At 71.2% G+C, this 57,262-nt stretch carries 54 protein-coding genes (2 of these 54 only partly in view); 13 read left to right on the top strand and 41 right to left on the bottom strand.

Features of this window, described 5'->3' with window-relative positions:
• The 11 genes from lgt to hisI all read right to left on the bottom strand — a co-directional run.
• Positions 1-254: the start of a prolipoprotein diacylglyceryl transferase gene (gene lgt / locus K1J60_RS33515; protein WP_220649479.1), read on the bottom strand. The gene continues 763 nt to the left of window position 1, outside the view; the window shows 254 of its 1,017 coding nt (coding positions 1-254); its start codon is at positions 252-254; its stop codon lies beyond the left edge, outside the window.
• 117 nt (positions 255-371) lie between these two features.
• A complete protein-coding gene (locus K1J60_RS33510; protein ID WP_220649478.1) occupies positions 372-1,148 on the bottom strand; it encodes a thioredoxin domain-containing protein in 777 nt (258 codons plus the stop codon).
• 164 nt (positions 1,149-1,312) lie between these two features.
• Positions 1,313-2,131 (bottom strand): tryptophan synthase subunit alpha, encoded by an 819-nt coding sequence (trpA, locus tag K1J60_RS33505; protein WP_220649477.1) that lies wholly within the window; start codon positions 2,129-2,131, stop codon positions 1,313-1,315.
• Positions 2,128-3,417, bottom strand: a complete 1,290-nt coding sequence (gene trpB / locus K1J60_RS33500) for a tryptophan synthase subunit beta (protein WP_220649476.1) — start codon at positions 3,415-3,417, stop codon at positions 2,128-2,130. The genes trpA and trpB overlap by 4 nt, the downstream gene beginning before the upstream one ends.
• Before the next feature lie 141 nt (positions 3,418-3,558).
• A complete protein-coding gene (trpM, locus tag K1J60_RS46940) occupies positions 3,559-3,738 on the bottom strand; it encodes a tryptophan biosynthesis modulator TrpM (RefSeq protein ID WP_398684319.1) in 180 nt (59 codons plus the stop codon).
• A 178-nt stretch (positions 3,739-3,916) separates the two neighbouring features.
• A complete protein-coding gene (trpC, locus tag K1J60_RS33495) occupies positions 3,917-4,726 on the bottom strand; it encodes an indole-3-glycerol phosphate synthase TrpC (protein WP_033528077.1) in 810 nt (269 codons plus the stop codon).
• Positions 4,727-4,915: 189 nt separating this feature from the next.
• Complete coding sequence (locus K1J60_RS33490; protein WP_220649475.1) at positions 4,916-5,359, bottom strand: DUF2752 domain-containing protein; 444 nt, start codon at positions 5,357-5,359, stop codon at positions 4,916-4,918.
• A 78-nt stretch (positions 5,360-5,437) separates the two neighbouring features.
• Entirely contained in the window at positions 5,438-5,710 is a 273-nt protein-coding gene (locus K1J60_RS33485) for an HGxxPAAW family protein (protein ID WP_220649474.1), read from the bottom strand.
• A gap of 160 nt (positions 5,711-5,870) precedes the next feature.
• On the bottom strand, positions 5,871-6,515 hold the full coding sequence (locus K1J60_RS33480) for a TIGR02234 family membrane protein (protein WP_220649473.1): 645 nt from the start codon (positions 6,513-6,515) through the stop codon (positions 5,871-5,873).
• A 51-nt stretch (positions 6,516-6,566) separates the two neighbouring features.
• A complete protein-coding gene (locus K1J60_RS33475) occupies positions 6,567-8,045 on the bottom strand; it encodes an anthranilate synthase component I (RefSeq protein ID WP_220649472.1) in 1,479 nt (492 codons plus the stop codon).
• A gap of 11 nt (positions 8,046-8,056) precedes the next feature.
• Entirely contained in the window at positions 8,057-8,512 is a 456-nt protein-coding gene (gene hisI / locus K1J60_RS33470) for a phosphoribosyl-AMP cyclohydrolase (protein WP_220649471.1), read from the bottom strand.
• A 179-nt stretch (positions 8,513-8,691) separates the two neighbouring features.
• On the opposite strand from hisI, the gene K1J60_RS33465 reads away from it, so the two are divergent.
• Complete coding sequence (locus K1J60_RS33465; protein ID WP_220649470.1) at positions 8,692-9,327, top strand: TIGR03085 family metal-binding protein; 636 nt, start codon at positions 8,692-8,694, stop codon at positions 9,325-9,327.
• A 118-nt stretch (positions 9,328-9,445) separates the two neighbouring features.
• Here K1J60_RS33465 and hisF read toward each other — a convergent pair whose 3' ends face one another.
• From hisF to hisD, 8 genes are read right to left on the bottom strand one after another with little or no spacing between them, the layout of a single operon-like run.
• Positions 9,446-10,201 carry an imidazole glycerol phosphate synthase subunit HisF gene (hisF, locus tag K1J60_RS33460; protein WP_220649469.1) on the bottom strand — a complete coding sequence of 252 codons (756 nt, stop codon included), beginning with the start codon at positions 10,199-10,201 and terminating at the stop codon, positions 9,446-9,448.
• 55 nt (positions 10,202-10,256) lie between these two features.
• Positions 10,257-10,649, bottom strand: coding sequence for a RidA family protein (locus K1J60_RS33455; protein WP_220649468.1), 393 nt, complete (start codon positions 10,647-10,649; stop codon positions 10,257-10,259).
• Positions 10,646-11,371, bottom strand: coding sequence for a bifunctional 1-(5-phosphoribosyl)-5-((5-phosphoribosylamino)methylideneamino)imidazole-4-carboxamide isomerase/phosphoribosylanthranilate isomerase PriA (gene priA / locus K1J60_RS33450; protein ID WP_033528084.1), 726 nt, complete (start codon positions 11,369-11,371; stop codon positions 10,646-10,648). The genes K1J60_RS33455 and priA overlap by 4 nt, the downstream gene beginning before the upstream one ends.
• A gap of 2 nt (positions 11,372-11,373) precedes the next feature.
• Positions 11,374-12,024: an imidazole glycerol phosphate synthase subunit HisH gene (hisH, locus tag K1J60_RS33445; protein WP_033528085.1), complete on the bottom strand. Its 651-nt coding sequence runs from the start codon at positions 12,022-12,024 to the stop codon at positions 11,374-11,376.
• A complete protein-coding gene (locus tag K1J60_RS33440) occupies positions 12,015-12,179 on the bottom strand; it encodes a hypothetical protein (RefSeq protein ID WP_033528086.1) in 165 nt (54 codons plus the stop codon). Before K1J60_RS33440 ends, hisH begins: the two co-directional genes overlap by 10 nt.
• On the bottom strand, positions 12,176-12,778 hold the full coding sequence (gene hisB / locus K1J60_RS33435; RefSeq protein ID WP_220649467.1) for an imidazoleglycerol-phosphate dehydratase HisB: 603 nt from the start codon (positions 12,776-12,778) through the stop codon (positions 12,176-12,178). Before hisB ends, K1J60_RS33440 begins: the two co-directional genes overlap by 4 nt.
• Positions 12,775-13,884, bottom strand: a complete 1,110-nt coding sequence (locus K1J60_RS33430; protein WP_220649466.1) for a histidinol-phosphate transaminase — start codon at positions 13,882-13,884, stop codon at positions 12,775-12,777. The genes hisB and K1J60_RS33430 overlap by 4 nt, the downstream gene beginning before the upstream one ends.
• Positions 13,881-15,203, bottom strand: a complete 1,323-nt coding sequence (hisD, locus tag K1J60_RS33425) for a histidinol dehydrogenase (protein ID WP_220649465.1) — start codon at positions 15,201-15,203, stop codon at positions 13,881-13,883. Before hisD ends, K1J60_RS33430 begins: the two co-directional genes overlap by 4 nt.
• A 183-nt stretch (positions 15,204-15,386) precedes the next feature.
• Here hisD and K1J60_RS33420 point away from each other — a divergent pair, with 183 nt between their 5' ends.
• The 4 genes from K1J60_RS33420 to ybaK all read left to right on the top strand — a co-directional run bounded on the left by K1J60_RS33420 (position 15,387) and on the right by ybaK (position 19,480).
• Positions 15,387-16,970, top strand: coding sequence for an oxidoreductase (locus K1J60_RS33420; protein WP_220649464.1), 1,584 nt, complete (start codon positions 15,387-15,389; stop codon positions 16,968-16,970).
• A 170-nt stretch (positions 16,971-17,140) separates the two neighbouring features.
• Entirely contained in the window at positions 17,141-18,151 is a 1,011-nt protein-coding gene (locus K1J60_RS33415; RefSeq protein ID WP_220649463.1) for a hypothetical protein, read from the top strand.
• A 70-nt stretch (positions 18,152-18,221) separates the two neighbouring features.
• Positions 18,222-18,962: an LON peptidase substrate-binding domain-containing protein gene (locus K1J60_RS33410; protein ID WP_220649462.1), complete on the top strand. Its 741-nt coding sequence runs from the start codon at positions 18,222-18,224 to the stop codon at positions 18,960-18,962.
• A gap of 17 nt (positions 18,963-18,979) precedes the next feature.
• A complete protein-coding gene (ybaK, locus tag K1J60_RS33405; protein ID WP_220649461.1) occupies positions 18,980-19,480 on the top strand; it encodes a Cys-tRNA(Pro) deacylase in 501 nt (166 codons plus the stop codon).
• 174 nt (positions 19,481-19,654) lie between these two features.
• Here the strand turns inward: ybaK and K1J60_RS33400 are convergent, their stop codons facing one another.
• From K1J60_RS33400 to K1J60_RS33385, 4 genes are all read right to left on the bottom strand, one after another.
• A complete protein-coding gene (locus K1J60_RS33400; protein ID WP_220649460.1) occupies positions 19,655-20,326 on the bottom strand; it encodes a DUF2567 domain-containing protein in 672 nt (223 codons plus the stop codon).
• A gap of 34 nt (positions 20,327-20,360) precedes the next feature.
• Positions 20,361-21,221: an ABC transporter permease gene (locus K1J60_RS33395; protein WP_220649459.1), complete on the bottom strand. Its 861-nt coding sequence runs from the start codon at positions 21,219-21,221 to the stop codon at positions 20,361-20,363.
• A 70-nt stretch (positions 21,222-21,291) separates the two neighbouring features.
• Positions 21,292-22,317 (bottom strand): ABC transporter ATP-binding protein, encoded by a 1,026-nt coding sequence (locus K1J60_RS33390; RefSeq protein ID WP_220649458.1) that lies wholly within the window; start codon positions 22,315-22,317, stop codon positions 21,292-21,294.
• A 168-nt stretch (positions 22,318-22,485) separates the two neighbouring features.
• On the bottom strand, positions 22,486-23,709 hold the full coding sequence (locus tag K1J60_RS33385; protein WP_220649457.1) for an NYN domain-containing protein: 1,224 nt from the start codon (positions 23,707-23,709) through the stop codon (positions 22,486-22,488).
• Positions 23,710-23,951: 242 nt separating this feature from the next.
• Between K1J60_RS33385 and K1J60_RS33380 the strand changes: the two genes are divergently transcribed.
• Positions 23,952-24,116: a hypothetical protein gene (locus tag K1J60_RS33380; RefSeq protein WP_086785843.1), complete on the top strand. Its 165-nt coding sequence runs from the start codon at positions 23,952-23,954 to the stop codon at positions 24,114-24,116.
• An 82-nt stretch (positions 24,117-24,198) separates the two neighbouring features.
• On the opposite strand, the gene dnaE is transcribed toward K1J60_RS33380, so the two are convergent.
• Positions 24,199-27,738, bottom strand: coding sequence for a DNA polymerase III subunit alpha (gene dnaE / locus K1J60_RS33375; protein WP_220649456.1), 3,540 nt, complete (start codon positions 27,736-27,738; stop codon positions 24,199-24,201).
• 215 nt (positions 27,739-27,953) lie between these two features.
• Here dnaE and K1J60_RS33370 point away from each other — a divergent pair, with 215 nt between their 5' ends.
• The 3 genes from K1J60_RS33370 to K1J60_RS33360 all read left to right on the top strand — a co-directional run bounded on the left by K1J60_RS33370 (position 27,954) and on the right by K1J60_RS33360 (position 30,910).
• Positions 27,954-29,279 (top strand): DUF2252 domain-containing protein, encoded by a 1,326-nt coding sequence (locus K1J60_RS33370; protein WP_220649455.1) that lies wholly within the window; start codon positions 27,954-27,956, stop codon positions 29,277-29,279.
• A 67-nt stretch (positions 29,280-29,346) separates the two neighbouring features.
• Positions 29,347-30,030 (top strand): hypothetical protein, encoded by a 684-nt coding sequence (locus tag K1J60_RS33365; RefSeq protein ID WP_220649454.1) that lies wholly within the window; start codon positions 29,347-29,349, stop codon positions 30,028-30,030.
• 79 nt (positions 30,031-30,109) lie between these two features.
• A complete protein-coding gene (locus K1J60_RS33360; protein ID WP_220649453.1) occupies positions 30,110-30,910 on the top strand; it encodes a DsbA family protein in 801 nt (266 codons plus the stop codon).
• 88 nt (positions 30,911-30,998) lie between these two features.
• Here the strand turns inward: K1J60_RS33360 and K1J60_RS33355 are convergent, their stop codons facing one another.
• Entirely contained in the window at positions 30,999-31,649 is a 651-nt protein-coding gene (locus tag K1J60_RS33355) for a hypothetical protein (RefSeq protein ID WP_220649452.1), read from the bottom strand.
• Positions 31,650-31,969: 320 nt separating this feature from the next.
• Between K1J60_RS33355 and K1J60_RS33350 the strand changes: the two genes are divergently transcribed.
• Both K1J60_RS33350 and K1J60_RS33345 read left to right on the top strand, forming a co-directional pair.
• On the top strand, positions 31,970-35,212 hold the full coding sequence (locus tag K1J60_RS33350; RefSeq protein ID WP_220649451.1) for a helix-turn-helix transcriptional regulator: 3,243 nt from the start codon (positions 31,970-31,972) through the stop codon (positions 35,210-35,212).
• Positions 35,213-35,347: 135 nt separating this feature from the next.
• Complete coding sequence (locus K1J60_RS33345) at positions 35,348-37,024, top strand: alkaline phosphatase D family protein (RefSeq protein ID WP_220649450.1); 1,677 nt, start codon at positions 35,348-35,350, stop codon at positions 37,022-37,024.
• Positions 37,025-37,037: 13 nt separating this feature from the next.
• On the opposite strand, the gene K1J60_RS33340 is transcribed toward K1J60_RS33345, so the two are convergent.
• Positions 37,038-37,607 (bottom strand): dienelactone hydrolase family protein, encoded by a 570-nt coding sequence (locus tag K1J60_RS33340; RefSeq protein WP_220649449.1) that lies wholly within the window; start codon positions 37,605-37,607, stop codon positions 37,038-37,040.
• A gap of 107 nt (positions 37,608-37,714) precedes the next feature.
• On the opposite strand from K1J60_RS33340, the gene K1J60_RS33335 reads away from it, so the two are divergent.
• Complete coding sequence (locus tag K1J60_RS33335; protein WP_220649448.1) at positions 37,715-38,842, top strand: mechanosensitive ion channel family protein; 1,128 nt, start codon at positions 37,715-37,717, stop codon at positions 38,840-38,842.
• 71 nt (positions 38,843-38,913) lie between these two features.
• Here the strand turns inward: K1J60_RS33335 and K1J60_RS33330 are convergent, their stop codons facing one another.
• The 6 genes from K1J60_RS33330 to K1J60_RS33305 all read right to left on the bottom strand — a co-directional run bounded on the left by K1J60_RS33330 (position 38,914) and on the right by K1J60_RS33305 (position 44,491).
• Complete coding sequence (locus K1J60_RS33330; protein WP_220649447.1) at positions 38,914-39,654, bottom strand: SDR family NAD(P)-dependent oxidoreductase; 741 nt, start codon at positions 39,652-39,654, stop codon at positions 38,914-38,916.
• Positions 39,655-39,779: 125 nt separating this feature from the next.
• Positions 39,780-41,366, bottom strand: a complete 1,587-nt coding sequence (locus tag K1J60_RS33325; RefSeq protein ID WP_220649446.1) for a Na+/H+ antiporter — start codon at positions 41,364-41,366, stop codon at positions 39,780-39,782.
• A gap of 73 nt (positions 41,367-41,439) precedes the next feature.
• Positions 41,440-41,916: a GNAT family N-acetyltransferase gene (locus tag K1J60_RS33320; protein ID WP_220649445.1), complete on the bottom strand. Its 477-nt coding sequence runs from the start codon at positions 41,914-41,916 to the stop codon at positions 41,440-41,442.
• Entirely contained in the window at positions 41,913-42,857 is a 945-nt protein-coding gene (locus tag K1J60_RS33315) for an RluA family pseudouridine synthase (protein ID WP_220649444.1), read from the bottom strand. Before K1J60_RS33315 ends, K1J60_RS33320 begins: the two co-directional genes overlap by 4 nt.
• A 71-nt stretch (positions 42,858-42,928) precedes the next feature.
• Positions 42,929-43,540 (bottom strand): signal peptidase II, encoded by a 612-nt coding sequence (lspA, locus tag K1J60_RS33310; RefSeq protein WP_220649443.1) that lies wholly within the window; start codon positions 43,538-43,540, stop codon positions 42,929-42,931.
• An 81-nt stretch (positions 43,541-43,621) separates the two neighbouring features.
• The gene (locus tag K1J60_RS33305) at positions 43,622-44,491 is read right to left on the bottom strand and encodes a TraR/DksA family transcriptional regulator (protein WP_220649442.1); all 870 of its coding nucleotides are present in this window, start codon (positions 44,489-44,491) and stop codon (positions 43,622-43,624) included.
• A 648-nt stretch (positions 44,492-45,139) separates the two neighbouring features.
• On the opposite strand from K1J60_RS33305, the gene ileS reads away from it, so the two are divergent.
• Positions 45,140-48,283, top strand: coding sequence for an isoleucine--tRNA ligase (gene ileS, locus K1J60_RS33300; protein ID WP_220649441.1), 3,144 nt, complete (start codon positions 45,140-45,142; stop codon positions 48,281-48,283).
• 428 nt (positions 48,284-48,711) lie between these two features.
• Here the strand turns inward: ileS and K1J60_RS33295 are convergent, their stop codons facing one another.
• The 9 genes from K1J60_RS33295 to ftsW all read right to left on the bottom strand — a co-directional run.
• Positions 48,712-49,971, bottom strand: coding sequence for a DivIVA domain-containing protein (locus tag K1J60_RS33295; RefSeq protein ID WP_220649440.1), 1,260 nt, complete (start codon positions 49,969-49,971; stop codon positions 48,712-48,714).
• Positions 49,972-50,017: 46 nt separating this feature from the next.
• On the bottom strand, positions 50,018-50,314 hold the full coding sequence (locus tag K1J60_RS33290) for a YggT family protein (RefSeq protein WP_033528111.1): 297 nt from the start codon (positions 50,312-50,314) through the stop codon (positions 50,018-50,020).
• Positions 50,315-50,374: 60 nt separating this feature from the next.
• Positions 50,375-51,016 (bottom strand): cell division protein SepF, encoded by a 642-nt coding sequence (locus tag K1J60_RS33285; protein WP_033528112.1) that lies wholly within the window; start codon positions 51,014-51,016, stop codon positions 50,375-50,377.
• Between the two features lie 129 nt (positions 51,017-51,145).
• Positions 51,146-51,865 (bottom strand): YggS family pyridoxal phosphate-dependent enzyme, encoded by a 720-nt coding sequence (locus tag K1J60_RS33280; protein ID WP_220649439.1) that lies wholly within the window; start codon positions 51,863-51,865, stop codon positions 51,146-51,148.
• A gap of 5 nt (positions 51,866-51,870) precedes the next feature.
• Complete coding sequence (gene pgeF / locus K1J60_RS33275) at positions 51,871-52,617, bottom strand: peptidoglycan editing factor PgeF (RefSeq protein ID WP_220649438.1); 747 nt, start codon at positions 52,615-52,617, stop codon at positions 51,871-51,873.
• Entirely contained in the window at positions 52,614-53,810 is a 1,197-nt protein-coding gene (gene ftsZ, locus K1J60_RS33270; RefSeq protein ID WP_220649437.1) for a cell division protein FtsZ, read from the bottom strand. Before ftsZ ends, pgeF begins: the two co-directional genes overlap by 4 nt.
• A 279-nt stretch (positions 53,811-54,089) precedes the next feature.
• Entirely contained in the window at positions 54,090-54,887 is a 798-nt protein-coding gene (locus K1J60_RS33265) for a cell division protein FtsQ/DivIB (protein ID WP_220649436.1), read from the bottom strand.
• Between the two features lie 143 nt (positions 54,888-55,030).
• The gene (murG, locus tag K1J60_RS33260) at positions 55,031-56,128 is read right to left on the bottom strand and encodes an undecaprenyldiphospho-muramoylpentapeptide beta-N-acetylglucosaminyltransferase (RefSeq protein WP_033528116.1); all 1,098 of its coding nucleotides are present in this window, start codon (positions 56,126-56,128) and stop codon (positions 55,031-55,033) included.
• Positions 56,129-56,134: 6 nt separating this feature from the next.
• Positions 56,135-57,262 carry the 3' portion of a putative lipid II flippase FtsW gene (ftsW, locus tag K1J60_RS33255; protein ID WP_060885025.1) on the bottom strand. 222 nt of this gene lie beyond the right edge of the window, so only the last 1,128 of its 1,350 coding nucleotides appear in the window; its start codon lies off the right edge, out of view; it ends in the stop codon at positions 56,135-56,137.

Genomic DNA, 57,262 nt, shown 5'->3' with positions numbered 1-57,262 from the left:
CGGCCCTCGCTGAAGTACAGCTCGTAGTCCGTGATCACGTGGTAGAGCCGGCCGCCGATCAGGCCGAAGGGCACGGCCCAGACGGCGATGTCGGCGACCGTTCCGGGCCGTCCGCCCCGCGCGACCCAGCGTTTGTTGCCGAGCCAGACGGCTACGAAGACACCGATGATGATGCAGAAGGCGTAGCCGCGCAGCGGGACGGGACCGAGGTACAGCACCCCGCGCGACGGGCTGGGAATGTAGGCAAGTTCCATGGCAGGGTCGACGCTACCCTGCCGGGCCGGGCCGACGGCAGGCAGCCCGGCAACGGGTCCATAACGCCGTCCCGTTGCCGCCTTGACACCCCACGGGCCTCACGAGGCACCCCGGCCTCACCCCGCGGCCTTCGCCTCCACCATCTCCTTCAGCTTGGCGGGGGTCATGGACTGGTCCGCGTAGATGTTGGTGCCGTTGAGGAAGACGCTCGGCGTGCCGGAGAAGCCGCCCTTCTGGAAGGCCTCGTTCGACTTGGCGACCCAGCTGTTGTGCCTGCCGTCCTCGACACAGGTGCGGAAGGCGGCGGTGTCCAGCCCGTCCACCTTCTTCGCCAGGTCGAGGAGCCTGGTCTCACTCGCGAAGGCGTCGTCCGTCTCGGGCGGCTGGTTCTCGAAGAGCACGTCGTGGTACGCGGGGAACTTCCCCTCGTTCTGCGCGCACGCGGCGGCGCCCGCGGCCTTGCGGGAGCCGCTGCCGCCCATGTTGCCGTCGACCAGGGTGGCGAGGTGGTACTCGACCTTCAGCTTCCCGGCCGCGGTCAGCTCGTGGATCGTCGAGCGATAGGCGTCCTCGAAGGACTTGCAGGCCGGGCAGCGGAAGTCCTCCCACACGGAGAGCGTCGACCTGGCGCCGGCGTCCCCGACGGGGATCGCGAGGCTGTCCTCGCCGTTCGCCCCCGAGGGCGCGACCACCGGGCCCGAGGTGTCGGCCTCGTCGTCCTTGCCCGCGTTCGCCGCCACGACCCCGATCACGGCGGCCAGTCCCAGCACGCAGACCACGGACGCGCCCACGATCAGCACCCGACGGCGCTTCTCGGCGGCCTTCTGCTTCTCGCGCTCCTCCGCCAGCCGTTCACGGGCGGTGCGCTTTCCCTCACGGTTCTTCTCGCTCACATCCCGCAGAACGAACCGGGGAGGCGCACCGCGCCTCCCCGATCCCACTTCCACCCGTTCGAGTGAGCGGATTGCCCGTTACGTCCAGTGATCCCCGTACGACAAACGGGTGAACGTCACGAACTGCCGCACACGCCGGGTCGCACGCCTCACCACCCGGCCGCTCACGCGCCCCGGCGTACGCCCTTCGCCAGGTCGCCTGCCAGTTCCCGTACGGCGTCCAGGCCGGCGGCCTCGTCGGGCGCGTCCAGCATCCGCTTCACGAACGCGGAGCCGACGATCACGCCGTCGGCGAACCCGGCGACCTCCGCGGCCTGCTCGGCGTTGGAGACGCCGAGGCCGACGCAGACCGGCAGGCCCGAGCCCGTGGCCCGGGTGCGTTCCACCAGGTCCTGGGCCTGCGCTCCCACCGATTCCCGGGTGCCCGTGACACCCATCAGCGAAGCCGCGTAGACGAAGCCGCTGCCCGCCGCGGTGATCTCCGCGAGCCGGGCGTCCTTGCTGCTGGGCGCGACCACGAAGACCGTGCCGAGCCCGTGCTTCTCCGCGTGTTCCCTCCACAGCGCCGACTCCTGGACGGGCAGGTCGGGCAGGATGCAGCCCGCGCCGCCCGCCTGAGCGAGCTCGGCCGTGAAGCGCTCGACGCCGTAGCGGTCGATGGGGTTCCAGTACGTCATGACGAGCACCGGCTTCCCGGTGGCCTCGTACGCCTCACGGACCGTACGCATCACGTCGGCGATCTTGACGCCGCCCCGCAGGGCGATGTCGTCGGCGGTCTGGATGACGGGGCCGTCCAGGACCGGGTCGCTGTGCGGCAGCCCGACCTCGACGACGTCGGCGCCGCCCTCGAAGACGGCCTTGATGGCGGCGATCCCGCCGTCGACGGTCGGGAACCCGGCCGGCAGATAGGCGATCAGCGCGGACCGCCCCTCCGCCTTGGCGGCGGCGAGGGTGTCACTCAACAGCTGGATGTTCCCGCTCACTTGGCGTCCCCCTCGATCTCGGCGAGATCGGCCGCGTCGGCGGCGACCTCGGCGTCGGCACCACTGTCGTACAGGCCGAAGTAGCGCGCGGCCGTGTCCATGTCCTTGTCGCCGCGCCCGGACAGGTTGACGACGATCAGCCCGTCCTCGCCCAGTTCCCTGCCGACCTCCAGGGCGCCGGCGAGCGCGTGGGCGCTCTCGATCGCCGGGATGATGCCCTCGGTGCGCGACAGCAGACGCAGTGCCTGCATGGCCGCGTCGTCCGTGACGGCGCGGTACTCGCCGCGGCCGCTGTCCTTGAGGTAGGCGTGCTCGGGCCCGATGCCCGGGTAGTCGAGGCCGGCCGAGATCGAGTACGGCTCGGTGATCTGGCCTTCCTCGTCCTGGAGGACGTACGAGCGCGAGCCGTGCAGGATGCCCGGCTCCCCGGCGGTCAGCGTCGCCGCGTGCTCGCCGGTCTCGATGCCGTGCCCGGCCGGCTCACAGCCGATCAGGCGTACGCCGGTGTCCGGGATGAAGGCGTGGAAGAGGCCGATGGCGTTCGATCCGCCGCCGACGCAGGCGACGGCCGCGTCGGGCAGCCGGCCGGCGCGTTCGAGGATCTGCCGCCTGGCCTCGACGCCGATGACCCGGTGGAAGTCGCGGACCATGGCGGGGAAGGGATGGGGCCCGGCGACGGTCCCGAAGAGGTAGTGGGTGCGGTCCACATTGGCGACCCAGTCCCGGAACGCCTCGTTGATGGCGTCCTTGAGGGTCCGGGAGCCGGACTTCACGGCGACGACCTCGGCGCCGAGCATGCGCATCCTGGCGACGTTCAGGGCCTGCCGCCGGGTGTCGATCTCGCCCATGTAGATCGTGCAGTCGAGGCCGAAGAGCGCGCAGGCCGTGGCGGTGGCGACGCCGTGCTGGCCCGCTCCCGTCTCGGCGATCACCCGGGTCTTGCCCATGCGCTTGGTGAGCAGGGCCTGCCCGAGCACATTGTTGATCTTGTGCGACCCGGTGTGGTTCAGGTCCTCGCGCTTGAGGAAGACCCGGGCCCCGCCGGCGTGCTCGGCGAACCGGGGCACCTCGGTGAGCGAGCTGGGCCGCCCGGTGTAGTGGACGAGCAGATCGTCGAGCTCGCGCGCGAACTCGGGGTCGTGCTTGGCCTTGTCGTACTCCACGGCGACCTCGTCCACGGCGGCGACCAGCGCCTCCGGGATGAACTTGCCGCCGAACGCGCCGAAATACCCCTCGGCGCTGGGAACCTGACCCTCGGGGTCGGGAATGAAGAACTCACTGGACATGCGGATACCTCGCAGGGGCAGGGCCCCGTCGTTGGCCGGACTATGACTCGCAGTGATCACGTACACGCGCCGTCCGTGGCGCCGTCGAACCGTCGCCGCAGGGGACGGAACACCCGGCGGGTCGGGGAGGACGGACGCGGCTCAGCTGCCCACAGGGCGTCGGCGCGTACGTGTCCTGGGCCATCGCATGCCGTTCACCTGACCCGGCTCGTCACCGATGACATAGCGGACCCGGCGCCCGTGGACGCGACGGGCGGGCGCCCGGCAGCCACGGGGACGGCACCCGCGCGCGAGGCGGGCGTAGGGGTCCCTGGGGGTCATGGTGATCGAGAACATCGGGGCACAGCCTACCGGGACCGACTCACCCGTGTGGGCGACACCGGCCCCGGCCGACGGCACTCGGTCCGCCGCCCCGCACGCCGTCGCCCCGCACGCCGACGCCCCGGCCGGGGCGGACCCCGGCCGGTCGGCGGTGCGGGTGCGGTCGGTCATGGCCGGGTCAGCTCCGGCCGTGCCGCAGCGCCGGGTGCTCGCCCGCGGCCACGAGGTCGGCGACAGCGGTCTTGGGGTCCTTGCCGGTGACGAGGGACTCGCCCACGAGGACCGCGTCGGCGCCGGCGTTGGCGTAGGCGATGAGGTCGTGCGGGCCTCGGACGCCGGACTCGGCGATCTTGACGATGGAGTCGGGGATCTCGGGGGCGACCCGCTCGAACGTGGTGCGGTCGACCTCGAGGGTCTTGAGGTTGCGGGCGTTGACGCCGATCACCCGGGCGCCGGCGTCGACCGCGCGCTCGACCTCGTCCTCGTCGTGGACCTCGACGAGCGGGGTGAGCCCGATGGACTCGGCACGCTCGATCAGCGACTCCAGCGCCGACTGTTCGAGGGCCGCGACGATCAGCAGCGCCACGTCGGCGCCGTACGCCCGCGCCTCCCACAGCTGGTAGGAGGTGACGATGAAGTCCTTGCGCAGGACGGGGATGTCCACGCGGGCGCGGACGGCCTCCAGGTCGGCCAGCGAGCCGCCGAAGCGGCGCTGTTCGGTGAGGACGGAGATGACGGCCGCGCCGCCCGCCTCGTAGTCGGCCGCGAGCCCGGCCGGGTCGGCGATCGCGGCGAGCGCGCCCTTGGAGGGGCTGGAACGCTTGACCTCGCAGATCACCTTGACGCCGTCGCCGCGCAGCGCGGCCGCGCCGTCCTTGGCTGCCGGAGCCTTCGCCGCGCGCTCCTTGAGCTCGTCGAGGCTGACGCGCGCCTGCCGCTCCGCGAGGTCGGCACGGACTCCGTCGATGATCTCGTCGAGCACACTCACGCGAGCGGCCCCCTTTCAGACGGTGAAACGGTGGAAACGGCAAAAATCAATGACAACGTTTGACGGTCATGTGTTGACAGTCGAGCGGTTCTCAGGGTTCAGGCAGTTCACTGCGATGGTATCCGGAGGAGGGCGTAGGCCTCGCATCCGGTTGACGGCGGTCCCATTACCTGGACGTTCGCCGTTCGATCAAGGATGGAGCCAGCCACCGAACGGCAGGTTCCGGACAACCGTGAAGACCAGCGCCAACGCGCCGACCGACCACGCCTGAACGGTCCCGAAGCGAAGGCGCAGGGGTCGTCCGCGCGCCACCTGGACCACCCAGACGGTCCACAGCACCGCGAACCCCAGGAAGCCCACGACCGCCAGCGCGTTGTTCGTGAGCGCGGTCGCGAGGTCGCCGTGCGCGAAGGCGTGCGCGCTGCGCAGACCGCCGCAGCCGGGGCAGTAGAGGCCGGTGAAGCGCCACAGCGGGCAGACCGGGTAGTGGCCGGGTTCGTTGGGGTCCACGGCCGCGACGTACGCGAAGGCGCCGCCGACGGCCGTGAGCACCCCGGCGGGCACCCAGAGCCCGCGCAAGGCGCGGCTCCGCTGTGGCGCGGGCGGTGCGGTCTCGACGTTCACACACCGCATTCTGCCCCGCGCGGGCCGTACACGCGCACGAGGGGCGGTCCGGCGGTTCGTACCGCCGGACCGCCCCTCCCGCTGACGTCAGCTCTGGGCGGCGGCCGGCTCGGCGGTCGTCGTGGTGTTGGCGCGCACCGCCGCCGTCTCGTACACGGCGTGCGCGTCCTTCGGCTGGCCCATGCCCATGGCGCGCATGACCATGCCGACGACGCCGCCGAGGACGACGATGACCATGCCGGCCCAGAATCCCAGCGGCTGGGCCATCACCATGTAGGCGCCCGAGACGCAGAAACCGATGAAGGCGATGGTGACGCCGGTCCAGGCGGCCGGGGTGTGACCGTGGCTGCTGCCCGCCATGACTTGCTCCTCGTTGTTCATTGCGTCGTGCTCGGTGCGTGACGCTCGATGCCTGTGCTGAGTCGGACGCTCGTCGTCCATTGTTCCGTACGGATACGGGTGCCATGAGCGGGGGTGTCCACTCTCACGTTCCCGATGCGTGCCCGCGCGGTCCGGCGTGTCAGGCCGGGTCGGGTCCCGTCGGGTCCTCGCCGCGGTCCAGGGCCTTCCACATGTCCTCGGGCCGGTCGGGGTCGACCGGCCTGGCCTTGCGGGGGCGGGGGGTGCCGTCGCGCTCGTAGCGGCCGGACATCGTGGGCCACTGCCGTCCGTAGCGCAGGGCGAGCAGTCCGGCGAGCAGGATGAGCGCGCCGCCGGCGGCCGCGACGTACGGCCAGCCGGTGTGGCTGAGCGCGTCGACGGTCGCGGCGGTGTCGCCGGAGGCCTCGGCCGCCTTGTCGTCGAGCGCCGAGCTGTCGTACGCGCCGAGCAGCGCGGCGGCGATGGTGCCCGCGCCGGAGAGGGCGAGCAGGGCGGCGACCAGGACGCGCCCGGACCGGCGCACGGCGAAGACGGCGACGAGCGCGGCGAGGCCCACCACGGCGAGGGACGCCGGGACGCCGGTGACGTCGCTGCCCCTGGCGGTCAGCGGGAAGGAGCCGCCGGCCACCGTGATGGTGCCCTCCGACCAGCGCTGCCGGGTGGCGAGCAGCGCGACGGCCGCGCCGAGGGCACCGCTGAGCAGTGCCAGGGCGAGGCTGCGCCGGCCGGAGTGGTGGGACGCGGGTTCGGAACGGGGGTCAGGACTTGCGGTCACGTGCTCCACTATCGCCTGCGCCCCGGGTGGGTCGTCACCCGGGGCCACGTGAGAAGCGCCCTATTGTCCGAGTCGGTTGGCCGTGTGCACCGCCCTCAGGACCGCTGCCGCCTTGTTGCGGCATTCGGTGTCCTCGGCGACGGGGTCGGAGTCGGCGACGATGCCGGCTCCGGCCTGGACGTAGGCGGTGCCGTCCCTGAGGAGGGCCGTCCGGATGGCGATGGCGGTGTCGGAGTCCCCGGCGAAGTCGAGGTAGCCGACGCAGCCGCCGTACAGGCCCCGGCGGGACGGCTCCAGTTCGTCGATGATCTGCATGGCTCGCGGCTTGGGAGCGCCGGAGAGGGTGCCGGCGGGGAAGCAGGCGGTGAGGACGTCGAAGGCGGTGCGGCCCGGCGCGACCCGGCCGGTGACGGTGGACACGATGTGCATGACGTGCGAGTAGCGCTCGACCGACATGAAGTCGACGACCTCGACCGAGCCCGGTTCGCAGACCCGGCCCAGGTCGTTGCGCCCCAGGTCGACGAGCATCAGGTGCTCGGCGCGCTCCTTGGGGTCGGCGAGCAGCTCGTCGGCGAGGGCCTGGTCCTCCTGCGGGGTGGCGCCCCGGTGCCGGGTGCCGGCGATGGGGTGGACCATGGCCCGTCCGTCCTCGACCTTGACCAGGGCCTCGGGGGAGGAGCCGACGACGTCGAAGCCGTCGAAGCGGAACAGGTACATGTACGGGGAGGGGTTGGTGGCCCTCAGGACCCGGTAGACGTCCAACGCGCTTGCCGTGCACGGGGTTTCGAAGCGCTGGGAGGGGACGACCTGGAAGGCTTCGCCTGCCCGGATGCGCTCCTTGATGTCCTCGACGGCCTCCTGGAAGTCGGGGCCGCCCCACAGCGCGGTGTACTCGGGCAGCTCGGACGGCGGGAGGGCCGCCGGGGGCTGCGCCACGGGCCGGGCGAGGTCGGCCTCCATGGCGTCGAGACGGGCGACGGCGTCGGCGTGGGCCTCGTCGACGCCGGTGTCCAGGTCGTTGTGGTTGATGGCGTTCGCGATCAGCAGGACCGAGCCCTCCCAGTGGTCCATGACCGCCAGGTCGCTGGTCAGCAGCATGGTCAGCTCGGGGAGCTTGAGGTCGTCCCGCTCGCCGGGGCCGATCTTCTCCAGGCGGCGCACGATGTCGTAGCCGAGGTAGCCGACCATGCCGCCGGTGAAGGGCGGCATGCCTTCCTGGTGCGGGGTGTGGAGCGCCTCGATGGTGGCGCGCAGCGCGGCGAGGGGGTCGCCGTCGGCGGGGACGCCGACGGGCGGGGTGCCGAGCCAGTGGGCCTGGCCGTCGCGGGCGGTGAGGGTGGCGTGGCTGCGAACGCCCACGAAGGAGTAGCGGGACCACGAGCGGCCGTTCTCGGCGGACTCCAGCAGGAAGGTGCCGGGGCGCTCGGCGGCGAGCTTGCGGTAGAGCCCGACGGGGGTGTCGCCGTCGGCGAGGAGCTTGCGGCTGACGGGGATGACACGACGGTCGGTGGCCAGCTTGCGGAACGTCTCGAGGTCCATGGCGGCTGACCTTACTGATCCAGTGACGGTACGTCGGAATCGGCGGCGCCCGGGGCGCCCTCCACGGCCTTGAGGACGTCCTCGTCGAAGCAGGTGCGGTCGCCGGTGTGGCAGGCGGCGCCGACCTGGTCGACCTTGACGAGGACGGTGTCGGCGTCGCAGTCCAGGCTGACGGACTTCACCCACTGGAAGTGGCCGGAGGTGTCGCCCTTGACCCAGTACTCGCGGCGGCTGCGCGACCAGTAGGTGCAGCGCCCGGTGGTGAGGGTGCGGTGCAGGGCCTCGTCGTCCATCCAGCCGAGCATGAGCACCTCACCGGTGTCGTACTGCTGGGCGATGGCGGGCAGGAGCCCGTCGACGCCGCGCTTGAGGCGGGCGGCGATCTCGGGGTCCAGCGCGCTGGGGGTGCCGGGGCCGGCGGGGGCTCCGGGACCGAGGGGGCTGCTGGAGGACGGCGTGCTGGTCATGCGTGCCATTGTGCCGCGCCGCGCCGACCGGCCTCGTCCGTTGTCCACAGGCCGGACCTGTTTGTCGTACGAACGCCGCTCCGGCCGGGAGCCCGTGCCGCCCCGGCCCGGGGCGGCTCGCCGCGTCCAGGCCGGACCTGCGCTGGGCGCGGCGCCGACACGGTCGTAGGCTGGCTGGCATGTCGACCCATGCCAAGCGTGAACGGCTTCTCTTCGCCGACCTGTTGGAGACCGCGGGCCCCGAGGCCCCCACCCTGTGCGAGGGCTGGACGACCCGTGATCTGGCCGCGCACGTGGTGGTGCGCGAGCGCCGCCCCGACGCGGCCGGGGGCATCCTCATCAAGCAGCTCGCGTCGCGCCTGGACCGGGTGATGGAGGAGTTCGCCGCGAAGCCGTACGAGGAGCTGATCCAGCTCGTCCGTACCGGTCCGCCGCGTTTCTCGCCCTTCTCCCTCAAGCAGATCGACGAGGCCTCGAACACGATCGAGTTCTACGTCCACACCGAGGACATCCGCCGCGCCCAGCCCGAGTGGACCCCGCGCGAGCTCGACCAGGTCTTCCAGGACGCCCTGTGGTCCCGTCTGGAGCGCACCGCCCGCCTCATGGGCCGTGGCGCCCCCACCGGTCTGGTCCTGCGCCGCCCCGACGGTCAGACGGCGGTGGCCCATCGTGGCGCCCCGGTCGTCACCGTCACCGGTGAGCCCTCCGAGCTGCTGCTGTTCCTGTACGGCCGCCAGCAGGTGGCCGACGTGGAGCTGGAGGGCGAGAAGGAGGCGATCACCAAGCTGCACGAGACGAAGCAGTTGGGGATCTGAAGCGGAGTCGCGGCTCGTGCACCCCGGGTGGTGAGCCCCGGCCGCCTGGTGCGCGGGGCTTACCCAGTGCCGCGACAGGCCACGTTCACCCCGTCGCGGCACAAGACGGTCCGGGGCGTCACCGTACGGCGTGCCCGGCCTCCCGCAGCGCGTCCTTGACCTCGCCGATGCGCAGGTCGCCGAAGTGGAAGACGGAGGCGGCGAGGACGGCGTCGGCGCCCGCCTCGATGGCCGGGGAGAAGTCGGCCAGTTTGCCGGCGCCGCCCGAGGCGATGACCGGGACGGTGACGTGTTTGCGGACGGCGGTGATCATCTCCAGGTCGTAGCCGTCCTTGGTGCCGTCCGCGTCCATCGAGTTGAGCAGGATCTCGCCCGCCCCCAGCTCGGCGGCCCGGTGGGCCCACTCGACGGCGTCGATGCCGGTGCCCTTGCGGCCGCCGTGGGTGGTGACCTCGAAGGAGCCGGAGTCGGTGCGGCGCGCGTCAACCGAGAGCACCAGCACCTGGCGGCCGAACCGCTCGGCGATCTCGCGGATCAGGTCGGGGCGGGCGATGGCGGCCGTGTTGACGCCGACCTTGTCCGCGCCGGCCCGCAGCAGCTTGTCGACATCCTCGGCGGTACGGACGCCGCCACCGACGGTCAGCGGGATGAAGACCTGCTCGGCGGTGCGGCGCACCACGTCGTAGGTGGTCTCGCGGTTGCCCGACGAGGCGGTGATGTCGAGGAACGTCAGCTCGTCGGCGCCCTCGGTGTCGTACACCTTCGCCATCTCGACGGGGTCGCCCGCGTCGCGAAGGTTCTGGAAGTTGACACCCTTGACGACCCGGCCGTTGTCCACGTCCAGGCAGGGGATGACTCGGACCGCCAGGGTCATGAATCCACGGCTCCTTAGAAAAACCCAGAAAGGCTCGGCCAGGCTCGCGAGAGGCCTAGCCCCGGAATGCTTCGATCTCTACTTCGACCAGGATGCGCGGGTCGACGAATCCCTCCACGACCAGCAGGGTCGCGGCCGGACGCACCGGGTCGAAGATCTCCTTGTGGGCCCGCCCCACGGCTTCCACGTCCCGCATGTGCGTCAGGTACATCCGCGTACGGATCACGGACCCGGCACCGAGTCCGAACTCGTCGAGCGCCTCGACCGCGCTGGTGAAGGCCACCTTGGCCTGCTCGTAGGGGTCGCCCTCCCCGTAGAGCACATCGCCCTTGAAGGCCGTCGTGCCCGCCACCAGGACGCGGTCGCCCGCCGCGACGGCGCGCGCGAAACCGAAGGACTCCTCCCAGGGACTCCCGCTCTGGACACGCCGTACGGCATCGGACGTCATGACGACACAGCCTCCAGGGCCTCTTCCAGGGTGAACGCCTTCGCGTACAGGGCCTTCCCGACGATGGACCCCTCGACACCGAGGGGCACCAGCTCGGCGATGGCCCGCAGGTCGTCGAGGGAGGAGACCCCGCCGGAGGCGACGACCGGGCGGTCGGTGGCCGCGCAGACGTTCCTCAGCAGCTCCAGGTTCGGGCCCTGGAGGGTGCCGTCCTTGGCGATGTCCGTGACCACGTACCGCGCGCAGCCCTCCTTGTCGAGGCGCTCCAGCGTCTCGTAGAGGTCGCCGCCGTCGCGGGTCCAGCCACGGCCCTTGAGCGTCGTGCCGCGTACGTCGAGGCCCACGGCGATCCGGTCGCCGTGCTCGGCGATGACCTTGGCGACCCACTCGGGGGTCTCCAGGGCGGCGGTGCCGAGGTTGACCCGGGTGCAGCCGGTGGCCAGGGCCTTCGCCAGGGAGGCGTCGTCCCGGATGCCGCCGGAGAGTTCGACCTTGATGTCCATGGCCCGGGTGACCTCGGCGACCAGGTCCCGGTTGTCGCCGGTGCCGAACGCGGCGTCCAGGTCGACCAGGTGCAGCCACTCGGCGCCCGCGCTCTGCCAGGAGAGCGCGGCCTGGAGCGGGGAGCCGTAGGAGGTCTCCGTGCCGGACTCGCCGTGGACGAGCCGGACCGCCTGGCCGTCACGGACGTCGACGGCGGGGAGGAGTTCGAGCTTTGCCATGGCTACAGGGTTCCGATCCAGTTGTTCAGCAGCTGGGCTCCGGCGTCGCCGGACTTCTCGGGGTGGAACTGGGTGGCCCACAGGGCGCCGTTCTCCACGGCCGCCACGAACGGCTTGCCGTGCGTGGACCACGTGACCTTGGGGCTGGTCAGGGTCGGGTTGTGCGTCTCCAGGGTCCAGTCGTGGACGGCGTAGGAGTGCACGAAGTAGAAGCGGGCGTCGGCGTCGAGGCCGGCGAACAGCTCGGTGCCGGCCGGGGCGTCGACGGTGTTCCAGCCCATGTGGGGCACGATCTCGGCCTGGAGCGGTTCGACCGCGCCGGGCCACTCGTCGAGGCCCTCGGTCTCCACGCCGTGCTCGATGCCGCGCGCGAAGAGGATCTGCATGCCGACGCAGATGCCCATCACCGGGCGGCCGCCGGAGAGGCGCCGGTCGATGATCCAGTCGCCGCGCGCCTCCTTGAGGCCCTTCATGCAGGCGGCGAAGGCGCCGACGCCGGGGACCAGCAGCCCGTCGGCGTTCATGGCCCTGTCGAAGTCACGTGTTATCTCGACCTCGGCGCCGGTGCGCGCGAGGGCGCGCTCGGCGGACCTCACGTTCCCGAAGCCGTAGTCGAAGACGACGACCTTCTTGGACGCGGTGCTCAATTCCACACCTCCAGCCGCAGGATGCCCGCGACGAGACACATCGCGGCGCCGATCGAGAGCAGCGTGATGAGGCTCTTGGGCATCTGCTGCTTGGCGAACGAGATGATCCCGCCGACCAGGAAGAGGCCGACGACGATCAGGACGGTGGACAGACCGTTCACAGCGCGCCCTTCGTGGAGGGCAGGATGCCGACCGCGCGCGGGTCGCGCTCGGAGGCGTAGCGCAGCGCCCGGGCCAACGCCTTGAACTGGCATTCGACGATGTGGTGGGCGTTGCGCCCGTACGGCACGTGGACGTGCAGCGCGATCTGGGCCTGGGCGACGAAGGACTCCAGGATGTGCCGGGTCATCGTGGTGTCGTACTCGCCGATCATCGGCGCCATCTTCTCGGGCTCGGTGTGCACGAGGTAGGGGCGGCCGGAGAGGTCGACGGTGACCTGGGCGAGGGACTCGTCCAGCGGGACCGTGCAGTTGCCGAAGCGGTAGATGCCCACCTTGTCGCCGAGGGCCTGCTTGAAGGCGGCGCCCAGCGCGAGGGCGGTGTCCTCGATGGTGTGGTGGGAGTCGATGTGCAGGTCGCCGTCGGTCTTCACGGTCAGGTCGAACAGACCGTGCCGGCCGAGCTGGTCGAGCATGTGGTCGTAGAAGCCGACCCCGGTGGAGATCTCCGTCCTGCCGGTGCCGTCGAGGTTGATCTCGACGAGGACCGAGGTCTCCTTCGTGGTCCGCTCGATCCTGCCGACGCGGCCTTCGCGAGTCATGCGCTCTGCTCCTTCTTCAGTTCACGTACCGCGTCGAGGAACGCGTCGTTCTCGGCGGGGGTCCCGGCGGTCACCCGCAGCCACCCCGGCACGCCGTTGTCCCGGACCAGGACGCCCCGGTCGAGGATCTTGCGCCAGATCTCGTGGGAGTCCTCGAACCTGCCGAACTGCACGAAGTTGGCGTCGGACTCGGTCACCTCGTAGCCGGTCGCGCGCAGCTCCTCGACCAGCCGGTCCCGCTCCGTCTTCAGCTGTTCGACATAGCCGAGGAGGGTGTCGGTGTGCTCCAGGGCGGCCAGCGCGGTGGCCTGCGTGACGGCGGAGAGGTGGTACGGCAGCCGGACGAGCTGGACCGCGTCGACGACCGCCGGGTGCGCGGCCAGGTAGCCGAGGCGGAGGCCCGCCGCGCCGAAGGCCTTGGACATCGTGCGCGAGACGACCAGATTCGGCCGCCCGTCGATGAGCGAGAGCAGCGAATCACCGTGGCTGAACTCGATGTACGCCTCGTCGACGACGACCATCGACGGCTTGGCGGCCTGCGCGGCCTCGTACAGCGCGAGCACGGTCTCCCGCGAGACCGCGTTGCCCGTGGGGTTGTTGGGGGTGGTGACGAAGACGACGTCGGGCCGGTGCTCGGCGATCGCCCTCTCGGCGGCGGCGAGGTCGATGGTGAAGTCGTCGTTGCGCGGCCCGGAGAACCATCCCGTGCCCGTGCCGCGCGCGATCAGCCCGTGCATGGAGTAGGACGGCTCGAAACCGATCGCGCTGCGGCCGGGCCCGCCGAAGGTCTGCAGCAACTGCTGGATGACCTCGTTGGATCCGTTGGCCGCCCACACGTTCGCCACGCCGACCTCGTACCCGGACGTCTTCGTCAGGTACTCGGCGAGCCGCGTCCGCAGCTCCACCGCGTCCCGGTCCGGGTAGCGGTTGAGGTGCCGGGCCGCCTCCCGCACCCGCTCGGTGATCCGCTCGACGAGCGGCTCGGGCAGGGGGTACGGGTTCTCGTTGGTGTTCAGGCGTACGGGGACGTCGAGCTGGGGCGCGCCGTAGGGGCTCTTGCCGCGCAGTTCGTCCCGTACGGGGAGATCGTCGATTCCGAAGCTCACTTGCCAGGTACCTTCCAGCCGAACCTTGCCTTGATCGCCGCGCCGTGCGCGGGGAGGTCCTCCGCCTCCGCCAGCGTCACCACGTGGTGCGCGACCTCGGCCAGCGCGTCCTCGGTGTAGTCGACGATGTGGATGCCGCGCAGGAAGGACTGGACGGACAGACCGGAGGAGTGGCAGGCGCAGCCGCCGGTCGGGAGCACGTGGTTGGAGCCGGCCGCGTAGTCGCCCAGCGAGACCGGCGCCCAGGGGCCGATGAAGATCGCGCCCGCGTTGACGACGCGCTCGGCGACCCGGGCGGCGTCGGCCGTCTGGATCTCCAGGTGCTCGGCGCCGTAGGCGTTGACGACGCGCAGGCCCTCGTCGACGCCGTCGACCAGGACGATCGCGGACTGGCGTCCGGCCAGGGCGGGCCGGACGCGGTCCTCGATGTGCTTGGTGGCCTCGACCTGCGGCTGGAGCTCCTTCTCGACCGCGTCGGCGAGCGCGACGGAGTCGGTGACGAGCACGGCGGCGGCGAGCGGGTCGTGCTCGGCCTGGCTGATCAGGTCGGCGGCGACGTGCACCGGGTCGGCGGTGTCGTCGGCGAGGACCGCGATCTCGGTCGGGCCCGCCTCGGAGTCGATGCCGATGACGCCGGTGAAGTACCGCTTGGCGGCGGCCACCCAGATGTTGCCCGGCCCGGTGACCATGGGGGCGGGCGGGCAGGACTCGGTGCCGTACGCGAACATCGCGACGGCGGTGGCGCCGCCGGCCGCGTAGACCTCGTCGACGCCGAGCAGGGCGCAGGCGGCCAGGATCGTGGGGTGCGGGAGCCCGTCGAACTCGGCCTGGGCCGGCGAGGCGAGGGCGATCGAGCCGACTCCGGCCTCCTGTGCCGGGACCACGTTCATGATCACGGACGAGGGGTAGACGGACCGGCCGCCGGGGGCGTAGAGGCCGACGCGCTCGACCGGCACCCATTTCTCGGTGACGGTGCCGCCGGGGACGACCTGGGTGGTGCGGTTGGTGCGGCGCTGCTCGCGGTGGACGATGCGGGCGCGCCGGATCGACTCCTCCAGAGCCGCGCGGACGGCCGGGTCGAGCTGCTCCAGGGCCTCGGTGAGGGCCTCGGCCGGGACTCGCACGGAGGTCAGACGTACCCCGTCGAACTTCTCCGCGAAGTCGATCAGCGCCGCGTCTCCCCGATGATGCACGGCCTCGCAGATCGGACGCACCTTCTCCAGGGCGGCCGAGACGTCGAAGTCGGCTCGGGGCAGCAGGTCGCGCAGGGCGGGTCCCTCGGGGAGGGCGTCGCCGCGCAGATCGATTCGGGAGATCACAGGCCCAATTCTCTCAGACCCGCGTCGGCGGCCGTCCGCGCGTTCCAATGGCTGATACGGGCCCGCGCGGGAACCCGGAAGATCCTCTTCACGTCTAGCGTTCAGGCCGTCACTCAGCGGGCATCACCAGCGTAAACAGTTGCGCGATACACGTGAATGCCGAGGACGGGGGAAGGAAGAGTCGTGAGCGAGGGGCCCGGCATCCGGGACGACGGGGAACTGCCGGACGACCTGACCGCCGCCGAAGCGGGCATGTGGCAGGCCTTCCGCAACGGCAGTGTGTACGACCTGCGGGACGGGGACGTCGCCGTGGACGATCCGCACGGCGGCCACCCCTGGGGCCCCGAGCGGACCGTGCGGGCCCGGATCGTGGCCTGGCTGCTGCTGGACGGACCGCCCGCGCTGGCCGGCCGGGTGTCCGCGCTGAAGCTGGTCGGCGTCCAGATCAAGGGCGTCCTGGAGCTCGCGGGCGGCCAGGTGGTGCCGTACGTGGAGATGAAGGGCTGCCGGTTCGAGAAGGAGATCCTGCTGCCGGAGGCCCGGTTCACGACCTTGCGGCTGGTGGACTGCTCGGTGCCCCGGCTGGAGGCCGCCCGGCTGCACACGGAGGGCGATCTGCATCTGCCGCGCTGCCGGTTCCACAACGGGGTGCGGCTGGCGGACGCCCAGATCGGCACCGATCTGCTGCTCAACCAGGCGGTCGTCTACCGCGACCGGCACGGCCGCTCGCTCTCCGCCGACGGGCTGACCGTCGCCCAGGACGTCCAGGCCGAGATGCTGGAGTCGCACGGCGAGCTGAGTCTGCGCGGCGCGACGGTCGGCGCCTCGCTCAGCCTGCGCGGCAGCCGACTCGCCAACCCCTACGGCCGCCTCGCGCTGAACGCGCCGCAGTTGACCGTCGAGCGCACCCTGTACCTGACCCCGGCCGGCATCGGCAATCCGCTGCACACCAGCGGCAGCACACCCGCGCGCGGGACCCGTGTGCAGCGCTTCGAGTGCCAGGGCGGGATCCGGCTGGACGACGGGCGGTTCGGGGACTCCGTCGACCTGGAGCGGGCCCGGTTCACCTTCACGGACGAACAGGAGCTGTCGCTGCGCCGCGTGCAGGTGCCCGAGCTGCGGTTCCTCGGGGAGAGACCCGAGCGCGGCAAGGTCGTCCTGTCGGGGGCCCGCGTCGGCGTCCTGATCGACAACTCGGGCAGCTGGCCCGGGCCCGGCAACCTCCACATGGGCGGCTTCCAGTACGAGACCCTGGTGCCGCGCGACCGGTTTCCGCTGGCCAGGAGGTTGGAGTGGGTGGCGGCCGCGACCGCCGAGTACAGCCCGGAGCCGTACGAGCGGCTGGCGACCGTGCTGCGGGCCGGCGGGGACGACGAGGGCGCCCGCGAGGTGCTCCTCGCCAAGCAGCGCCACCGGCGGGAGAACCTGCCGCTCGCGGCCAAGCTCTGGGGGTACGCGCAGGACTGGACGGTCGCGTACGGGTACCGGCCGGGCCGGGCCGCGGTGTGGATGGCGTTGCTGTGGGCGTTGACCTCGTACGCCTTCTCGCACGCCGACCATCCGCCGATGAAGAGCGGCGAGCATCCGCACTGGGACCCGTCCCTGTTCGCCCTGGACCTGCTGTTGCCGGTCATCGACCTCGGCCAGGTCGGCTACTGGCAGCTGCGGGGCGGCTGGCAGTGGCTGGCGGCGGTGGTCATCATCCTGGGCTGGATCCTGGCGACGACGGTGGCGGCGGGCGCCACCCGCCTCTTGAGCAGGAACTGACCGATTCCGCTCGGAAGTCGACCGGCGATTTCGACCTGATCTCCGAAGCAGACAACCTGACTCGCTCTCTCTCCGTCTTCGTACCGGAACATCAACTCGCGAAACCACGACGGTGAGCACCCGGACCGCGGGAGCGGCACCGGGCAAGGCGCAAAGGGGGGCCAGGCGCCATGGATCCGCTGCGTGCGCTCATCCGTACGGCCCGGATGGCACGCCACACCTCACGGCTCGCCGCGGGGCTGCCCGCCGACGACGAGGTGCTGCTCGACGCCCCCGACGAGCGGCTCGGGCCCGCGCTGGTGGCGGCCGGCCGCGGTGACCACACTCCCGTGGCGAAGCTGCTGGCGACCACCCGGGAGGCCGCCGAGTGGGAGAACCGCGACCGGTACGCGCTACGGCTCGCCGCGTTCGCCCACGCGCGCGACGAGTGGCTGCGGACCTGGCACCGGGCCGCACCGCACGACCCGGACGTCCTGCTGATCAGGGCCGAACTGGCGGTGGCCCGCGGCTGGCGCTCCCCCGCCCGGGCCGAACTGCTGCGCGAGGCCGGCCCGTTGATCACGGCGGCGGCCGAGGGCGAGCCCCGCGATCCGGTGCCCTGGCGGATCGCCCTCGACCACGCCCGGGGCACGGGGCTCGGTCACACCGGCTTCGAGCAGCTGTGGACGGAGGCGGTCCGCCGCTCCCCGCACCACTACGGCTGTCATGTCTCGGCCCTGAAGTACCTGTCCGCCGCGTGGTACGGCTCGCACCGCGAGTGCTTCGACTTCGCCGAGCGGGCCGCCGAGGACGCGCTCCCCGGGTCCCTCGTCCGGGCCCTGCCGGTGCGGGCGGCCTTCGCGTACCTCGCCGACGGCGGCGGAGCCACGATCCCGCGCGCCCGCCTGGACCGGGCGGCTGACGGAGCGATCGCGCTCTCCGCCGAGTACGGGCCCGGCGATCCGTGGCCGGCCGAGGTCCGCAACCTGCTGACCTACGTCCTGGTCCGGCTGGAACGCTGGTCCGACGCCCTGGCCCAGCTGCGCATGATCGGCCCGTACGCCACGTCCTTCCCCTGGGACCGGGTGTCGGACGATCCGCTGGGCCAGTTCCTCCAGTTGCGGGACGGCGTGCGGCTGGAGGTGGCGTGCTCGATCCCGCTGCGCGCGCGGCCGCGGAGGCCGGGGCGGGCCGAAGGATAGCTCCGGCGGGAGGTCACCAAACGAGTACGGACGAACGCGCCCGCCCCGGCGACCATTAGGCTCTGGCCTCGTGACCACCGTCCGGCTGCCGCTCTTCCCCCTGAACTCGGTGTTGTACCCGGGGCTCGTGCTACCTCTGAACATCTTCGAGGAGCGCTATCGCGCCATGATGCGCGAGTTGCTGAAGACCCCCGAGGACCAACCCCGCCGCTTCGCCGTGGTCGCCATCCGCGACGGCCACGAGGTCGCGCCGAGCGCCCCGGGCATGCCCGATCCGACCGCGCTGCCCGACCGGGGCCCCACGGCGGGCTTCGGCGAGGAACCGACCAAGGCGTTCCACTCCGTGGGCTGTATCGCGGACGCGGCCACCATCCGGGAGCGCGACAACGGCACGTACGAGGTCCTCGCGACCGGTACCACCCGCGTGCGCCTGCTCTCGGTGGACGCCACGGGTCCGTTCCTGGTGGCGGACCTGGAGGAGTTGCCGGAGGACGCGGGCGACGAGGCGGGCGCGCTCGCCGAGGGTGTCCTGCGGGCGTTCCGCCAGTACCAGAAGCGGCTCGCGGGCGCCCGGGAGCGCTCACTGTCGACGGGTGCCGACCTGCCCGACGAGCCGGCCGTCGTCTCGTACCTGGTCGCCGCGGCGATGATGCTCGACACGCCCGCCAAGCAGCGGCTCCTCCAGGCCCCCGACACGGCGTCCCGGCTGCGTGACGAGCTGAAACTCCTGCGCGCCGAGTCCGCGATCATCCGTAGTCTGCCGTCGTTGCCCGCGTCGGAGCTGACGCGGAGTCCGACGAGCCTCAACTGACGTACACGAGAAGGCCGATGGCGAAGAAGTCGAAGAAGCAGCGGGCGGGTGGCACGCCCGCGACGGTGGCCCTGACGGCGGCGGGCGTGGAGTTCACCGTGCACGCCTACGAGCACGATCCGGCGCATCCCTCCTACGGCGAGGAGGCGGCCGAGGCGATGGGCGTGTCGCCCGAGCGGGTCTTCAAGACGCTGGTCGCGGACGTCGACGGCGCCCTCGTGGTGGCGGTCGTGCCGGTGGCGGGCTCGCTGGATCTGAAGTCGCTGGCGACGGCGGTCGGCGGCAAGCGGGCGGCGATGGCCGATCCCACGCTCGCGGAGCGCACGACGGGCTATGTCCGTGGCGGTATCTCCCCCCTCGGCCAGCGCAAGAGGCTCCGCACGGTGCTGGACGCGTCGGCGGACGCGCACGCCACGATCTGCGTGTCGGCCGGGCGGCGGGGCCTGGAGGTCGAGCTGTCCCCGGGGGACCTCGCGAAGCTCACGGAGGCGGTGTCGGCGCCGATCGCCCGCGCGTGACCCTCCGGGCCGGGGGGGCGGCGCGTTTCGACTGCGGCCCGGCGGGGCTTCTCGCGCAGTTCTCCGCGCCCCTGAAAAGCAGGGGCTGCGTCCCGTGCTTTTCAGCCCGCGGTCCCCGTCGCCTTGCGGGCCTGCAGCACCCGAACCCCCGGAGCTACGAGGCGCCCGGCAACGTCACACGACCGGCGCGCCGTAGCCGTCCTTCTCCGGCTCGGGCTCGAACGGCTCGGGGTCGCGCGGACCGAACAACGCCGTCAGCCCGAGGTGGACCAGCAGCGCTGCGAGCGGCCACGCCAGCAGCGCACCCTTCGCCGCGAGCTTCAGCGGCGCCGAGAACGTCACCCCCTGCCCGGCCTCCTCGGCCCGCGCGGCGACATCGGTCCCGGGCCCGAGCCACACCCCGAGCCGCCACGCCAGCACGGCCCCGAGCAGCCCGCCGACCATGAGCGCCACGACCAGCGGCACCCCGCCACGCCGGCGCAACAGGAACACGACGAGCGCGCTCAGCGCCCCGGCGCCCAGGGCCAGCAGCGTGAACGTTCCGTCGACACCCACGGCCTGCTCGCCCTCGGTGTCCTTGAAGTAGACCGCCGACCCGTCGGAGACGAGCGGTACGTGCGGCGCGAGCCACCACCACAGGACGCCCAGCAGCGCGCCACCGAGCAGCGCCGTGACCACGGTGACGACGGCGGCCTCGATCAACTCGGTCCTCAGACCGGGGCCGGTCGGCTTCTCCGGCCCGTACCAGGGTTCCGCCCCGCCCCCACCGCTGGTGGGCGGCGGAGCCCAGGGGTCGTTCGGGGACTGGTCGTGCGGCGGCGGTGGAGGAGTCAACGGTGCGGTCACCCTGCCATCGTGCCAGGCCCGGCCGCGCGCCGCGTCACCGGACGGCGGCCCGCCGGTAGGCCCAGGTGGCGACGGCGAGCGAGACCACCCCGACCCCCGCGCACACGGCGAGGTCCCCGAGCACGAACGCCCAGTCGGGGTTCGGCCCGAAGGTCCGCGCGAAGGCCTCCACGCCGTACGTCGACGGCAGCAGGTCCCTGGCGAACTGGACGAAGCCCGGCATCCGGTCGGCGGGCAGCACGCCCAGCAGCAGCGCCGCCGACATGCCGAGCTGTCCGAGGACGGTGGCGAGTTCCGGGCGCGGGGCGAGCAGCCCCAGCGCGGCGCCCAGGCCGGCGAGGGCGGCCCCGGCGAGCGGGATCACGGCGGCGAGCACCCAGAGGTGGGTCAGCGGCAGCCCGAAGAGCACACAGCCGAAGACGGCGGTCACGACGGTCCCCGGCACGGTGAAGGAGGCGTACGCCCCCGCCGCGCCCAGTACCACGGCCGCCGGCGGCACCGGCAGGGTCGCGTAGTGGTCGAGCCCGCCGTTGGAGCGCAGCTGCCCGAAGTACTGGGCCAGCAGGTTCAGCGCGACGAAGGCGACGACGAGCACCGCCGAACCGGCGACCACGGCGTGCGCCTCGGCCCCGCCGTCCACCACACCGCGCATCAGGACCATGATCCCGATCGACTGGAAGGTGGCCACGAACAGCAGCGGGATCCGCGCGACCCGCGCCCGGGACAGCTGCGCCCGGTACACCGCGCAGAGCGACGGCCACAGGCGCGCGCGGGGCCCGAGCTCGGCGGCTCGGCGCTCCACGCGCTCCTCCACGGCCAGGGCCTTGCCCGGCAGGATCTCGGCGGGTACGACACTCACGTCGAGCTGCTCCTCTTCGCTTCGGCTGTCGCCCATTTTCGTACGGCTGCGGCAGCCCTGTCGTTCACCTTCGCACCGACTGCTCTCCGGCTCACGCCCGCGTCCCTCACTGCTTGACCAGTCCCTGGGCGCTGCCCGCGCTGCCGCCGAGCGCCAGATAGACGTCCTCCAGGCTCGGCGTGGCGAGGGTGAAGTCGTCGAGCGCCACGAAGGCCGCGCCCCCGGTCACGGTGGCCACCACGGCACGCGCCTCCTCGGGCGCGAGCCGGAGGGTCCAACGGCGCCCGGACTCCACGGCGCGCGGGCGCAGCGCCACGACCTCGGGGACGTCCAGCGGGGCCTTCTCCCGCCACACCAGTTCGACCCGCACTTCGCCCGCGACCTGCTCCTTCAGCCCGGTCGGCGAGTCGCAGGCGATGACCCGGCCCTGGTCGAGGACGGCGACCCGGTCGAGCACGGTCTCGGCCTCGATGACGTTGTGGGTGACCAGCAGGACGGTGGTGCCGGACTCGGCGCGCCGCCGGTCGACGGCGGCCCACACGGCGCGCCGGGCCACCGGGTCCATACCGCTGGTCGGCTCGTCGAGCACGAGCAGCGGACGCTCCCCGACGAGGGCGGTGGCGAAACAGGCGAGCCGCCGCTGCCCGCCGGACAGCTTCTTCAGCGGCCGCGCGGCGAGCCCGGTCAGCCCCAGTTCCTCCAGCACCGCGTCCCGCTCGGCGCGCGCCCGCCGTACATCCAGCCCGCGCAGCCGTCCGGTGGTCTCCGCGGCGAGCGCCACGGTGAGCTCGTCCAGGGCGGTCGACTCCTGTCCCAGATAGGCGAGGATCCGCGAGGCCCGCTCCGGGTGCCGCACGATGTCGTGGCCCAGGATCTCGACGGTGCCGTCATCGGGCCGCATCAGCCCGGTCAGCTGCCGTACGAGCGTGGTCTTGCCCGCCCCGTTGGGTCCGAGCAGCCCGAAGATCTCCCCGCGCCGGACCTCCAGCGCCACCGCGTCGTTGGCCCGCACCTCGGGGGTCCCCGGCGTCCCGCGCCGTCCCCGGGTCGCCGGATACGTCTTGGTGAGGCCCCGCACAGCACACACGACATCCTCACCATGCCGGACCGCCTGTGCCGTACGCGTACTCACGAGGGACGAGCCTACGGGGTCATGGGTGCCGATTTCCTTCCGGGTCACCCAGCCGCGCCCTGAAGGGGCGCGGGGCTGTCACACATGCGGCTCCGCCGCGTGGGCGCGACCAGCCACAATCCACCTGCAGCCGCCCACGAACAGGCACCCCCGAGCTACACGGGGTCCCTAACGCTCCCCCGCCGGCGCGTGCTCGACCCCCGTACGCACATCGATCTCCCGCCAGAACCCGGCCCTGATCGCGTACCGGTCGTGCTCGTCGATCTGGTCGTCCTTGTGCGCCAGCAACCCGAACCGCGCGGCGTACCGCAGCAACTCCCCGTCCACCCGATGCGGCACCCGGGGATACATCCCCGACAGTTTCTGCAGGTGCGACTGGTCGGTCAGCCGGGCCATCCACCGCCGGGCGAACACCTGCCCGACCTCGAAGGGATCGCCCCCCACGGTCGTGATGTCCTCCTCCCGGTCGGCCCACCGCTGCTCCGCCGTCGTCAGCTGCGCCAGTGTCGGCATCGCCGCGGCCTCCGGCGGCTCCGCGGCGCCCCCGGGCCGGTCCACCCAGCCCTTGTCGGAGGACCACCGGAGCGTGGCGGTGGCCGGATGCTGCACGGCGTGCGCTCCGGGCCCGCGCATCGCCGCCAGGTCCTTGGGCGTCGGTACGCCCTTGGGCGCGGCCGCCCGTTCCTCGCTCCCGTTGCGCGAGGCGTCGGCCACCGACGCGTGCTCGGGCTCTCCGGGGGCCCGTTCGGCCGCCGCAGCGAGCGCCGACTCGGGCAGCGGCGCCGACAGGATCGCGGCGATCTCCGGCCGCGGCACCCGCTGGGGCGCGCAGATCCCGCCGATGTCCTTGGCGCGCACGGCCTTGGTGATCCACATCCGGTCGAGCACCCGCCGCTCGTCGGCCTCGGCCACCAGGTCCTCGGACTGGTTGTAGTCGCCGTCGGCCGCCTGCACCGCCCACAGGTGTACGGCGACGCCGTGCTCCTTGGCGGCCATCATGCCCGGCAGCAGATCCCCGTCGCCGGTCACGAGGACCACGTCGGAGCAGGCGCGGTTGCGGGCCAGTTCGGTCAGTTCGGCGTGCATGGCGGCGTCCACGCCCTTCTGCGCCCAGCGCCCGTCGCTACGGGTCAGCGCGCCCAGCCGGACGGTCACCCGGGGCATCACGCGCAGCCGGCGGTGCTCGGGCTGCGGGACCCGGTCGGGGGCACCGTCGAACCAGTAGATGCGCAGCAACGGCCGTTCGGTGTCGGCCTCGGCGCGCTCGCGCAGCCCCTGGATGAGGGCGGCGTGATCGACGGTGATGCGGGAGCGGGAGGGTTCCCCGGCGAGGAGGCTGGCGGCCGCGCCGAGCAGATACCCGGCGTCCACCAGGACGATGCAGCGGTCCACGCGATCCACCCTCTTTCCGGGAGGTTTGCTTCGGGCTTCCTTCGAGTCTGCCCGACCGCGCGGAGGTTAACGGCCGGAACTCGATCTTCGGCGTGGCGTATCCGGGCGTGCCCCCGTGGCGGCGGCCCACGGTCCGACAACTCTCGTCACGGACGGTGATTTTCCGAAATGCGTGCCTTCTCATGCTATGTGAGTCTGGTCGCGGCCCTGGCCCCTAGATCCCCCACAGGAGGCAGATCACCATGGCCAAGAACAAGAAACAGGACCGTAAGCAGCCGCAGTCCGAGCGTGGTCAGCAGCAGGCCCAGCAGTCCTCGCTGGAGTCGCAGGCCGAGCAGCGCGCGACCCAGGTGACACCCGGCGACATGGCTCGCAAGGGACGGCAGAAGCGCTTCGGTCACAACTGACATCCGCGCGGAGGGCTGTTGCAGCCCAGGTACACCGAGGGGCGCGTCCGAACACCGGACGCGCCCCTCGCACTTCGTCGGCTCAGCCGGCCAGGCAGGACGGTCCGAGCAGTACCTTCAGGTCGCCGAACAGGGCCGGGTCGGGCTTGACGCGGTGCCGGTCGAGGCGGAGCACGGTCGTCTTGGTCGGCCCCTGGAGCCTGATCCGGACCTCGCTGTCGCCCTTGTGGTGGGTGAGGATCTCGCCGAGCCGGCTGACCATGGGCGGGGTGACCCGAGTGGCGGGGATGGTGAGGATCACCGGCGCGTTGGTGCCCGCGTTCGACAGGTCGGGGACCTGCATCTCCATCGCGACGAGCCTCGGCACGTCCTCGCGCTTGTCCAGGCGTCCCTTGACGAACACGACCGCGTCCTCGACGAGTTGGGTCGAGACGAGCTGGTAGGTCGCCGGGAAGAACATGCACTCGATGGAGCCGGCGAGGTCCTCGACGGTGGCGATGGCCCAGGCGTTGCCCTGCTTGGTCATCTTGCGCTGGAGGCCCGAGATGATGCCGCCGATGGTGACGACCGCGCCGTCCGCGTGCTCGCCGCCGGTGAGCTGGGCGATGCCCGCGTCGGCCTTGTCCGAGAGCACGTGCTCCAGGCCGAAGAGGGGGTGGTCGGAGACGTAGAGACCGAGCATCTCCCGCTCCTGGGCGAGCAGATAGGTCTTGTCCCACTCCTCCGTGGTGAACTCCACGTCGAGCCCGAAGCCCGGCTCGCTGCTGTCGTCCTCGCCCATGCCGCCGAAGAGGTCGAACTGGCCCTCGGCCTCCTTGCGCTTGACGGCGACCACGTTGTCGATCATCGGGTCGAAGTGCGCGGTGAGGCCCTTGCGGGTGTGCCCCATGGAGTCGAAGGCGCCCGCCTTGATCAGCGACTCCGTGGTCCGCTTGTTGCAGGCGACCGCCTCGACCTTGTCGAGGTAGTCCGGGAAGGAGGCGTACTTCCCCTTGGCCTTGCGGCTGCGGATGATCGACTCCACCACGTTCGTACCGACGTTACGGACGGCGGAGAGGCCGAAGAGGATCACGTCGTCGCCCTGGGCGGCGAAGTTCTGCTCGGACTCGTTGACGTTCGGCGGGAGCACCTTGATGCGCATGCGGCGGCACTCGTTGAGGTAGACCGCCGACTTGTCCTTGTCGTCCTTGACCGAGGTGAGCAGCGCGGCCATGTACTCGGCCGGGTAGTTGGCCTTGAGGTACGCCGTCCAGTAGGAGACCAGGCCGTACGCGGCGGAGTGGGCCTTGTTGAAGGCGTAGCCGGCGAACGGGACCAGCACGTCCCACAGGGCCTGGATGGCCTCGTCGCTGTAGCCGTTCTTCTTGGCGCCGGCCTGGAAGATGGTGAAGTTCTTCGCCAGTTCCTCGGGCTTCTTCTTGCCCATCACGCGGCGGAGGATGTCGGCCTCGCCGAGCGAGTAACCGGCGATGATCTGCGCCGCCTTCTGCACCTGCTCCTGGTAGACGATCAGGCCGTAGGTGACCGCGAGGACCTCTTCGAGCGGCTCCTCCAGCTCCTTGTGGATCGGCGTGATCTCCTGGCGGCCGTTCTTGCGCTCGGCGTAGTTGATGTGCGAGTTCATGCCCATCGGGCCCGGCCGGTACAGGGCCGAGACGGCGGAGATGTCCTCGAAGTTGTCGGGCTGCATCTGGCGGAGCAGGGAGCGCATCGGGCCGCCGTCGAACTGGAAGACGCCGAGCGTGTCGCCGCGGCAGAGCAGTTCGAAGGTCTTGGGGTCGTCCAGCGGGAGGGCGAGCATCTCCAGGTCGACGCCCTTGTTGGCCTTCACCATCTTGATGGCGTCGTCCATGATCGTGAGGTTGCGCAGGCCGAGGAAGTCCATCTTCAGCAGGCCGAGCGACTCGCACTGCGGGTAGTCCCACTGGGTGATGGTCACGCCGTCGGTGTGCCGCACCCAGATCGGGGCGTGGTCGACGATGGGCTCGCTGGACATGATCACGCCGGCCGCGTGCACACCCATCTGCCGGACCAGGCCCTCGACGCCCTTGGCGGTGTCGATGACCTTCTTCACGTCCGGTTCGTTCTCGTACATCGACCGGATCTCGCCCGCCTCGCTGTAGCGCGGGTGGGAGGGGTCGGTGATGCCGTTGAGGTCGATGCCCTTGCCGAGGACGTCGGCGGGCATGGCCTTGGTGAGCCGGTCACCCATCGCGTACGGGTAGCCCAGCACGCGCGCGGAGTCCTTGATGGCGTTCTTCGCCTTGATCTTGCCGTAGGTGCCGATCATGGCGACCTTGTCGGCGCCGTACTTCTCCGTCACGTACCGGATCACCTCGACGCGCCTGCGCTCGTCGAAGTCGATGTCGACATCGGGCATGGAGATGCGCTCGGGGTTGAGGAACCGCTCGAAGATCAGGCCGTGCGGGATCGGGTCCAGGTCGGTGATGCCCATGGCGTACGCGACGATCGAGCCGGCCGCGGAACCCCGTCCGGGGCCGACCGCGATGCCCTGCTTCTTGGCCCACATGATGAAGTCGGCGACCACGAGGAAGTAGCCCGGGAAACCCATCGAGATGATGGTGTCCATCTCGTACTCGACCTGCTTCATGCGGTCGTCCGGGATGCCGTCCGGGAAGCGGCGGTGCATGCCGCGCATGGTCTCCTCGCGGAACCAGCTGACCTCCGTGTACCCCTCGGGGATGTCGAACTTCGGCATCAGGTTCTTCGCCTCGAACATGCCGCTGGTGTCGATCTGCTCGGCCACCAGCAGGGTGTTGGCGCAGCCTTCCTGCCAGGCGTCCGAGGAGTCGATGGCGTACATCTCGTCCGTGGACTTCAGGTAGTAGCCGGTGCCGTCGAACTTGAAGCGGTCCGGGTCGGAGAGGTTCTTGCCGGTCTGGATGCACAGCAGCGCGTCGTGCGCGGTCGCCTCGTGCGCGTACGTGTAGTGCGAGTCGTTGGTGACCAGGGGCGGGATGCCGAGCTTCTTGCCGATCTCCAGGAGGCCGTCGCGGACCCGGTGCTCGATCTCGATGCCGTGGTCCATCAGCTCCAGGAAGTACCGGTCCTTGCCGAAGATGTCCTGGTACTCGGCGGCGGACTTCAGGGCCTCGTCGAACTGGCCGAGGCGCAACCGGGTCTGCAGCTCGCCGGAGGGGCAGCCGGTGGAGGCGATGAGCCCCTCGGACCACTGGGAGATGGTCTCCTTGTCCATCCGGGGCCACTTCTGGAGCCAGCCCTCGGCGTACGCGTCCGAGGAGAGCTTGAAGAGGTTGTGCAGGCCCGTCTTGTTCGCCGCCCAGATCGTCTTGTGCGTGTAACCACCCGAACCGGACACGTCGTCCCGCTTCTGGTGCGGCTGGCCCCACTGGATCTTGCGCTTGTTGCGGCGGGACTCGGGCGCGACGTACGCCTCGATGCCGATGATCGGGGTGACGCCGGCCTTCTTCGCGGTGTGGAAGAAGTCGTAGGCCCCGTGGAGGTTGCCGTGGTCGGACATGGCGATATGGGTCATGCCCATCTCGTTGCACGCGTTGAACATGTCCTTGAGCCGCGCGGCACCGTCCAACAGCGAGTACTGGGTGTGGACGTGCAGGTGCGTGAACGGCGGCTTTGACACGGCTTCGGCCTCCAGGGGGACACAGGGACAACAGGCGTGAACGACTTCCCCACGGGCTGCGGACAGTCTGGGGGACAGCGTCGAAGTCTATGCCTCGGCAGTGACACGGCGAGGCTCCTCCCCCGTACCTTTCGGGGAGGAGTCGTGGGCACTCCCGTGCGCGCTCGCACGTTGAGAGGTCGACCCACCCGTGATCCACCAGGAGGCACCCAGCGATGTCGGTTCCGCAGCTCAACGACGAGCGACGCGGTGAGGAGATCCTCGCCGTCTTCGACACCGCCTTCGGCCGGCTCCTGGCCGCCGACCCGGCCGCGTTCCGCGTGAAGTTCCGGAAGATGGCGGCCTCGGCGTTCGCGTTCTACCGGGGCACGGCCTGCCTGTTCTACAGGGACCTGGACGAGGAGAAGGCAGCCGGTCCGTACCTGGACGAGCGCACCTCGCGGGTGTGGATCCACGGCGACCTGCACGCGGAGAACTTCGGCACCTACATGGACTCCACGGGCCGTCTCATCTTCAACGTGAACGACTTCGACGAGGCGTACGTCGCCCCCTTCACCTGGGACCTGAAGCGCTTCGCCGCCTCCGTGGCGCTCATCGGGTACGCGAAGGCGCTCAGCGACGAGCAGATCACGGAGCTGGTGGAGATCTACGCGGCCGCCTACCGCGAGCGGATCCACGCCATAGCGACCGGCGCCAAGCGGGACGAGGTTCCCCCGTTCACCCTGGACACCGCCCAGGGCCCGCTGCTGGACGCGCTGCGCGACGCCCGGTCGCTGACCCGCTTCGGCCTCCTGGACTCGATGACGGAGATCCGTGACTTCGAGCGCCGCTTCGCGCCGGGCGGCGGCTCCATCGAGCTGGACGCGGCCACGCGCTACAAGGTGCTGGCAGCCTTCGACGGCTATCTGGAGACGCTGCCGGAGTCGTCCCTGACCCGCCCGGACTCCTACCGGGTGAAGGACGTCGTCGGCCGCCGGGGCATCGGGATCGGCTCGGCGGGGCTGCCGTCGTACAACATCCTGCTGGAGGGGCAGAGCGACGCCCTGGAGAACGACGTCGTGATCTACATCAAGCAGGCCCAGACCCCGGCCGTCTCCCGGCACATCACCGACGAACGGATCCGTGACTACTTCGAGCACGAGGGCCACCGCACGGTGATCTCCCAGCGCGCTCTGCAGGCGCACGCGGACCCGTGGCTGGGCTGGACCGAGCTGGACGGCGCCGGACAGCTGGTCGCCGAGGTGTCGCCGTACGCGGTGGACCTGGACTGGAGCGACATCGACGACCCGGAGGAGATCGCGGCGGTCGTCGCCGACCTCGGCCGGGCCACGGCCACGATGCACGCGGCGGCGGACGACCTGACCGGGCAGTCCCTGGTGCCGTTCTCCACGGAGCGGGCCATCGACGCGGCGATCGCGGCCGACGAGGAGGGCTTCGCACCCCTCCTGGTGGACTTCGCGCACGCGTACGGGGCACGCGCGCGTGCGGACCACCAGATCTTCGTCGACCTCTTCCGCAACGGCCGGATCCCCGGCCTGTAGACGTACGTCACCCACAGGGGCCTTTTAGCGGTCCCTTACGGGTGTACGTGGGAGACTCTCCAACGCCATGGACATATCCGGGACCCACCTCAGAGCCGTACGCGCGGCGTTGTTCACGGCGGTCGTCGTGACGCTCGGCACCGCGTCGCACGTGCTGCTGTCCGGGGTCCCGCTCCCACTGACCACCGTCGCCGCGATCGCCGCCGCCGTCTTCCTCGTCGCCTACGCCCTGGCCGGCCGCGAGCGCGGCTTCGGGCGCATCGCCGGTGTGCTGGTCCCGCTGGAGCTGACCGCCGACACGGTCTTCACCGCGGGGCAGCACGCCTGCTACGGCGAGGCGGGCGGCCCCGTCACGGGTCCGCTGCGCCAGGTCGGGCTGGACGTGCTGTGCGGCGGCAGCGTCGGCGCACCGCTGGCGCGGGTCACCGGCGGCTCCGAGCGGGCGGCCGCACTGCTGGCGGGCGCCGGTCCGACCACCGCCTGGCTGCTGCTCGCCGCGCACGTCGGCGTGGGGCTGTTGGCCGCCGCCTGGCTGCGGCGGGGTGAGCGGGCGCTGGGCCAACTGCTGGACGCCGCGGTCGCCGCCGGCTTCCGGCCGCTGCTGATCGCGGTCGCCTCCGTCCTGGTGCGGCCCGCCCCGGCGGAGCAGCGCCCGAGGCGCGTCGCGCACCGTACGGCCACCGCCCGCACCCTCCTCTTCGCCCACTCCCTGGGACGGCGTGGACCGCCGTGCTCCGTCACGTTCGCGTGACCGCCTTCTGAGCACGAGCACATCCCCGTCACACCTTTCCGCGCACCCCGGGTGCGCGTTTCCCAGGGAGTACACCCTTATGAGCAAGCGGAACAGCAACGCGGCGAAGTCGGCGGCCCGTGAGCGGCTGCGTCTGGAGCGCGAGCGACAGGCCAAGCGCGCGAAGGTCCGGCGTCAGGCGATCGTGGCGGCCTCGATCGTCGCGGTCCTCGCGATAGCCGGCGGCGTCGGCTACGCCGTGGTCCAGAACAGCGAGCCCACGAAGTGGGAGGCGGCCGCCGAGGCCACGGTGGTCGCGCCGGCCAACACCTCCGGCAAGAACGGCACGACCGTGCTGATCGGCGACTCCACGTCCGACAACGTGGTCCACCTGTACGAGGACCCGCGCTGCCCGGCCTGCGCCAGCTTCGAGCAGACCGTCGGCGAGACCGTCGACAAGGGCATGGAGGACGGCGACTACAAGCTCTCCTTCACGATCGGCACCTTCCTCGACGGCAACCTCAGCGGCGAGGGCTCGAAGAACGCGCTGAGCGCCCTCGGCGCCGCCCTGAACGTCAGCCCCGAGGCGTTCCTCGACTACAAGGCCGCCCTGTACTCGGCGAAGTACCACCCGTCGGAGTCGACCGACGAGTTCGCCAAGGACAGCTATCTGATCAAGGTGGCGAACACGGTCGACGCGCTGAAGAACAACAAGAAGTTCCAGGACGCCGTCGAGAAGGGCACCTACGACGCCTGGGCGATGCGGATGAGCAAGTCCTTCGACGACGCCGAGGGGGTCAAGTCGACCCCGACCATCAAGATCAACGACAAGACGGTCACCAACCCGTCCTCGGTCGCGGACTGGGAGAAGGCGCTCAAGGACGCGGGCGTCACCGAGTAACGACCGCGTCGCGCACGGGACGGGCGGAGACGGGTGGATGTCCGGAGGCCTTTCCTCCGGACATCCACCCGTCCCTCTCACGCCGTGGCTACGGCGCGATGTACGGCTTGACGCGCCCCCGGTAGTCCTCGGGCCGGACCTCGTTGTAGTACTTGTCGGCGTCCTCGTCGTCCGAGGTGAAGATGTAGGCCGGGCACTCGTCGGACTCGGCCTTGCCGCTGTGCGCGTACTGCTCCTTGCCGGTGCGCGCCTCGACGACCCGCAGCCGGTACGAGGTGTTGTACGTCCGGATCTTCAGCGGCTTGCCGTCGGCCTCCATGTCGCAGACCTTGCCGGTCGCGGTGGCCTTGGTGCGCTCGACGCAGACGACCAGCTCCGCCTCGGCCGGCTTGTCCTCGTAGCCGAGGAACCAGCCCTTGGGGAAGTCGCCGTCGAGGGGCACGCTGCTCGTCCAGCCGTCGCCGGTGCTGTTCATGAGCTGCGCCGGGTGCACGGTCTTCTTCGTACGGTCGTAGGCCGGCAGTCCCGCGAAGCCGAGTCCGTCCGTGCAGACCCGCTCCAGGTCCTGGGTGGTCAGCGGAACCTCCGGTTCGTCGACGGCGGCACCGGCCGACGACGACCCGCCGCCGCTGCCTCCCCCGGTGCTCCCGGTGCTCCCGGTGTTCCCGGTGGATGACGAACACCCGCACAGGACCATGCCCAGCACTCCGGCGGCGACCCACACCCGGGCACGCTGCATCGACGACCTCCCTGCCGAAAGAGAAAGAAGCAGGCAGGGCATGTCCCCCCGGGTCATGCCCTGTCCCCCCTGCCCTGCCGAAACAGAAGCGTGCCGGACTCCGGGGGGACTGGCATCGGGGAAGATCCCCCATGTAGTTGTGCGGCCCCTGTGAAACCGGGGGCTACTCTGTACGCGCCTCGAAGACGCGTGCGAGGGATGCCCGACGGGGGTGGCGTACGGGGGCGGCGCCCCCGGCGTACGGAGGGAACGTGCGCGCGGCGTGCGGGAGGCGTACGGGTTTGCCACGACCATCCCGACAGGGCGCAGGGGGCCTGGAGTTGTCGTCGTTCTCGTTGGAGCCGTCGTTCTCGTCGGAGCCTTCCTTCGCTTCGGAGCCGTCTTTCGCTTCGGAGCCGTCTTTCTCGTCACTGTCCTCGCCCGCGCTGGTCGGCAGGGAGGCGGAGCGCGAGCTGCTGGCAGCCGTCGTCCGGGCGGGCCGGGACGGGCGGGGTTCGTCGGTGTTCGTGCTGGGCGAGCCCGGCATCGGCAAGTCCCGGCTCGTCGAGGAAGCCGCGTCCGCCGCGGCGCGCACCGGGGCGCGTGTCCTGCGCGGGCGCGCCGCGTCCGCCGGGCGGGCGGTGCCGCTGCGCCCCCTGGCTGAGGCCGTGTTCTCCGGGTTACGGGGCGACGGGGCGCCCGCGGACGGGGATCTGGGCCCCTACGAGCCGCTGCTGACCCGGCTGTGCGGGCTGGCACCGCAGGACGGCGCGCCCCTCGTCGGATACGCCGAGGCCGTACTGCGGCTCCTGCACGTCCTCGGCCGGGACGGCGGCTGCGTCCTGGTGCTGGAGGACCTGCACGACGCGGACGCCGACACACTGGCCATCGTCGACTACCTCACGGACAACCTCTGCGGGCAGCGGACCGTCCTGCTGGCGACCCTGCGCGGCGAGTCCGGCCCGGCGCTCGACCTCGCCGGGGCCGCCACGTCCCGTCGTACGGCCCGGACGATCCGCCTCGCCCGCCTCGGGCCGGCCGGCACCGCCGAGCTGGCGGCCCGCTGCCTGGGCCACGACTCGGCCGAAGACGTCCCGGCCGCGGTGCTGAACCAGCTGCACACCGTGTCCGAGGGTGTTCCCTTCGTGGTGGAGGAACTGCTGCGCGCCATGGTCGACGGTGGTGCTCTCGTCCGGGACGGAGACTCCCACTGGACGGTGACCGGCTCGCTCGACGCCGGTGTCCCCGCCACGGTCGCCGCCGCCGTCCTGCAACGCGTGGACCAGTTGCCGCCTGCCGGTGTCGCCCTCCTGGAAGCGGCGGCGGTCCTCGGCCGGCGCTTCCCCGTGGACATCGCCGCCCGCGCCGCCGGCCTGGACCGCGTCACCGCCCTCGCCCAACTCCGCCACGCCTCCCACGCCCACCTCGTCTCCGATGCCACCACCCCCTCAGACCCCGGCTGGCACACCTTCCGCCATGCCCTCACCGCCGACGCCATCACCCGCCGCCTGCTCCCCGCCGAACGGGCGGCCCTGTGTCTGGCGGCGGCGGACGCGATCGAGGGGGCGTGGGGGGTGAGCGGCGAGGAGGCGAGGTCTGGCCCGACGTACGCCGGTGGGGAGATCCCGACACGCCCGATCACACCGAGCACGGCGGACCACGACACGCCGAGCAGGGCGAACGCCCACGGCCCGGAGCGGCCCGGCGTTCCCGAACCAGCGGGCCCTCCCCACGCGCTCGCCCCGTCCGCCGCACCGGCACGCGCCCCTCACCGCCCCCTCGGCGAGGACGCCGGTGACGATCTGTACCGGCTCGCCGCGGAGTTGTGTGTCGCCGGTGGCCGGCCGGCGCGGGCGGCCGTGTTGCTCGCCGGGGCCGGTCGGCAGGCCGTCGCCCGGGGTGCGCTGCTGACCGCCGTGGAACTCCTCGACCGGGGCCTGGAACTGATCGCCGACACGCCGGACGCGCCGCCCGAGGCCGTGGCCCGGCTGCTGGAGGAACTGCTCGGCACGCTGGTCCTCACCGGGGACGTCCGGCGCGTACCCGAACTCGGTGACCGGCTGGACCGAGTCCTGACGGTGTCCGGCGCGCCGACCGGCCGACGGGCGGCGGGTTTTCTGACCCGGGCGCGGGCCGCGGCGACCGCCCAGCAGTGGGAGGAGGGGCTGACCGCCGTACGGCGGGCGAGGGACCTGCTCGGCGACACGCCCGACCCGGCGTCCCGCGCCGCGCTGGACGCGGTCGCCGCCCACCTGGTGCTGAACTCGCAACGCCCGGACCGGCTGGAGAGCGCCCGCGCGCTCGCCGAGGGCGCCGTCGCGACCGCGGAGGAGGTGGGGCTGCCGGAGGTGGCGTGCAAGGCGCTCAACATGCTCGGGTACTGCCTGCGTCCCCGGGACCTGGGCGAGGCGGAGGACGCGTTCGCCCGGCTGGTCGCCACCGCCGAGGCCCACGCGCTGCCGGTGTGGCGGATCCGCGGTCTGCTGGAGCTGGGCGTGCTCGACCGCGTCCGGTTCACCGGCATGGACCGGCTGCTCGCCGCGCGGGCGGCCGCCGAGGACACCGGCGCGGTCCTCATGACCGCCTGGGCCGACATGCATCTGACCCTCGCGCACATCCTGCGCGACGAACAGGACCGGGCCACGGAGTCCGCGCGTCGCCTCCGGGAGACGGCCCGCCGACTGCGGTTGCGCGAGGTGGAGTTGATCGGGGCGGGCGTGGACGGCGTCATCGCCGCGTCGCTCGGGGAGCGGGAGAAGCTCGACGCCACCGTGCGCACGCTGGAGCGCGCGCTCGCCGGGCGCAGCGCGGGGGCGCTCTGGGGCTACGCCGACACCTCCGTGTGGGGCTGGGCCCATGGCATCTGCTCCCTGCTGCGGGAGGAACCCGACCGTGCGTTGGCCGAGTTCACCGAGGCGGACGCCGTCATGCGGGCCCTGCCCAGCACCCGTGGCGTCACCGGCTTCCTCGGCCCGTACCTCCTGCTGCGCACCCTGCGCGGCGCGACCGACTGGGGCGAACTCGACGGCCCCGGCACCGAACTGCTCGTCCAGGTCCACTGGGACCGCCCCTTCGCCGGCTGGTCCCGTGCGGTCCTGCTGGGCCGCGAGGGCCGGACCGCCGAGGCCACGAAGACGGCGGAGGAGGCCCTGACCGGCACCGCCGCGATCCCGCTGGCCGCCCATCTCTGTCTGCGGCTGGGCGCCCAGGCCGCGCTCGCCGACGGCTGGGGCCGGCCCGTCGAATGGCTGAGCGCCGCCGAACAGTTCTTCCACGAGCGGGGCACGACACGCGTGTCCGCCGCGTGCCGGGCGCTGCTGCGCGAGGCGGGCTCGCCCGTGCCGCGCCGCCGCCAGGGCCACGACACGATCCCGCGAGAGCTGCGCCGCGTGGGGGTGACCGCCCGGGAGTACGAGGTTCTGCGCCTGCTCGCCGCCCGGCTCGGCAACCAGGAGATCGCCGAGCACCTCTTCCTCTCCCCCCGTACCGTCGAGAAGCACCTCGCCAGCCTCCGCCACCGCACCGGCAGTCCCGACCGCGCGGCCCTGATCACCCTGGCCAGACGCTACGCCGAGGACCGCTGACCGCCGGGGCACGGGCTCACCGGAGCCCTGACCGCCATGCGCGATCCGACGAACAACGCACGACCGTCTGAACATTGAGCGGATTTCGGACTTCTGCCTTACCTCAGGCCTTACCGATCAGTAATCTCATCCGCCGTGACCAGTCGCAGATCTCACTCCAGACCCGATTCCCCTACCCGGCCCACGAGTTCGTCCGCCCCGAGCCGCCGTACCGTGGTGAAGGCGGCCACGGCCGGCGCCGTCCTCGCGGCACCGCTGGCGGCCGCGATACCGGCGCACGCGGCAGAGGCCCCCGCCTTCCTGCACGGCGTCGCCTCCGGCGATCCGCTGCCCGACGGTGTCCTGCTGTGGACCCGGGTGACGCCCACCGCCGCCGCGCTGCCCGGCTCCGGCATCGGCCCGGACATCGAGGTCGGCTGGACCGTCGCCCTGGACAAGGCGTTCACCGACATCGTCGCCAAGGGGTCGACGACCGCGAGCGCCTCCTCCGACCACACCGTCAAGGCGGACGTACGTGGGCTCGCGCCCGCCACCGACTACTGGTTCCGCTTCTCGGCCGGCGGCACCGACTCGCCCGCCGCCCGCACCCGCACCGCCCCGGCCGCCGACGCCAACGTCACCGGCCTGCGCTTCGGCGTGGTGTCCTGCGCCAACTGGGAGGGCGGGTACTTCGCGGCCTACCGTCATCTCGCCGCCCGCGGCGACCTTGACGCGTGGCTGCATCTCGGCGATTACATCTACGAGTACGGCACCGGCGAGTACGGCACCCGCGACAGGGTCGTACGACCGCACGCGCCGACCCACGAGATCCTCTCCCTCGCCGACTACCGCGTCCGGCACGCCCGTTACAAGACCGACCCGGACCTCCAGGCCCTGCACGCGGCCGCGCCGGTCGTCGCCATCTGGGACGACCACGAGATCGCCAACGACGCGTGGTCGGGGGGTGCCGAGAACCACACCGAGGGCGCGGAGGGCGGCTGGACGGCCCGTCAGTCGGCGGCCAAGCAGGCCTACTTCGAGTGGATGCCGGTGCGCCCGGCGATCGCGGGCACCACCTACCGACGCCTGCGTTTCGGCAAGCTCGTCGACCTCTCACTCCTCGACCTGCGCTCCTTCCGGTCGCAGCAGGTGGGCATAGGCGACGGCGAGGTCGACGACGCGGACCGCACGCTGACCGGCCGGGCCCAGCTCGACTGGCTGAAGGCCGGGCTGAAGTCCTCCGACACGACGTGGCGTCTGGTCGGCAACTCGGTGATGATCGCCCCGTTCGCCCTCGGCAACCTCACCGCCGACCTCTTCGAACCCCTCGCCGAACTGCTGGGACTGCCGAAGGAGGGTCTCGCCCTCAACCCGGACCAGTGGGACGGCTACACCGACGACCGCCGCGAACTCCTCGCCCACCTGCGGCAGAACGCGATCCGCAACACGGTCTTCCTCACCGGTGACATCCACATGGCCTGGGCCAACGACGTGCCGGTCAACGCCGGTACGTACCCGCTGTCGGCGTCCGCCGCCACCGAGTTCGTCGTCACGTCGGTCACCTCCGACAACCTGGACGACCTCGTCAAGGTCCCGGAGGGCACCGTCTCCGCGGTGGCCTCCCCGCTGATCCGCGCCGCCAACCGGCACGTCCACTGGGTCGACACCGACCGGCACGGCTACGGCGTGCTGGACATCACCGCCGCGCGGGCGCAGATGGACTTCTACGTCCTGTCCGACCGCACGAGGGCCGACGCGACCTCGTCCTGGGCGCGCTCGTACCGGACGCGGAGCGGGACGCAGAAGGTGGAGCGGACGTACGACCCCGTGTGACCCCGCCCTGGTCTCACAGGGTTTCGAGGAAGCCGAGAGCCACGTGCCAGGTGGCCTCGGCGGCCTCCTCGTCGTAGTCGGGGAGGTCGGGGTCGGTGTAGAGGTGGCCGGCGCCCGCGTACCGGTAGACCTCGACGTCGGCGCCGGCCTTGCGCATCTGCAGATACCAGGCGCTCAGCCAGTCGTCGGGTTCGAAGGGGTCGGGCTCGGCCACGTGCAGCTGAACGGGCAGGTCGTCCACCGACGCGGTGGCGGCGATGTCCGAGGTGCCGTGCAGGAGCAGCAGCCCGCGCGCGTTCTTGTCGCCCAGGGCGAGGGTCTGCGCGACGGCGGCACCGAGTGAGAACCCGGCGTAGACGAGCCCTCGCTCCGAGTAGGGAGCGGCGGCCAGCACCGCCCGCTTGAGGATCTCTTCCCGGCCCAGCTCCTCGTTGAGGGCCCTGCCCTCCTCGACCGTGTCGAACGTCCGGCCGTCGAAGAGGTCGGGGGTCCACACCTCGTGTCCGGCACCGCGCAGCCGGTCCGCCGCCCGGCGCACGGCGGGCCGCAGACCGTAGATCGAGTGGAAGAGCATGATGTTCATGGGGCCATGGTGCCAGCAGGGTCGGACAGCGGTCCCCCGCGCCCGTACCCGGAGCGCGGCAGAAGTCACATGTTCATGACCCCGCGCGGCCGGTTACGTTCGAAGGCATGGAGAACCTACTCCGTCCATTGATCGTCATCGGTGGCTCGGTCGTCCTTACGCTGCTCATCGGCTGGACGACCGATCTGCTGCTGCGCAAAGCGGACGAGCGGCACCACGAGACACCTCTGTGGGGCCTGCTGCGCCGCGGCCGCATCCCCTACCAACTGGTCCTGTGCGCGGCCTTCCTCAGAGCCTCGTACGACGAGGCGCAGCTGCTGGAACAGCACCGCACCGCCATCGGCCGCACGCTCACACTGGTGCTGATCGGCGCCACGGCCTGGCTGGTGATCCGGATCGCGGCCGCGATAGTGGAGTCGACGTACAGCCGTTACGCCCGCGCCCACCGCGATCCGGCCCGGGTACGCCGGGTACGGACGCAGGTCACGCTGATCATGCGGGTCGTCTCGGCGATCGTCGGGGTGGTGGCCGCGGCCGCGATGCTGCTGACGTTCCCGGCGATGCGCGCGGCCGGGGCCTCACTGCTGGCCTCGGCCGGACTCCTGGGCATCGTCGCCGGTATCGCCGCGCAGTCCACGTTGAGCAACCTCTTCGCGGGGCTGCAGATCGCCTTCGGCGACATGGTCCGCCTCGGTGACGTGGTCGTGGTGGAGGGCGAGTGGGGCACGGTCGACGAGATCACCCTCACGTTCCTGACGGTCCGCACCTGGGACGAGCGCCGGATCACCATGCCGGTGTCGTACTTCACCTCGAAGCCGTTCGAGAACTGGTCGCGGGGCGGCGCCCAGATGACCGGCACGGTCTTCCTGCACGTCGACCACGCCGCGCCGCTGCCCGCGATGCGCGACCGGCTCCGGGACATCCTGCGTTCCTGCCCCGCCTGGGACGGCCGCCACTACGACCTGACGGTCACCGACTCGACCCCCTCCACCATGGAGGTGCGCGCCCTGATGACCGCCAAGGACCCGGACGACCTGTGGACCGTCCGCGTCACCGTCCGCGAACAGCTGATCCACTGGCTCACCGAGACCCACCCCTACGCCCTCCCCCGCGTCAACACCGCCGACGCGGTCCTCCCCCCGACCCACCCCGCCTCCCACAACGGCGACGGCACGGCCCTCCGCACCCATCGGAGCCGCGTCCACGAGGCCCCGAGGGCCTCGGACCGAGGGTGAGCACGGGCACCGTCGGCGCGTCGACGTGAACGTGGGGGCGGGCCCCGGCCTCGGGGCCCGCCCCCACGCCCTCAGTGCCCGCGCTCCGCGCCTCCGTTGACCTGGACGATCTGCGCGGTGACGTGTCCGGCGCCGGGCGACGCGAGCCAGTGCAGGGTGTCGGCGACGTCCGCGGGCGTACCGGCCCGGCCCATGGAGGTCTCCGCGACGAGCCGGGCCCGCCGCGTCTCCTCCACCGGACCGCCGAAGAACTCGGTGTCCTCCACATAGCCGGGCGCCACGACATTCACCGTGATCCCGCGCGGCCCGAACTCCCGTGCCAGATCGAACGCGTAGGGGTGCAGCGCCGCCTTGGACGCGGCGTACGCCCCGCTCCCCGACCCCCGGTACGCCGCGATCGACGACAGGAAGAGCACCCGCCCGCCCGGCGAGGCCAGCCGCTCCCGCAACGCCTCGGTGAGCAGCACGGCGGTCAGCGTGTTCAGCCGGAAGTTGACGCCCCAGGTGTGCGCGACGGCGTCGAGCGGATCGCCCCCGTGCACTGCGGGCTCCAGCCCGCCGTTCCCCCCGGCGCTGTGGATCAGCACGTCCACGGTCCCGAACTCCGCCGCCACGAAGGCGGCGAGCCCCCGCACACTCTCCGCGTCGGAGAGATCGGCCGCGTACGTGAGCGCCCCGGGCACCCCCGCCCTCTCCAGCACCTCTCCCCGCCGCCCGACCAACAACACCCGGTCCCCACCGGCCGCGAACACCTCCGCCGCCGCGCGCCCGATCCCCGTCCCGCCACCACTGATCACCACATTGCGAGCCATACCCCCGACCCTACAAACCCCCAACTCCCCCGAGCCTCCACCTCGGTGGCATCCCCGCGCCTCGGCACAAACACGTCACACGACGACTCCAGGCCCGCCAACCCACCGGAACAGTGCCGGCCGGGTCAGCGCAGGCTGCGCACATCCAGATGCCGGAGCACCCGGTCCACCACCTCGGGATTCGCGCCGGGCTCACTGCGCGCGGCCAGCACCTCGTGGCGAGCCGCGCTCAGCATCTCCCCCTGGATCCGCCGCATCCGCCGAAGCCGCCGCACCCGCTGCTCATGGCCCTCCCGCCGCTCGTCCTCCCCCACCTCCGGACTGATCCGCACCCCGATGTCGAAGGCCCGCCGCAGCAACCGCTCGGACATCTCCTCCGGCAGCTCCTCCACCTCCTCGATCTCCTTCAGCCGCCGCTTCGCCGCTTTCGCCGCCCGTACGGCCAACGCCTTCTCGAACTCCTTCTCGGCCCCCTCGTCGGCCCGCACCCCCAGCCGCCGCACCAGCAACGGCAGAGTCAGGCCCTGCAGCACCAGCGTCGCCATGATCACCCCGAACGCGATGAACACGATCTCGTCCCGGTCCGGGAACGGCGCCCCACTGTCCGTCTCCAGCGGAATCGCCAGCGCCAGCGCCACGGAGGCCACCCCGCGCATCCCCGACCACCACATCACCACGGTCTCGCGCCACGACATCGGGATCTCCTCGTCGTAGTCCCGCTTCGCGTGCAACCGCCGCGCCAGCCACGTCGCCGGCAGCAGCCACAGCAGCCGTACGAGCACGACGACGACCACGACGGCCGCCGCCCAGCCGAGCATCTCCCCCCACCGCCCGGACGCCGTACGGATGGCGTTGTGGAGCTCCAGCCCGATCAGCCCGAAGGCGACACCGGTGACCAGCGTGTCCACGACGTCCCAGACGGTGTGCCCGGCGAGCCGCGTCAGGACGTCGTCCGCGCCGAGCGCGTACTCCGCGAGGAACAACGCGGTCGTGAGCACCGCGAGCACACCGGACCCGTGGAGCTCCTCGGCCATCACGTACGACGCGTACGGCACGAGCAGGGTCAGCCCGATCTGCAGCGTCGCGTCCTCGAGGAAGTCCATCAGCCTGTTGGCGGCCCAGCCGAGCCCGATCCCCACGGCGACGGCGACGACGGCCGACAGCACGAGCTGGAGCGCGGCGCCCGGCCAGGAGAACGACCCGCTGACGGCGGCGGCGATGGCCACGTGGTAGAGCACGATGGCCGTGACGTCGTTGAAGAGGCCCTCGCCCTCCAGTATCGACACCAGTCGGCGCGGCAGCCCGAGCTGTCCCGCCACGGCCGTCGCCGCGACCGGGTCGGGCGGCGCGACGAGGGCGCCGAGCGCCACGGCCGCCGCGATGGGCAGTCCGGGCACGATCGTGTTCGCCACGGCGGCCACCGCGGCGGTGGTCACGAACACCAGCGCCACGGCCAGCAGGAAGATCGGCCGCAGGTTGGCCGTGAACTGCCGCCAGGAGGTCCGCCGCACCGCCGCGTACAGCAGCGGGGGCAGCAGCAGCGGCAGGATGAGCTCCGGCGGGATCTCCACATTGGGCACGAACCCGGGCAGGGCCAGGGCGATGCCCAGCAGCGTCATCAGCACCGGCGCCGGCAGCTTCAGCCGCTCGCCCACCGGCACGCTGACCACGGCCCCGACCAACAACACGAAGAACAGGGCCAATTGATCCATGGGGGCGCTCCGCTGGTGCTAGACGATCACGACCGACCGGATGCCCAGGGTGCCCCACCCGCACCGCCGAACGCTAAAGCCTTCGCCGCATCGCCCGATGAGGGATGCCCGCGTCCGGGAACTCCGGCCCGTACGCCTCATACCCCAGCCGCGCGTAGAACCCCAGGGCATGCGTCTGCGCCCCCAGGTCCACCGCGGTCAGCCCGCGCTCCCGCGCCGCCTCCTCGACCGCCCGCACCAGCGCGACCCCGACGCCCAGCCCCCGGGCCTCCGCCACGACGGCGAGCCGCCCCAGGGACCCCACACCGGGCTCCCCACCGGTCTTGCCGGCCGCCGCCCTTCCGTACAGCAGCCGCCCGGCCCCGAGGGGTACCCCGTCGTCCCGCTCGGCGAGCACGTGCACGGCCTCGGCGTCGTACGCGTCGTACTCCAGGTCCTCCGGCACGCCCTGTTCGACGACGAAGACCTGCTTGCGCACCGCGAAGCACGCCTCGCGATCGGCGGGGCCGTCGGCGACGCGCACCTCGTAGGACACCGGTACGGGGCTCACGCGTACGTCTCCTCCCGAACCTTGTCCAGGGCCTTCTGCAGATCCGCCGGGTAGTCGCACTCGAACTCGACCCAGCTCCCGTCCCCGGGGTGCTCGAAACCGAGGCGCACGGCGTGCAGCCACTGACGGGTGAGGCCGAGCCGCTTGGCGAGCGTCGGATCGGCGCCGTACGTCAGGTCGCCGACGCACGGGTGGCGGTGGGCCGACATGTGGACGCGGATCTGGTGCGTGCGCCCGGTCTCCAGCTTGATGTCGAGCAGGGACGCGGCACGGAACGCCTCGATGAGGTCGTAGTGCGTGACCGACGGCTTGCCCTCGGCGATGACCGCCCACTTGTAGTCGTGGTTGGGGTGCCGGCCGATGGGCGCGTCGATGGTGCCGCTCGTGGGGTCGGGATGGCCCTGGACCAGCGCGTGGTACCGCTTGTCGACCGTCCGCTCCTTGAACTGGCGCTTGAGGGACGTGTACGCGTACTCCGACTTGGCGACCACCATGAGACCCGAGGTGCCGACGTCGAGCCGGTGCACGATGCCCTGCCGCTCGGCCGCGCCGGAGGTGGAGATGCGGTACCCCGCGGCGGCGAGCCCGCCGATGACGGTGGGCCCCGACCAGCCGGGGCTGGGGTGCGCGGCCACACCGACCGGCTTGACGATCACGACCACGTCATCGTCGTCGTGCACGATCTCCATGCCCTCGACCGGCTCGGCGACGATCTGCACCGGCGCGGGCGCCTGCGGCATCTCGACCTCGAGCCAGGCCCCGCCGTGCACCCGCTCCGACTTGCCGACCACCGACCCGTCGACCGTGACCTTCCCCGCGGCGGCGAGCTCGGCCGCCTTGGTACGGGAGAAGCCGAACATGCGGGAGATGACGGCGTCCACACGCTCGCCCTCCAGGCCGTCGGGCACGGGCAGGGTACGGATCTCGGGAATCGTGCTCACCCGACGAGTATGCCGGACCGCCACGACACGCCCGACCGCGCCTGTGGAAAACCCCGTCGGTCCTGCCGGGTTCAGTCCTTGTGGACGGTCCCGTCCGGGTCGAGCCCCCGGAACGACAGCAGCACGATCAGGATGCCGCCGCACACGATGGCCGAGTCCGCGAGGTTGAAGACCGCGAAGCCCTTCGGCGCGATGAAGTCGACGACCGCGCCCTCGAAGACGCCCGGCGACCGGAAGATCCGGTCGGTCAGGTTGCCCAGCGCACCGCCGAGCAACAGACCGAGCGCGATCGCCCAGGGCAGGCTGTAGAGCTTGCGGGCGAGCCGGGCGATCACCAGGATCACGATCGCCGCGATCACCGTGAAGATGATCGTGAAGGCCTCGCCGAAGCCGAAGGCCGCGCCCGCGTTGCGGATCGCCTCGAACTTCAGCCAGTCGCCGATGATCTCGATCGGTTCATGGTGCTCCAGCTTCGCGACCACGATCATCTTGCTGACCAGGTCGAGCGCGTACGCCAGCGCGGCGACCCCGAACAGCACGGCGATCCGGCGCCTGCCGCGCGGCTTCGCGGCCGCCTCGGCCCGCTGCGCCGCGGCGTCGTCGCCGCCGTCGGACTGCTCCGGGTCGGCCCCGGTCGCGTCTGGAATGTCCGGCGTACCGATGATGCGCTCCGCCTCTGCCACGTGAGTCCCTCAACCTAGGTTCCTGACTGAGGACAAAGGTACGACACGCCCGCCGCGGACCAGGGGCTCAGTCGGCGATCGCTAGCGGCGTTCCTGCTTCTGCTTGCACTCGACGCACAGTGTGGCCCGGGGGAAGGCCTGCATTCGCGCCTTTCCGATCGGATTGCCGCAGTTCTCGCAGAGTCCGTAGGTGCCCGAGGCGAGCCGGTCCAGGGCGCGCTCGGTCTGGTCGAGCATCTCGCGTGCGTTGTGGGCGAGCGACAGCTCGTGCTCGCGCGTGATGTTCTTCGCCCCGGTGTCGGCCTGGTCGTCGCCCGCGCCGTCCCCGGAGTCCCGCATCAGGCCGGTCAGGGCCCGCTCGGAGGCCTCCAGCTCGGTCCTCAGCCGCGTCGCCTCGGACTGCAGCTCCGTCCGGGCCTCGTCCACCTCGTCGGGGCTCCAGGGGTCCTCTCCGGGGCGTACCGCGAGCTCGCCGGGCTCCACCGCGGCGGGCCGTGCCTTGGGGACGGCGGTGGGCTTCTTCTTCGCCGCCGTAGCCGTACCAGGAGTGTTCTTCGCAACCACTGTCGTGGCTCCCGTCGTCTCGGCGGCCTCGGCCGCGTCCGCCTTCTTGACCGTGCTCTTCGTCGCAGAGGTGCTCTTCTTCACCGTCGTCGCCTTCTTGGCCGCGGTCTTCTTGACGACCGACTCGCCACCGACGGCCTTCCCGCCCGCCGACTTCCCGGCGACGGACTTCCCGGCATCCGGCTTGCCGGCGACCGGCTTCTCCGCTGCGGCCTTCTTGGCCACCGCCTTCTTCGCCACCGCCTTCGCGGCCAACGCCTTCTTCGCCACCCTCTTCTTTCCGGCCGCCTTCACCGCCGAGGCCTTCGGCCCCTCGTCTCCACCGCCGGAGGCCACCGTGGATCTGCCGGACGCCGACTGCTGTACGGCGGTCTTCTTCGCCACCATGGCCGCGCCCCTTCACATATTGTGATCTTGCACGCGCATCGTGCTGGGACGATAAATCGACCCGAGTTCCGCGGCAACGGGGCAGACCACTCATTCCGCCCGCCCCGCACCCGTCGCGCGACAAGCCTGCAAGCGTTGTGCCCAGCTCCCCGCCGGGTATTCCGCCGCGCCGCACGTCCCAGGATCCGGACGCCCCGCCCACTCCATTCGGGTCATCCCGCAGGTCACCACACCCCTGCCCGCAAACCCGGGCAGAGCGCCGCCGCACACCGCCCACGGCCGCCGGAAATCCGGTCGGCCCCTGTCCGTACGGCGCCGTACACTGGGCGGAGCGAGAAGCGTGGATGGGGACGAGTAGCGTCGTACGCAGCCCAGAGCGACCCGGGGACGGTGGAAGCCCGGGGGCGAGCGCGATGTGAAGATCACCCCGGAGCCGCCGGAAGAAATCCGCACCCCATGGCGCAGTCCGTGGGGCACGGCGAGTAGACCCGGTATCGCGACCTCAATGAGGGGGTTCACCGGCGCGTACGGCGCGCGGGGGAGCCAAGGAGGGTGGTACCGCGGGAGCGCGCCGCACACGGCGTACGAAGGATCGAAGCTCTCGTCCCTCCGACGGAAGGCAGCAAGTCCGTTGGAGGAAGCCCGCTCATGACAGAGCCGACGTACCGCCAGGTGCCCGCCCAGGTCGATCTGCCCGCGCTCGAGCACGCGGTGCTCGACTTCTGGCGCGAGCAGAAGATCTTCGCCAAGAGCCTGGAGCAGTCCGAGGGCCGCCCCGAGTGGGTGTTCTACGAGGGCCCGCCCACCGCCAACGGCATGCCGGGCGCCCACCACATCGAGGCGCGCGTCTTCAAGGACGTCTTCCCCCGCTTCCGCACGATGCGCGGCTACCACGTGGCCCGCAAGGCCGGCTGGGACTGCCACGGCCTCCCCGTGGAGCTGGCCGTCGAGAAGGAGCTCGGCTTCAACGGCAAGAAGGACATCGAGGCGTACGGCATCGCCGAGTTCAACGCCAAGTGCCGCGACTCGGTGACCCGGCACACCGACGCCTTCACCGAGCTGACGACCCGCATGGGCTACTGGGTCGACCTCGACGACGCCTACCGGACCATGGACCCCGAGTACGTCGAGTCCGTCTGGTGGTCGCTCAAGGAGATCTTCAACAAGGGCCTGCTGGTCCAGGACCACCGCGTCGCCCCCTGGTGCCCCCGCTGCGGCACCGGTCTGTCGGACCACGAGCTGGCGCAGGGCTACGAGACGGTCGTCGACCCCTCGGTGTACGTCCGTTTCCCGCTCACCTCCGGTCCGCTCGCCGGTGAGGCCGCGCTCCTGGTGTGGACGACCACGCCGTGGACGCTGGTGTCCAACACCGCGGTCGCCGCCCACCCCGAGGTCACCTACGTGGTCGCCACGGACGGCAGCGAGAAGCTCGTCGTCGCCGAGCCGCTCGTCGCCAAGGCACTCGGCGAGGGCTGGGAGACCACCGGCCAGACCTTCACCGGCGCCGAGATGGAGCGCTGGACCTATCAACGTCCGTTCGAGCTCGTGGAGTTCCCGGCCGAGGCCCACTATGTCGTGAACGCCGAGTACGTGACGACCGAGGACGGTACGGGTCTGGTCCACCAGTCCCCCGCCTTCGGTGAGGACGACCTCAAGGTCTGCCGCTCGTACGGCCTGCCCGTGGTGAACCCGGTCCGCCCCGACGGCACCTTCGAGGAGGACGTCCCCCTCGTCGGCGGCGTGTTCTTCAAGAAGGCGGACGAAAAGCTCACCGAGGACCTCCAGCAGCGCGGCCTGCTCTTCAAGCACATCCCGTACGAGCACAGCTACCCGCACTGCTGGCGCTGCCACACCGCGCTCCTCTACTACGCGCAGCCGTCCTGGTACATCCGCACCACCGCCGTCAAGGACCGTCTCCTCCAGGAGAACGAGAAGACCAACTGGTTCCCGGACTCGGTCAAGCACGGCCGCTTCGGCGACTGGCTGAACAACAACATCGACTGGGCGCTCTCCCGCAGCCGCTACTGGGGCACCCCGCTGCCGATCTGGCGCTGTGAGGAGAACCACCTCACGTGCGTCGGTTCCCGCGAGGAGCTGAGCCGGCTCTCCGGCACCGACCAGTCGGAGCTGGACCCGCACCGCCCGTTCATCGACGCGGTCACCTTCCCCTGCCCCCAGGACGGCTGCGGCAGCACGGCCACACGCGTCCCGGAGGTCATCGACGCCTGGTACGACTCGGGCTCGATGCCGTTCGCGCAGTGGGGCTACCCGTACAAGAACAAGGAACTCTTCGAGTCCCGCTACCCGGCCCAGTTCATCAGCGAGGCCATCGACCAGACCCGCGGCTGGTTCTACACGCTGATGGCCGTCGGGACCCTGGTCTTCGACAAGTCCTCCTACGAGAACGTCGTGTGCCTCGGCCACATCCTCGCCGAGGACGGCCGCAAGATGTCCAAGCACCTGGGCAACATCCTGCAGCCGATCCCGCTCATGGACCAGCACGGCGCCGACGCCGTCCGCTGGTTCATGGCGGCCGGCGGCTCCCCCTGGGCTGCCCGTCGCGTGGGCCACGGCACCATCCAGGAGGTCGTCCGCAAGACCCTCCTCACGTACTGGAACACGGTCGCCTTCCAGGCCCTGTACGCCCGCACGTCGAACTGGGCGCCCAGCGCGGCGGACCCGGCCCCGGCCGACCGTCCGGTCCTGGACCGCTGGCTGCTGTCCGAGCTCCACGCCCTCACCGACCAGGTGACCGGGGCCCTGGAGGCCTACGACACCCAGCGCGCCGGAAAGCTCCTCTCGGCGTTCGTCGACGACCTCTCGAACTGGTACGTGCGCCGGTCGCGCCGCCGCTTCTGGCAGGGCGACAAGGCCGCGCTGCGCACCCTCCACGAGGTCGTCGAGACGGTCACCAAGCTGATGGCCCCGCTGACCCCGTTCATCACCGAGCGGGTCTGGCAGGACCTGATCGTGCCGGTTTCCCCGGGGGCGCCCGAGTCCGTGCACCTCGCCGCCTGGCCCGAGGCGGACCTGACCGCGGTCGACCCCGAGCTGTCCAAGCAGATGGTGCTCGTACGCCGGCTCGTGGAACTGGGCCGGGCCACGCGGGCGGAGTCCGGCGTCAAGACCCGTCAGCCCCTCTCCCGCGCCCTGGTGGCGGCGACGGGCTTCGACGCGCTGAACCCCGAACTGCACGCGCAGATCACCGAGGAGCTGAACGTCAGCTCACTGGCCTCCCTCTCCGAGGTCGGCGGCTCCCTGGTGGACACGACCGCGAAGGCCAACTTCCGGGCCCTCGGCAAGCGCTTCGGCAAGCGCGTCCAGGACGTGGCCAAGGCCGTGGCGAACGCCGACGCGGCCGCCCTGTCCCTGGCGCTGCGCGAGGGCACGGCCACCGTCGAGGTCGACGGCGAGACCATCACCCTCGCCCCCGACGAGGTCATCATCACGGAGACCCCCCGCGAGGGCTGGTCGGTGGCCTCCGACTCCGGCGCGACGGTCGCCCTCGACCTGGAGATCACGGAGGAACTGCGCCGTGCGGGCCTCGCCCGGGACGCCATCCGCCTGATCCAGGAAGCCCGCAAGAACAGCGGCCTCGACGTGGCCGACCGGATCGCCCTGCGCTGGACGGCGACGGACCCGGCGGTGACCGCGGCGCTGACCGAGCACTCGGCCCTGATCGCGGACGAGGTCCTCGCGACGGACTTCGCCTCCGGCGAGGCCGACGAGACGTACGGCACGCCGTTCACGGACGAGGCCCTCACGCTGACCTTCCGCCTGCGCAAGGTCTGACCGGCAGCGTCTGCCGGTGACGGCCGTCCGGAGACCTCGGTCGGCGCACGGCTGACCGCACGGTCCCCCCGCGCCCCTGACGGGGCGCGGGGGGACAGCCACCGCAGCGCCGCCACAGCTGCGGGCAATCGTGCCACTGGGGCGGCACGGGTGGGCGCAGCGGCACCCTGTCAGCGCCGGTAAGCGCCTCCGCCCCCGCCCAGCACCAGCACCAGCACCAGCCACCGGCAACGAACGAAGGTCTGAGGCACCACATCTCCGGCGCCTCAGACCTTCGGCGTTGCGTACCTAGGACATCCGCCCCCGCCCCCGCCCCCGAACAAACACCCACCAGACCAGGCCGCGCGCAGCAACAGGGCGGGGCCCCGGATCGAAAATCCGGGGCCCCGCCCTGAACGCTGCCGACGCCTACGGCGTACCAGTAATCGTCAGTTGTCGTCCTCGTCGATGAGGAACCCACGCATCGGCGAGGGAGCCTGCCCCATCGGAGAGGGGCCCTGCGGCCGGACCGGAGCCATCGGCTGGGTCATGGCCGGAGACATCTGCTGCTGACCGCCGTAGGAGGGCGCGGCCGGAGCCGGGCCACCGCCCATGCCGCCACCCATGCCGCCCGGGTTGCCACCGTACGACGGGGCGCTCGCGCCGGCCGGAGCCATGGAGGGCGCCGGGGACGGCGGCAGCGACGCGGTCGCCGGAGTGCGCGGCGGGGCCAGCGAGTCGTCCGCCTGGGTCTCCAGCTGACGCAGCTGCGACTCCAGGTAGGACTTCAGACGCGTGCGGTACTCACGCTCGAAGCCGCGCAGATCCTCGACCTTGCGCTCCAGCGTGGCGCGGGCGGACTCCAGGGAGCCCATCGCGACGCGGTGCTTCTCCTGCGCGTCCCGCTCCAGCGCGTCGGCCTTGGCACGGGCGTCCCGCTCCAGACCCTCGGCGCGGCTGCGGGCCTCGCCGACGATCTTGTTGGCCTCGGAACGGGCCTCGGCGATCGCCTGGTCGGCGGTCTGCTGGGCCAGCGAGAGCACCCGCGCGGCGCTGTCGCCGCCGGGACCCTGACCGGGGCCGCCCATCGGACCACCCATGGGGCCGCCCATCGGGCCACCCATCTGCTGCTGCATGGGAGGCTGGCCGCCCATGGGACCCTGGCCCATCTGGCCCTGGCCCATCTGCGGCTGCATCTGGCCCTGACCCATCGGGCCCTGGCCCATCGGTCCCTGACCCATCGGGCCGGGACCCTGCTGCCCACCCTGGCCACCGGGGCCGGCGGGCAGCTGCGGAGCACCGCTCGGCAGCTGGGGCGGGCCACCCATGGGGCCCCCCATCTGCTGCGGCGGGCCCGATATGCCGGCGGGTACGGGTCCACCGGGACCTCGCATACCCTGCTGCTGCATGCCGCCCTGTTGCTGCATGCCACCCTGCTGCATGCCGCCCTGTTGCTGCATGCCACCCTGCTGCATGCCGCCCTGCTGGTCCTGAGGCTCCGGAGGCTTGCGCATGTTCTGCTGGTTCTGAGCAGCCGCGCGTGTGGCCGCGGCCAGTTTGGCGCGCAGGTCCTCGTTCTCGCGGAGCAGGCGCGTCAGTTCGGCTTCGACCTCATCGAGGAAGGCATCGACCTCGTCCTCGTCATAGCCTTCTCGGAGGCGGACGGTCGTGAACTGCTTGTTCCGCACGTCCTCGGGGGTCAACGGCATCTCTTCACCTCAACGTAGTCGTCGGCATTCGGCAAGACCGCATCTCTCACACCGCTCCCATCCCGCTGGCTACCACCGCACGCAGGATGAAAACGATGATCATCAGCACGAAGAAGGACAGGTCGAGCGCCACGCCCCCGAGACGCAGCGGCGGAATGAACCGCCGCAGAAGCTTGAGCGGTGGATCGGTGACAGTGTAGGTGGCCTCCAGAACGACCACCATCGCCTTGCCGGGCTGCCATGAGCGGGCGAACTGGAAGACGTAGTCCATGACCAAACGGAAGATCAACACGATGAAGAACACCGTCAGCGCGATGTAGAGGATCGTCAAGACCACGCTCATGTCCGGTGTTTCCCTCTCCCCAATTCCGTGTTGCTCTACCGCTGTTTTCGGTCGTACGTCTCAGCTCTGGTTGAAGAACCCGCCCTCTGCGATGCGGGCCTTGTCCTCCGCCGTGACATCGACGTTAGCAGGCGACAACAGGAACACCTTCTGCGTCACCCGCTCGATGCTGCCGTGAAGACCAAACACCAAACCGGCCGCAAAGTCGACAAGTCGCTTCGCATCTGTGTCGTCCATCTCAGTCAGATTCATGATCACCGGGGTGCCCTCACGGAAGTGTTCCCCGATGGTACGGGCCTCGTTGTAGGTCCGCGGGTGCAACGTGGTGATCCGGTAAGGCTCTCGCTCGGACACGACCTTGGGCATGATCACCGGTGCGTTCTTCTCCAGACTCGAACGTTCTTGTGTGATGGACGCCACGGGCGCGATCCGGGCGGGTCGCACCGATTCCGCGGGGAGCGAAGTGGCGTGCGACACCGGTTCGCGCTGCACCGGGGGCTGCACCACTCGTACCGATTCATCCCTTTGGGACTGGTGTGACTGGTGTGACTGGTGCACCGCCTCGTGCCGACGGTGGTCCCGCTCGGGCTCGGGGTCGAGCTCGGGCTCGAAGTCGTCATCGGGGTCGAATCCCCTGCCGTCGTACCCATCGTCCTCCACGAGGCCGAGGTAGACCGCCATCTTGCGCATCGCGCCGGCCATGCTCTGAGTCCTCCGCTCTGTGGTGGATCGGCTGACGACTTCCCAAGTGCCCGCGATCCACGAGGTCGTTGCGCCCGCCTCTCGACGGAATGACCATATTTTCTGCTGTGGTCCGACTTCTTGGCGACGTTACCCGAGCCCGGGACGGACTCCGAGTACCGCAGTGCCGACGCGTACATGTGTCGCTCCGGCCGCCACGGCATCCTCGAGGTCCGCACTCATCCCTGCGGAGACCATGTTCGCAGCCGGATGGGCTCGGCGCAGGTCGGTCGACAAAACCATCAACCGCTCGAACGCGGCCCGTTGGCGTCCGGCGTACTCCCCGGTGAGCGGCGCGACGGTCATCAGACCATCGACCCGCACCCCCGGCGCCTCCGCCAGGAGGTCGGCCAGCTCTTCGATTCCGCCCGGACCGACACCTCCTCGCTCTCCCCGGCCGCTCTCGTCGGCGTCGAGCGCGACCTGGATGAGACATCCCACCTCACGGCCGGCCCGAACGGCCTCTTTCGACAGAGTCGTGACAAGCCTGGAACGATCGACGGACTGCACGAGATCCGCATAACGCACCACAGAACGGACCTTGTTGGTCTGCAACTGACCCACGAAGTGCCACACAAGGGACAGATCCGAGCATTCGGCCGCCTTGGGTGCCGCGTCCTGGTCCTTGTTCTCGGCGACGTGGCGCACACCGAGCTCCGACAGGATCCGCACATCGCTCGCCGGGTAGGTCTTGGTGACCACGATCAGGGTCACCTCGTCCCGCTTGCGGCCCGCGGCCACGCACGCCGCCGCGATGCGGTCCTCCACCTTCGCCAGGTTTCCGGCGAGTTGTGCCTTACGGTCGGTCATGCCCCTCAGTCCAGCCAGACATATCCCGCGAGTCGCCCTGTGGCGCCGTCGCGACGGTACGAGAAGTGGTCGCGCGACTCCAGCGTGCACACCGGCGACTGCTCCCGGTCGTGCACCCCGAGGCGCTCCAGCTGTGCGTGCACTCCGGCGCACACATCTACGGAGGGTGTGCCCCAACTGGTCTCGGCGTACGCCGCCGGCTCGACGGTGGCCACCTCGGCGCGCATCGCCTCGGGCACTTCGTAACACCGGCCGCAGACGGCGGGTCCGGTGCGGGCGACGATCCGGGCGGGGTCGGCGCCGAGTTCGGTCATGGCCCGTACCGCCGCGGGGACGACCCCGGCGATCATGCCGGGCCGACCCGCGTGCGCGGCGGCGGCGACCCCGGCGACGGGGTCGGTCAGCAGGACGGGCACGCAGTCGGCGGTGAGGACGGCGAGCGCGAGACCGCGCCGGGTGGTGACGATCGCGTCGACGGACGGGAGGGAGCCAGAACCGGATCCGGATCCGGAGTCCCACGGTCCGTCGACCACGGCCACGTCCGCGCCGTGCACCTGGTTCATCCAGACGACCCGGTCGGGTTCCAGGCCCAGCGACTTGGCCGCCAGCTCCCGGTTGGTCGTGACGGCGGCGGCGTCGTCCCCGACGGCCCCGCCGAGATTGAGCTCCTCATACGGAGCGGCGCTCACCCCGCCCCACCTGTCGGTGAAGGCGAAGTGCGCGCCGCTCACGTTCTCGCGCCGTCCTATCACTTGAGGAAGTCCGGCACGTCCAGCTCTTCCGCGGCGCTGTCCGAGTAGGACCGGGACGGCGGGACCGGCGGGGCGACCGGAACGTCGTTCACCGGCTCCGGGGCGGGCGCCGCCGCAGGCTCCTCCTTCGGCTTGACGCTGCCGAGCGAGCCGAAGGACGGGCGGTTCTCGGCGGGCCGCGCCGGGGCGGGCTCCTCGCGCTTGGCCGCGGCCGAGCCGAGGATGTTGTCCCGCTTGGCCGGGGGCTGGCCGCCGTCGAAGCCCGCCGCGATGACCGTGACCCGGACCTCGTCGCCGAGGGCGTCGTCGATGACCGCGCCGAAGATGATGTTGGCCTCGGGGTGCGCGGCCTCGCTGACCAGCTGGGCGGCCTCGTTGATCTCGAACAGACCGAGGTCGGAGCCACCGGAGATGGAGAGCAGGACGCCGCGGGCGCCGTCGATGGAGGCCTCCAGGAGCGGCGAGGAGATCGCCATCTCGGCGGCGGCCACCGCGCGGTCGTCGCCGCGGGCCGAGCCGATGCCCATGAGGGCCGAACCGGCCTCGGACATGACCGACTTGACGTCGGCGAAGTCGAGGTTGATCAGACCGGGGGTGGTGATCAGGTCCGTGATGCCCTGGACACCGGAGAGCAGGACCTGGTCGGCCGACTTGAACGCGTCCAGCACGGAGACCTGGCGGTCCGAGATGGAGAGCAGCCGGTCGTTCGGGATGACGATGAGGGTGTCGACCTCTTCGCGCAGCTCGGCGATGCCGTCCTCGGCCTGGTTGGCGCGGCGGCGGCCCTCGAAGGTGAACGGGCGGGTGACCACGCCGATGGTGAGGGCGCCCAGCGAGCGGGCGATGTTGGCCACGACGGGCGCGCCGCCGGTGCCGGTGCCGCCGCCCTCGCCGGCCGTCACGAAGACCATGTCGGCCCCCTTGAGGACCTCCTCGATCTCCTCGCGGTGGTCCTCGGCGGCCTTCCGGCCGACGGCCGGGTTGGCGCCGGCGCCGAGTCCGCGGGTGAGTTCCCGGCCGACGTCGAGCTTGACGTCGGCGTCGCTCATCAACAGAGCTTGCGCGTCGGTGTTGATGGCGATGAACTCGACGCCCTTGAGACCGACCTCGATCATCCGGTTGATGGCATTGACACCACCGCCGCCGACACCGATGACTTTGATGACTGCGAGGTAGTTCTGCGGTGCTGCCACGTCGAAGGCCTCTCGCCTCGAGTTACGTGTCGCCGCTTCGCGGGGTACCCGCGAGCCGACGACTGATGCCGAAGTGGGACGGTCCGAACGCCGACCCGAACCCTAACGCTGAAGTTTAGGGTTACCAGTGTGACTGTTCCTTGGACTCTTCCGAACAGGACACTAAGTCGACAAGTGGCGCACGTTCAACGAACACGCCGAACCTCCCGTTTTTCTTTTCACCCTATGTGATCAGCCATAGCGCTGCCCAACCAGGGTGCTGGCCTGCGCGGATGTGCGTCAACTCCCTGATGACGCGGGCGCGGTGGGGACACTCACATCGAAGTGCCCCGCGTCCGGCGCCGCTTTCAGCAGGGCGGCGAGCGCACGGGCCTTCGCACGCCCCTTCTCCGCGCTCCCCCACGCGACCGTACGGTCTCCGCTCAACTCCAGCGAGATGGAGTCGTAGGAGCGGACCTTGACGACCAGGGTCTCGTGGGCGATTGCGGCCGGAATCGAACCGGCGACCCCCACGGCCGCCCGCACGAGCCGGTCCTCGCCGAATCGCCGCAGACTGGCGGCGGACGAACCCGACCGGGACACCGTCAATTCCAGTACGGGAACGCCTTCCGGGGCGCGTGAAACCGTGGCAAAACGCACCCCTTTCGCGTCCACTTCGACGTACTTGCCCGAATTATCGGCCGCTTCGACAATCAGAACCGGAGTACGTTCGCTCACTTTCAGCCCGATTTCATGGGGCCATGAGCGGATGACCTCGACCGAGTCGATTCGGGGCAATTCCTTGAGCAGCCGCGACTCGACGGCGTCGAGGTCGACGGAAATCAGCGGATCGCCGAGCGGCACGGCGGCCGCCTCGCGCACCTGGGTCTCGGTCAGCACCCGGGTGCCCGACACGGAGACCCGGTCGGCCCGCAGCCACGAGGAGCCGTACAGGACCCAGAGGGTGGCGCCCCCCAGCAGGATCAGGGCGATCGCGGCGGCGATCAGCGCCCGGGGGCCGGGGAGCCGCCGGGGCGGCGGGCCGGAGTCCAGATCCTCGTCCGCGCCGCGCTCGGCGGTGCTGGTCGGTCCGGCCACGCGCACTCCCTCTCCTGGCTCGGTTCACCTCCGGGGCGCCTCGGTCGGTGTCGAGCGGCCGACCGTGCTCAGCCCTTCGGGCCTCCGCGCGCTCGGCCGCTCGACACCGACACGCCCCTTCGACTCACTCGCCGATCCGTTCTCTAGTGGTGTCCGCGGCGCGACGCGATCGCCTCGTACACCATCCCGACGAGCAGGTCGTCGGCGTCCCGGCGACCGAACTCGCTTGCGGCGCGGGACATCTCGTACAGCCGGTGCGGGTCGGCGAGCACGGGCAGCACGTTCTGCTGCACCCACTGGGGCGTCAGTTCCGCGTCGTCGACCAGCAGCCCGCCGCCGGCCTTGACCACCGGCTGGGCGTTCAGCCGCTGTTCACCGTTGCCGATGGGCAGCGGGACATAGGCGGCCGGGAGCCCGACGGCGGAGAGTTCGGCGACGGTCATCGCGCCCGCGCGGCAGAGCATCATGTCGGCCGCGGCGTACGCGAGGTCCATCCGGTCCACGTACGGTACCGGGATGTAAGGGGGCATTCCCGGCATCTGGTGCACCTGCGGCAGTTCGTTCTTCGGGCCGACCGCGTGCAGGATCTGGATCCCGGCCTGCTGGAGGTAGGGCGCGACCTGCTGGACGACCTCGTTGAGGCGGCGGGCGCCCTGGGAGCCGCCGGACACCAGCAGGGTCGGCAGGTTCGGGTCGAGGCCGAACATCGCGCGGGCCTCGGGGCGGGCCGCGGCCCGGTCGAGGGTGGCGATGGCGCGGCGCAGCGGGATGCCGATGTAGCGGGCGTCGCGCAGCTTGCTGTCGGGAGTGGAGACGGCGACCTTCGCGGCGTACCGGGAGCCGATCTTGTTGGCGAGACCGGGTCGGGCGTTGGCCTCGTGGACGATGATCGGCACCCCGAGGCGCTTGGCGGCGAGGTAGCCGGGCAGGGCGACATAGCCGCCGAAGCCGACGACCGCGTCCGCCTTGGTGCGCTCCAGGATCTGCTCGGTCGCCTTGATCGTGCCGCGCAGCCGACCGGGCACGGTGATCAGCTCGGGGGTGGGCTTGCGCGGCAGGGGTACGGCGGGGATCAGCGCGAGTTCGTAGCCCCGCTCGGGGACGAGGCGTGTCTCAAGGCCGCGCTCCGTGCCCAGGGCCGTGATGCCCACGGTCGGGTCCTGCCTGCGCAGGGCGTCCGCGAGGGCGAGCGCGGGCTCGATGTGACCGGCGGTTCCGCCACCGGCGAGTACGACATGCACCGAAATTCACCGCTCTCCGGACGAACGTGCCGAGACACGCCGTCGCATCGTGTTCCATCTCCCGGGCCCCGAAGGGCCGCCGCCACGCTTTCTACCAAAGCGGGGCTGCCGCATGGCAAGCGCCGCCCGCGCAGCGGGCTCGTCGCGCGCGAACGCGATCAGCAACCCGATGGCGAACATGGTCGGCAGCAGGGCGGATCCCCCGTAGGAGAACAGCGGGAGCGGGACTCCGGCGATCGGCAACAGACCGAGCACCGCACCGATGTTGATCACCGCTTGCGCGGTGATCCAGGTGGTCACGCCTCCCGCGGCATACCTGACGAAGGGGTCCTCCGTGCGTCCGGCCACGCGGATACCCGCATAGCCTAGAGCCGCGAAGAGGGCGAGCACCGACAGCGTCCCCGCGAGGCCCAGTTCCTCACCGGTGACGGCGAAGATGAAGTCGGTGTGCGCTTCCGGGAGTTGGCCCCATTTTTCCACACTGGCACCGAGCCCGGAGCCGAAGATTCCGCCCGAGGCCAGGGCGTAGATTCCGTGCACGGCCTGCCAGCAGTCGGCCCCGTCCGTCCGGGGCTCGGTGGCTCCGATGCAGGCCAGGCGGGCCATACGGTTCTCGCTGGTCCTGATCAGGACGAATCCGATGAGTCCGGCGATGGACAGCACGCCCACGAACATCCGCGTCGGCGCCCCGGCCAGCCACAGCAGGCCGAACAGGATCGCCGTGAGAATGATCGCGGTGCCCATGTCACCGCCGAGCATGATCAGCCCGAGCAGCAGGAACGCCACCGGAACGAGCGGCACCAGCATGTGCTTCCACTGCGTCAGCAGCCGCTTGTCCTCCTTGCGCGCCAGCAGGTCGGCGCCCCACAGCACGAGCGCCAGCTTGCCGAACTCGCTGGGCTGGATCTGGAAGGAGCCGCCGACGGCGATCCAGTTCTGGTTGCCGTTGATCGACTGCCCTATCCCGGGCACTTGAACCAGGGCCATCAGGAACACGCAGCCGGCCAGGATCGGGTACGCCAGCGCGCGGTGCAGCTTGACCGGCATCCGCGAGGCCACGAGCAGCAGCACGGTGCCGATCGTGGCCGCGAGGAACTGCTTGCGGAAGAAGAAGGTCCCGGGCAGCGACTTCTG

Origin of the sequence: Streptomyces akebiae (genome assembly GCF_019599145.1) — a bacterium.
GTDB lineage: Bacteria > Actinomycetota > Actinomycetes > Streptomycetales > Streptomycetaceae > Streptomyces > Streptomyces akebiae.
The sequence above is the reverse complement of the archived record's forward strand: the minus strand, read 5'-3'. Positions and strand labels throughout refer to the sequence as shown.

Excerpts from the sequence above, each read along its gene's own strand:
- K1J60_RS33285 (WP_033528112.1), bottom strand. The coding sequence starts at position 51,016 with ATGGCCGGCGCGATGCGCAAGATGGCGGTCTACCTCGGCCTCGTGGAG.
- K1J60_RS33305 (WP_220649442.1), bottom strand. The coding sequence starts at position 44,491 with ATGGTGGCGAAGAAGACCGCCGTACAGCAGTCGGCGTCCGGCAGATCC.
- K1J60_RS33290 (WP_033528111.1), bottom strand. The coding sequence starts at position 50,314 with ATGAGCGTGGTCTTGACGATCCTCTACATCGCGCTGACGGTGTTCTTC.
- ybaK (WP_220649461.1), top strand. The coding sequence starts at position 18,980 with ATGGCGAAGAAGTCGAAGAAGCAGCGGGCGGGTGGCACGCCCGCGACG.
- K1J60_RS33295 (WP_220649440.1), bottom strand. The coding sequence starts at position 49,971 with ATGCCGTTGACCCCCGAGGACGTGCGGAACAAGCAGTTCACGACCGTC.
- K1J60_RS33335 (WP_220649448.1), top strand. The coding sequence starts at position 37,715 with ATGGAGAACCTACTCCGTCCATTGATCGTCATCGGTGGCTCGGTCGTC.
- hisI (WP_220649471.1), bottom strand. The coding sequence starts at position 8,512 with ATGACCAGCACGCCGTCCTCCAGCAGCCCCCTCGGTCCCGGAGCCCCC.
- K1J60_RS33330 (WP_220649447.1), bottom strand. The coding sequence starts at position 39,654 with ATGGCTCGCAATGTGGTGATCAGTGGTGGCGGGACGGGGATCGGGCGC.
- priA (WP_033528084.1), bottom strand. The coding sequence starts at position 11,371 with ATGGCAAAGCTCGAACTCCTCCCCGCCGTCGACGTCCGTGACGGCCAG.
- trpM (WP_398684319.1), bottom strand. The coding sequence starts at position 3,738 with ATGACCCCCAGGGACCCCTACGCCCGCCTCGCGCGCGGGTGCCGTCCC.
- hisF (WP_220649469.1), bottom strand. The coding sequence starts at position 10,201 with ATGACCCTGGCGGTCCGAGTCATCCCCTGCCTGGACGTGGACAACGGC.
- K1J60_RS33325 (WP_220649446.1), bottom strand. The coding sequence starts at position 41,366 with ATGGATCAATTGGCCCTGTTCTTCGTGTTGTTGGTCGGGGCCGTGGTC.
- K1J60_RS33455 (WP_220649468.1), bottom strand. The coding sequence starts at position 10,649 with ATGACGTCCGATGCCGTACGGCGTGTCCAGAGCGGGAGTCCCTGGGAG.
- trpB (WP_220649476.1), bottom strand. The coding sequence starts at position 3,417 with ATGTCCAGTGAGTTCTTCATTCCCGACCCCGAGGGTCAGGTTCCCAGC.
- K1J60_RS33395 (WP_220649459.1), bottom strand. The coding sequence starts at position 21,221 with ATGGGCGACAGCCGAAGCGAAGAGGAGCAGCTCGACGTGAGTGTCGTA.
- K1J60_RS33380 (WP_086785843.1), top strand. The coding sequence starts at position 23,952 with ATGGCCAAGAACAAGAAACAGGACCGTAAGCAGCCGCAGTCCGAGCGT.
- K1J60_RS33360 (WP_220649453.1), top strand. The coding sequence starts at position 30,110 with ATGAGCAAGCGGAACAGCAACGCGGCGAAGTCGGCGGCCCGTGAGCGG.
- K1J60_RS33370 (WP_220649455.1), top strand. The coding sequence starts at position 27,954 with ATGTCGGTTCCGCAGCTCAACGACGAGCGACGCGGTGAGGAGATCCTC.
- K1J60_RS33465 (WP_220649470.1), top strand. The coding sequence starts at position 8,692 with ATGTCGACCCATGCCAAGCGTGAACGGCTTCTCTTCGCCGACCTGTTG.
- K1J60_RS33485 (WP_220649474.1), bottom strand. The coding sequence starts at position 5,710 with ATGGCGGGCAGCAGCCACGGTCACACCCCGGCCGCCTGGACCGGCGTC.
- K1J60_RS33415 (WP_220649463.1), top strand. The coding sequence starts at position 17,141 with ATGGATCCGCTGCGTGCGCTCATCCGTACGGCCCGGATGGCACGCCAC.
- ileS (WP_220649441.1), top strand. The coding sequence starts at position 45,140 with ATGACAGAGCCGACGTACCGCCAGGTGCCCGCCCAGGTCGATCTGCCC.
- K1J60_RS33280 (WP_220649439.1), bottom strand. The coding sequence starts at position 51,865 with ATGACCGACCGTAAGGCACAACTCGCCGGAAACCTGGCGAAGGTGGAG.
- K1J60_RS33340 (WP_220649449.1), bottom strand. The coding sequence starts at position 37,607 with ATGAACATCATGCTCTTCCACTCGATCTACGGTCTGCGGCCCGCCGTG.
- K1J60_RS33490 (WP_220649475.1), bottom strand. The coding sequence starts at position 5,359 with ATGCGGTGTGTGAACGTCGAGACCGCACCGCCCGCGCCACAGCGGAGC.
- K1J60_RS33365 (WP_220649454.1), top strand. The coding sequence starts at position 29,347 with ATGGACATATCCGGGACCCACCTCAGAGCCGTACGCGCGGCGTTGTTC.
- K1J60_RS33475 (WP_220649472.1), bottom strand. The coding sequence starts at position 8,045 with ATGGACCTCGAGACGTTCCGCAAGCTGGCCACCGACCGTCGTGTCATC.
- hisB (WP_220649467.1), bottom strand. The coding sequence starts at position 12,778 with ATGACTCGCGAAGGCCGCGTCGGCAGGATCGAGCGGACCACGAAGGAG.
- K1J60_RS33355 (WP_220649452.1), bottom strand. The coding sequence starts at position 31,649 with ATGCAGCGTGCCCGGGTGTGGGTCGCCGCCGGAGTGCTGGGCATGGTC.